Annotated in this window: 50 protein-coding genes, 1 tRNA gene and 3 pseudogenes (1 of these 54 cut by a window edge); 17 read left to right on the top strand and 37 right to left on the bottom strand. The window is 71.6% G+C overall.

Annotated features, from left to right (window positions below; all coding sequences use genetic code 11):
- Positions 1-846, top strand: partial view of a PTS transporter subunit EIIC gene (locus ACGF8A_RS06020; RefSeq protein ID WP_393104694.1) — the 3' portion only. The gene continues 441 nt to the left of window position 1, outside the view; 846 of the gene's 1,287 nt are visible here — the last part of the coding sequence; its start codon lies off the left edge, out of view; the stop codon is at positions 844-846.
- A 189-nt stretch (positions 847-1,035) separates the two neighbouring features.
- Positions 1,036-2,301, top strand: a complete 1,266-nt coding sequence (locus tag ACGF8A_RS06015; RefSeq protein ID WP_393104692.1) for a PTS transporter subunit EIIC — start codon at positions 1,036-1,038, stop codon at positions 2,299-2,301.
- 77 nt (positions 2,302-2,378) lie between these two features.
- On the opposite strand, the gene ACGF8A_RS06010 is transcribed toward ACGF8A_RS06015, so the two are convergent.
- Positions 2,379-3,131, bottom strand: a complete 753-nt coding sequence (locus ACGF8A_RS06010) for an MBL fold metallo-hydrolase (RefSeq protein WP_393104690.1) — start codon at positions 3,129-3,131, stop codon at positions 2,379-2,381.
- Between the two features lie 204 nt (positions 3,132-3,335).
- On the opposite strand from ACGF8A_RS06010, the gene ACGF8A_RS06005 reads away from it, so the two are divergent.
- Positions 3,336-3,782: a type II toxin-antitoxin system PemK/MazF family toxin gene (locus ACGF8A_RS06005; RefSeq protein WP_393104688.1), complete on the top strand. Its 447-nt coding sequence runs from the start codon at positions 3,336-3,338 to the stop codon at positions 3,780-3,782.
- Positions 3,783-3,822: 40 nt separating this feature from the next.
- Here ACGF8A_RS06005 and ACGF8A_RS06000 read toward each other — a convergent pair whose 3' ends face one another.
- The 7 genes from ACGF8A_RS06000 to clpS form a co-directional block, all read right to left on the bottom strand.
- Positions 3,823-4,773 (bottom strand): PLP-dependent cysteine synthase family protein, encoded by a 951-nt coding sequence (locus tag ACGF8A_RS06000; RefSeq protein ID WP_393104686.1) that lies wholly within the window; start codon positions 4,771-4,773, stop codon positions 3,823-3,825.
- Between the two features lie 15 nt (positions 4,774-4,788).
- Entirely contained in the window at positions 4,789-5,067 is a 279-nt protein-coding gene (locus ACGF8A_RS05995; protein WP_393104684.1) for a MoaD/ThiS family protein, read from the bottom strand.
- 114 nt (positions 5,068-5,181) lie between these two features.
- Entirely contained in the window at positions 5,182-5,277 is a 96-nt protein-coding gene (locus tag ACGF8A_RS05990; protein ID WP_365457717.1) for a putative leader peptide, read from the bottom strand.
- 79 nt (positions 5,278-5,356) lie between these two features.
- The gene (locus ACGF8A_RS05985) at positions 5,357-5,779 is read right to left on the bottom strand and encodes a Mov34/MPN/PAD-1 family protein (protein ID WP_393104682.1); all 423 of its coding nucleotides are present in this window, start codon (positions 5,777-5,779) and stop codon (positions 5,357-5,359) included.
- Between the two features lie 133 nt (positions 5,780-5,912).
- Positions 5,913-7,331, bottom strand: a complete 1,419-nt coding sequence (locus tag ACGF8A_RS05980; protein WP_393104680.1) for an amino acid permease — start codon at positions 7,329-7,331, stop codon at positions 5,913-5,915.
- 344 nt (positions 7,332-7,675) lie between these two features.
- A complete protein-coding gene (locus ACGF8A_RS05975; RefSeq protein WP_393104678.1) occupies positions 7,676-8,269 on the bottom strand; it encodes a DUF2017 domain-containing protein in 594 nt (197 codons plus the stop codon).
- Positions 8,270-8,280: 11 nt separating this feature from the next.
- Positions 8,281-8,598 carry an ATP-dependent Clp protease adapter ClpS gene (gene clpS / locus ACGF8A_RS05970; RefSeq protein WP_141314019.1) on the bottom strand — a complete coding sequence of 106 codons (318 nt, stop codon included), beginning with the start codon at positions 8,596-8,598 and terminating at the stop codon, positions 8,281-8,283.
- A 58-nt stretch (positions 8,599-8,656) separates the two neighbouring features.
- Between clpS and ACGF8A_RS05965 the strand changes: the two genes are divergently transcribed.
- Together ACGF8A_RS05965 and ACGF8A_RS05960 are read left to right on the top strand one after the other, a co-directional pair.
- Entirely contained in the window at positions 8,657-10,009 is a 1,353-nt protein-coding gene (locus ACGF8A_RS05965; protein WP_393104675.1) for a nicotinate phosphoribosyltransferase, read from the top strand.
- Positions 10,010-10,175: 166 nt separating this feature from the next.
- Positions 10,176-10,760 carry a nicotinamidase gene (locus ACGF8A_RS05960; protein WP_393104673.1) on the top strand — a complete coding sequence of 195 codons (585 nt, stop codon included), beginning with the start codon at positions 10,176-10,178 and terminating at the stop codon, positions 10,758-10,760.
- A 250-nt stretch (positions 10,761-11,010) separates the two neighbouring features.
- Here the strand turns inward: ACGF8A_RS05960 and ACGF8A_RS05955 are convergent, their stop codons facing one another.
- Positions 11,011-11,352 (bottom strand): hypothetical protein, encoded by a 342-nt coding sequence (locus tag ACGF8A_RS05955; protein WP_393104671.1) that lies wholly within the window; start codon positions 11,350-11,352, stop codon positions 11,011-11,013.
- A gap of 122 nt (positions 11,353-11,474) precedes the next feature.
- On the bottom strand, positions 11,475-13,841 hold the full coding sequence (locus ACGF8A_RS05950; RefSeq protein ID WP_393104669.1) for an immune inhibitor A domain-containing protein: 2,367 nt from the start codon (positions 13,839-13,841) through the stop codon (positions 11,475-11,477).
- 393 nt (positions 13,842-14,234) lie between these two features.
- Here ACGF8A_RS05950 and ACGF8A_RS05945 point away from each other — a divergent pair, with 393 nt between their 5' ends.
- Entirely contained in the window at positions 14,235-14,507 is a 273-nt protein-coding gene (locus ACGF8A_RS05945) for a hypothetical protein (RefSeq protein WP_393104667.1), read from the top strand.
- Between the two features lie 75 nt (positions 14,508-14,582).
- Here the strand turns inward: ACGF8A_RS05945 and ACGF8A_RS05940 are convergent, their stop codons facing one another.
- Both ACGF8A_RS05940 and ACGF8A_RS05935 read right to left on the bottom strand, forming a co-directional pair.
- Positions 14,583-15,287, bottom strand: coding sequence for an RDD family protein (locus ACGF8A_RS05940; protein WP_393104665.1), 705 nt, complete (start codon positions 15,285-15,287; stop codon positions 14,583-14,585).
- A 93-nt stretch (positions 15,288-15,380) separates the two neighbouring features.
- Positions 15,381-16,949 carry an RDD family protein gene (locus ACGF8A_RS05935; RefSeq protein WP_393104663.1) on the bottom strand — a complete coding sequence of 523 codons (1,569 nt, stop codon included), beginning with the start codon at positions 16,947-16,949 and terminating at the stop codon, positions 15,381-15,383.
- 228 nt (positions 16,950-17,177) lie between these two features.
- On the opposite strand from ACGF8A_RS05935, the gene ACGF8A_RS05930 reads away from it, so the two are divergent.
- The gene (locus ACGF8A_RS05930; RefSeq protein WP_393104661.1) at positions 17,178-17,588 is read left to right on the top strand and encodes an SsgA family sporulation/cell division regulator; all 411 of its coding nucleotides are present in this window, start codon (positions 17,178-17,180) and stop codon (positions 17,586-17,588) included.
- A 13-nt stretch (positions 17,589-17,601) separates the two neighbouring features.
- On the opposite strand, the gene ACGF8A_RS05925 is transcribed toward ACGF8A_RS05930, so the two are convergent.
- Positions 17,602-19,008: an FAD-binding oxidoreductase gene (locus ACGF8A_RS05925; RefSeq protein ID WP_393104659.1), complete on the bottom strand. Its 1,407-nt coding sequence runs from the start codon at positions 19,006-19,008 to the stop codon at positions 17,602-17,604.
- A 92-nt stretch (positions 19,009-19,100) separates the two neighbouring features.
- Here ACGF8A_RS05925 and ACGF8A_RS05920 point away from each other — a divergent pair, with 92 nt between their 5' ends.
- Positions 19,101-20,564, top strand: a complete 1,464-nt coding sequence (locus ACGF8A_RS05920) for a tetratricopeptide repeat protein (RefSeq protein ID WP_393104657.1) — start codon at positions 19,101-19,103, stop codon at positions 20,562-20,564.
- A gap of 9 nt (positions 20,565-20,573) precedes the next feature.
- On the opposite strand, the gene hppD is transcribed toward ACGF8A_RS05920, so the two are convergent.
- Positions 20,574-21,719, bottom strand: coding sequence for a 4-hydroxyphenylpyruvate dioxygenase (gene hppD, locus ACGF8A_RS05915; RefSeq protein WP_393104655.1), 1,146 nt, complete (start codon positions 21,717-21,719; stop codon positions 20,574-20,576).
- Between the two features lie 124 nt (positions 21,720-21,843).
- Between hppD and ACGF8A_RS05910 the strand changes: the two genes are divergently transcribed.
- The 7 genes from ACGF8A_RS05910 to ACGF8A_RS05880 all read left to right on the top strand — a co-directional run bounded on the left by ACGF8A_RS05910 (position 21,844) and on the right by ACGF8A_RS05880 (position 26,906).
- Entirely contained in the window at positions 21,844-22,314 is a 471-nt protein-coding gene (locus ACGF8A_RS05910; RefSeq protein ID WP_393104653.1) for an Lrp/AsnC family transcriptional regulator, read from the top strand.
- A 58-nt stretch (positions 22,315-22,372) separates the two neighbouring features.
- On the top strand, positions 22,373-23,020 hold the full coding sequence (locus ACGF8A_RS05905) for an ABC transporter permease (RefSeq protein WP_393104651.1): 648 nt from the start codon (positions 22,373-22,375) through the stop codon (positions 23,018-23,020).
- Positions 23,013-24,251 (top strand): betaine/proline/choline family ABC transporter ATP-binding protein, encoded by a 1,239-nt coding sequence (locus ACGF8A_RS05900; RefSeq protein ID WP_393104649.1) that lies wholly within the window; start codon positions 23,013-23,015, stop codon positions 24,249-24,251. Before ACGF8A_RS05905 ends, ACGF8A_RS05900 begins: the two co-directional genes overlap by 8 nt.
- The gene (locus ACGF8A_RS05895; RefSeq protein WP_393104647.1) at positions 24,248-25,108 is read left to right on the top strand and encodes an ABC transporter permease; all 861 of its coding nucleotides are present in this window, start codon (positions 24,248-24,250) and stop codon (positions 25,106-25,108) included. The genes ACGF8A_RS05900 and ACGF8A_RS05895 overlap by 4 nt, the downstream gene beginning before the upstream one ends.
- A complete protein-coding gene (locus ACGF8A_RS05890) occupies positions 25,105-26,064 on the top strand; it encodes a glycine betaine ABC transporter substrate-binding protein (RefSeq protein WP_393104645.1) in 960 nt (319 codons plus the stop codon). Before ACGF8A_RS05895 ends, ACGF8A_RS05890 begins: the two co-directional genes overlap by 4 nt.
- Before the next feature lie 69 nt (positions 26,065-26,133).
- Entirely contained in the window at positions 26,134-26,724 is a 591-nt protein-coding gene (locus ACGF8A_RS05885) for an ArsR/SmtB family transcription factor (protein ID WP_393104643.1), read from the top strand.
- Positions 26,721-26,906 carry a hypothetical protein gene (locus tag ACGF8A_RS05880; RefSeq protein WP_393104641.1) on the top strand — a complete coding sequence of 62 codons (186 nt, stop codon included), beginning with the start codon at positions 26,721-26,723 and terminating at the stop codon, positions 26,904-26,906. The genes ACGF8A_RS05885 and ACGF8A_RS05880 overlap by 4 nt, the downstream gene beginning before the upstream one ends.
- 112 nt (positions 26,907-27,018) lie before the next feature.
- Here the strand turns inward: ACGF8A_RS05880 and ACGF8A_RS05875 are convergent, their stop codons facing one another.
- The 5 genes from ACGF8A_RS05875 to ACGF8A_RS05855 form a co-directional block, all read right to left on the bottom strand.
- Positions 27,019-27,810, bottom strand: coding sequence for a S16 family serine protease (locus ACGF8A_RS05875; RefSeq protein WP_393104639.1), 792 nt, complete (start codon positions 27,808-27,810; stop codon positions 27,019-27,021).
- Between the two features lie 59 nt (positions 27,811-27,869).
- Complete coding sequence (locus ACGF8A_RS05870) at positions 27,870-28,511, bottom strand: IclR family transcriptional regulator (protein ID WP_393104637.1); 642 nt, start codon at positions 28,509-28,511, stop codon at positions 27,870-27,872.
- 373 nt (positions 28,512-28,884) lie between these two features.
- On the bottom strand, positions 28,885-30,669 hold the full coding sequence (locus ACGF8A_RS05865) for a DEAD/DEAH box helicase (protein WP_393104635.1): 1,785 nt from the start codon (positions 30,667-30,669) through the stop codon (positions 28,885-28,887).
- Between the two features lie 177 nt (positions 30,670-30,846).
- Positions 30,847-30,981, bottom strand: a complete 135-nt coding sequence (locus tag ACGF8A_RS05860; protein ID WP_393104633.1) for a hypothetical protein — start codon at positions 30,979-30,981, stop codon at positions 30,847-30,849.
- Between the two features lie 53 nt (positions 30,982-31,034).
- Positions 31,035-32,486 (bottom strand): MFS transporter, encoded by a 1,452-nt coding sequence (locus ACGF8A_RS05855; RefSeq protein ID WP_393104631.1) that lies wholly within the window; start codon positions 32,484-32,486, stop codon positions 31,035-31,037.
- Between the two features lie 180 nt (positions 32,487-32,666).
- Between ACGF8A_RS05855 and ACGF8A_RS05850 the strand changes: the two genes are divergently transcribed.
- Positions 32,667-32,742: transfer RNA gene (locus ACGF8A_RS05850), tRNA-Cys, on the top strand.
- A gap of 20 nt (positions 32,743-32,762) precedes the next feature.
- Here the strand turns inward: ACGF8A_RS05850 and ACGF8A_RS05845 are convergent.
- The 10 genes and pseudogenes from ACGF8A_RS05845 to ACGF8A_RS05800 all read right to left on the bottom strand — a co-directional run bounded on the left by ACGF8A_RS05845 (position 32,763) and on the right by ACGF8A_RS05800 (position 43,911).
- A complete protein-coding gene (locus tag ACGF8A_RS05845) occupies positions 32,763-33,941 on the bottom strand; it encodes an SUKH-4 family immunity protein (RefSeq protein ID WP_393104629.1) in 1,179 nt (392 codons plus the stop codon).
- A gap of 360 nt (positions 33,942-34,301) precedes the next feature.
- On the bottom strand, positions 34,302-36,611 hold the full coding sequence (locus ACGF8A_RS05840; RefSeq protein ID WP_393104627.1) for a xanthine dehydrogenase family protein molybdopterin-binding subunit: 2,310 nt from the start codon (positions 36,609-36,611) through the stop codon (positions 34,302-34,304).
- Complete coding sequence (locus ACGF8A_RS05835; protein WP_393104625.1) at positions 36,608-38,224, bottom strand: 2Fe-2S iron-sulfur cluster-binding protein; 1,617 nt, start codon at positions 38,222-38,224, stop codon at positions 36,608-36,610. The genes ACGF8A_RS05840 and ACGF8A_RS05835 overlap by 4 nt, the downstream gene beginning before the upstream one ends.
- The gene (locus ACGF8A_RS05830; RefSeq protein WP_393104623.1) at positions 38,221-39,114 is read right to left on the bottom strand and encodes an FAD binding domain-containing protein; all 894 of its coding nucleotides are present in this window, start codon (positions 39,112-39,114) and stop codon (positions 38,221-38,223) included. The genes ACGF8A_RS05835 and ACGF8A_RS05830 overlap by 4 nt, the downstream gene beginning before the upstream one ends.
- A 272-nt stretch (positions 39,115-39,386) precedes the next feature.
- Positions 39,387-41,018, bottom strand: a complete 1,632-nt coding sequence (locus ACGF8A_RS05825) for a beta-N-acetylhexosaminidase (protein ID WP_393104621.1) — start codon at positions 41,016-41,018, stop codon at positions 39,387-39,389.
- Position 41,019: 1 nt separating this feature from the next.
- A pseudogene (locus ACGF8A_RS05820) lies at positions 41,020-41,872 on the bottom strand (carbohydrate ABC transporter permease).
- A 9-nt stretch (positions 41,873-41,881) separates the two neighbouring features.
- Positions 41,882-42,289 (bottom strand): annotated as a pseudogene (locus ACGF8A_RS05815) (carbohydrate ABC transporter permease); the annotation flags it as partial.
- 2 nt (positions 42,290-42,291) lie between these two features.
- Positions 42,292-42,777, bottom strand: a pseudogene (locus tag ACGF8A_RS05810) (extracellular solute-binding protein); the annotation flags it as partial.
- Positions 42,778-42,996: 219 nt separating this feature from the next.
- Complete coding sequence (locus tag ACGF8A_RS05805) at positions 42,997-43,290, bottom strand: DUF3039 domain-containing protein (RefSeq protein WP_365454059.1); 294 nt, start codon at positions 43,288-43,290, stop codon at positions 42,997-42,999.
- A 51-nt stretch (positions 43,291-43,341) separates the two neighbouring features.
- A complete protein-coding gene (locus ACGF8A_RS05800; RefSeq protein ID WP_393104618.1) occupies positions 43,342-43,911 on the bottom strand; it encodes a YqgE/AlgH family protein in 570 nt (189 codons plus the stop codon).
- Between the two features lie 318 nt (positions 43,912-44,229).
- Between ACGF8A_RS05800 and murA the strand changes: the two genes are divergently transcribed.
- A complete protein-coding gene (gene murA / locus ACGF8A_RS05795) occupies positions 44,230-45,570 on the top strand; it encodes a UDP-N-acetylglucosamine 1-carboxyvinyltransferase (RefSeq protein ID WP_393104616.1) in 1,341 nt (446 codons plus the stop codon).
- Positions 45,571-45,730: 160 nt separating this feature from the next.
- On the opposite strand, the gene ACGF8A_RS05790 is transcribed toward murA, so the two are convergent.
- From ACGF8A_RS05790 to ACGF8A_RS05755, 8 genes are all read right to left on the bottom strand, one after another.
- Positions 45,731-46,012 (bottom strand): HU family DNA-binding protein, encoded by a 282-nt coding sequence (locus ACGF8A_RS05790; protein WP_393104614.1) that lies wholly within the window; start codon positions 46,010-46,012, stop codon positions 45,731-45,733.
- Positions 46,013-46,379: 367 nt separating this feature from the next.
- Positions 46,380-47,813 carry an NAD-dependent malic enzyme gene (locus ACGF8A_RS05785; protein ID WP_393104612.1) on the bottom strand — a complete coding sequence of 478 codons (1,434 nt, stop codon included), beginning with the start codon at positions 47,811-47,813 and terminating at the stop codon, positions 46,380-46,382.
- A 412-nt stretch (positions 47,814-48,225) separates the two neighbouring features.
- Positions 48,226-50,523 (bottom strand): HelD family protein, encoded by a 2,298-nt coding sequence (locus tag ACGF8A_RS05780; RefSeq protein ID WP_393104610.1) that lies wholly within the window; start codon positions 50,521-50,523, stop codon positions 48,226-48,228.
- A 139-nt stretch (positions 50,524-50,662) separates the two neighbouring features.
- Complete coding sequence (locus tag ACGF8A_RS05775) at positions 50,663-51,433, bottom strand: anti-sigma factor family protein (protein ID WP_393104608.1); 771 nt, start codon at positions 51,431-51,433, stop codon at positions 50,663-50,665.
- A gap of 50 nt (positions 51,434-51,483) precedes the next feature.
- Positions 51,484-52,068 carry a sigma-70 family RNA polymerase sigma factor gene (locus ACGF8A_RS05770; RefSeq protein ID WP_196462372.1) on the bottom strand — a complete coding sequence of 195 codons (585 nt, stop codon included), beginning with the start codon at positions 52,066-52,068 and terminating at the stop codon, positions 51,484-51,486.
- A gap of 269 nt (positions 52,069-52,337) precedes the next feature.
- A complete protein-coding gene (locus ACGF8A_RS05765; protein ID WP_393104606.1) occupies positions 52,338-52,931 on the bottom strand; it encodes a CGNR zinc finger domain-containing protein in 594 nt (197 codons plus the stop codon).
- A 435-nt stretch (positions 52,932-53,366) separates the two neighbouring features.
- On the bottom strand, positions 53,367-54,539 hold the full coding sequence (locus tag ACGF8A_RS05760) for a uroporphyrinogen-III synthase (RefSeq protein ID WP_393104604.1): 1,173 nt from the start codon (positions 54,537-54,539) through the stop codon (positions 53,367-53,369).
- Between the two features lie 120 nt (positions 54,540-54,659).
- On the bottom strand, positions 54,660-56,036 hold the full coding sequence (locus ACGF8A_RS05755) for a nitrate/nitrite transporter (protein ID WP_393104602.1): 1,377 nt from the start codon (positions 56,034-56,036) through the stop codon (positions 54,660-54,662).
- Between the last annotated feature and the right edge of the window lie 259 nt (positions 56,037-56,295).

Here is a 56,295-nt window from a genome sequence, read left to right as displayed (position 1 = left end):
GTCTTCGGCGGCATCGTCATGGGGCTGCTGTCCGCCTACTTCTGGCAGCGCTACCACCGTACGAAGCTGGTGGACTGGCTCGGCTTCTTCAACGGGCGGCGGCTCGTGCCGATCATCATGGCGTTCGTGGCGATCGCCTTCGCGGTGCTGTGCCTGTGGGTCTGGCCGCCGGTCGGTGCCGCGCTGGAGAGCTTCAGCGACTGGATGAGCGACCTGGGCGCGTGGGGCGCGGGCGTCTTCGGCGTCGCGAACCGGGCGCTTCTCGTCGTCGGCCTGCACCAGTTCCTGAACGTGCCCATCTGGTTCCAGTTCGGCACCTACACCGAGCCGGACGGCACGGTGGTGCACGGCGACATCAACATGTTCCTGGCGGGCGATCCGGACGCGGGCCAGTTCACCACCGGCTTCTTCCCGATCATGATGTTCGCGCTGCCCGCCGCGGCCCTCGCGATGACCCACTGCGCGAGGCCGGACCGCCGCAAGGAGGTCGGCGGTCTGATGCTGTCGGTGGCACTGACGTCGTTCGTCACCGGCATCACCGAGCCGCTGGAGTACTCGTTCCTCTTCGTGGCCCCCGCCCTCTACGTGGTCCACGCCCTGCTGACCGGCCTGTCGATGGCGGTGTCGTGGGGCCTGGGCGCGAAGGACGGCTTCAGCTTCTCGGCCGGCCTGATCGACTACGTCATCAACTGGAACCTGGCGACCAAGCCGTGGCTGCTGATCCCGATCGGTCTGGCGTTCGCGGCCGTGTACTACGCGATCTTCCGTTTCGCCATCACGGCGTTCGACCTGAAGACGCCGGGACGGGAGCCGCCGGAGGAGGTCGAGGACGTCACGAAGGTCTGATCCCGGGGGCACTGCGGGTAGCCGGGCGGTAGCAGGAATCACGGGTTCCTTATGCGGCCTTCATCGTGCTACAACAGGTCTACACCACCAGGTGGTGTAGACCACCGGACGCCGCCGTCCCCCTTCCTTTTCTGGGCGGCGCCATGCCCTCCCCCAGCCTGGAGCCGGGGGTACACCCAGGAGGAAGTTGTGTCCACGGCCAGCGCCGCTCCCGCGGCCGAGAAGAAGAAGGGCTCCGGCGCGATGGCTGTCCTGCAGCGTGTCGGCCGCAGCCTGATGCTGCCGGTTGCCGTGCTGCCCGCCGCCGCGCTGCTGGTCCGCTTCGGCAACGCCGACATGCTCGGCGACCCGTCGTACCCCGCCTTCCTGACGAAGATCGCCGCCTTCATGACGGCCGGCGGCAACGCCATCCTCGACAACATGGCCCTGCTCTTCGCGGTGGGCATCGCGATCGGCTTCGCCAAGAAGTCGGACGGCTCCACCGCCCTGGCGGCGGTCGTCGGTTACCTGGTCTTCAAGAACGTGCTGGCCACGTTCACCGACGGCAGCCTGCCGAAGAAGGAAGCCATCGTCGACGGCAAGATCGTCATGGTCGAGCAGGCGGTGGACGCCAAGGTGCTCGGCGGTGTGGTCATAGGCATCGTCGTGGCCCTGCTCTACCAGCGCTTCTACCGCACCAAGCTGCCCGACTGGGCGGGCTTCTTCGGTGGCCGCCGTCTGGTCCCGATCCTCGCCGCTTTCGCGGGCCTGATCATCGGCATCGTCTTCGGCTACATCTGGCCGGTCCTCGGCACCGGTCTGCACAACTTCGGTGAGTGGCTGGTCGGCTCCGGCGCCGTCGGCGCGGGCATCTTCGGTGTCGCCAACCGCGCCCTGATCCCGATCGGCATGCACCACCTGCTGAACTCCTTCCCGTGGTTCCAGGCCGGCGAGTACGAGGGCAAGAGCGGCGACATCGCCCGCTTCCTGGCCGGAGACCCGACCGCGGGCCAGTTCATGACGGGCTTCTTCCCGATCATGATGTTCGCCCTGCCCGCCGCCTGCCTGGCGATCGTGCACTGCGCCCGCCCCGAGCGCCGCAAGGTCGTCGGCGGCATGATGTTCTCCCTCGCCCTGACCTCGTTCGTCACCGGTGTCACCGAGCCGATCGAGTTCACCTTCATGTTCATCGCGCCGGTGCTCTACGCCATCCACGCGGTGCTGACCGGCGTCTCGATGGCGCTGACCTGGGCGCTCGGCATGAAGGACGGCTTCGGCTTCTCGGCCGGCGCGGTCGACTTCTTCCTGAACCTGGGCATCGCGACCAACCCGTGGGGCCTCGCCCTGGTCGGCCTGTGCTTCGCGGCGGTCTACTACGTGGTCTTCCGCTTCGCGATCACCAAGTTCAACCTGCCGACGCCGGGCCGCGAGTCCGACGAGGAGCTGGCGGAACTCCAGAAGGCCGAGGCGAAGTAGTCCCGCCCGACCGTTCGAAGGCCCCCGGAGCTCGCCTCGCTCCGGGGGCCTTCGTCCTGTCGTCGGCGCCGTGACCGTCAGATGTCGTACGACTTCCCGGGGACCGCCAGTTCCACCGGACCGTCGTACACCGCGCGTGCGTCGGCGAGGTTGACCTCGGGGTCGGTCCACGGGGGGATGTGGGTGAGCACCAGCCGGCGGGCACCTGCCCGCCGGGCCGTCTCGCCCGCCTCGCGGCCGTTGAGGTGCAGGTCCGGGATGTGCTCCTTGCCGTGCGTGAAAGCGGCCTCGCACAGGAAGAGGTCGCTGTCCCGGGCGAGTTCGTCCAGCGCGCCGCTGACTCCGGTGTCGCCGGAGTACGTCAGGGTGCGTCCGGCGTGCTCGATCCGGATGCCGTACGCCTCGACGGGATGCGCCACGCGCTCGGTGTGCACCGTGAAGGGGCCGATGTCGAACGTGGACGGCTTGACCGTGTGGAAGTCGAAGACCTCGCTCATCGAGGAGGCCGACGGCGTGTCGGCGTAGGCGGTGGTCAGACGGTGCTCGGTGCCCTCGGGGCCGTAGACCGGCAGGGGGTCGCAGCGGCCTCCGTCGTGGCGGTAGTAGCGCGCCACGAAGTAGCCGAGCATGTCGATGCAGTGGTCGGCGTGCAGATGGCTGAGGAAGATCGCGTCGAGGTCGTAGAGACCGCAGTGGCGCTGCAACTCGCCCAGGGCGCCATTGCCCATGTCGAGAAGCAGCCGGAAGCCGTCGGCCTCGACGAGGTAGCTCGAACAGGCCGATTCCGCGGACGGGAAGGACCCCGAGCAGCCGACGACGGTGAGCTTCATGAAGCAGAAACCTCCGCGGGCGGATGTGAGGAAAGGGGGGTCGTGCGGTCCGTCGAGCGTAAGGCGCAAAACGTCCGGTCGCTCCTCCGCCTGGGGCCGTTGTGGGGGAACTCACCTGTGCTGTCACCGGTTCGGCTGGACGCGGGGAGCACGCGGCGTGGCGGAGGGCGCGCGTGCGGGTGCGTACGCCGGTAACGTCATCGTATGGACACGTCCTGGTGGTTGGCACTCGCAGCGGTGGTGCTGCTCGCGCTGGTCGCCGCGCTCGTGGACGGCTGGGGGCGGCGACGGCCCGAAGGCCGGCGGACGCGGCCGCCGGGTCGCGCGCAGGGACCGGCCGCCCGGCCGCGGGCCGCGGAGATCTGGTGGGCGAGCGTGCCCTTCGAGGACGGGCCCGGCGCGAAGGACCGGCCCTGCCTGGTGCTGGCGGTGCACGGCCGGCGGGCGACGGTCGCGAAGATCACCAGCAAGTACCACGACGAGCGGGCCGGGGTGATCCCGCTGCCGCCGGGTTCGGTCGGCGACACCCAGGGCCGGGCGAGCTTCCTGGAGACGGACGAGCTGCGCGAGGTCGCGGTGTGGGACTTCCGGCGCCGCGTCGGGGTGGTGGACCCGGTCCTGTGGGACCAGGTCCGTCACCTCGCGACCTGAGCGCTCCGGCCTCGGGCCGGGCCGCTCAGGCCCACGCCGCTCAGGCCCAGAGCTGCCCCTTCAGGGTCGCGATCGCTTCCTCGGTCGTCGCGGCGGTGTAGACGCCGGTGGAGAGGTACTTCCAGCCGCCGTCGGCCACGACGAACACGATGTCCGCGCTCTCCCCGGCCTTCAGCGCCTTGTTGCCGACGCCGATCGCCGCGTGCAGGGCCGCGCCGGTGGAGACGCCCGCGAAGATGCCCTCCCGCTGGAGCAGTTCACGCGTGCGGGTGACCGCGTCGGCGGAGCCGACCGAGAAGCGGGTGGTCAGCACCGAGGCGTCGTACAGCTCGGGTACGAAGCCCTCGTCGAGGTTGCGCAGGCCGTACACCAGGTCGTCGTACCGCGGCTCGGCGGCGACGACCCGCACGTCCGGTCTGTGCTCGCGCAGGAAGCGGCCGACGCCCATGAGGGTGCCCGTGGTGCCGAGGCCGGCGACGAAGTGGGTGATCGAAGGGAGGTCGGCGAGGATCTCCGGGCCGGTGGTGGCGTAGTGCGCGCCGGCGTTGTCCGGGTTGCCGTACTGGTAGAGCATCACCCAGTCGGGGTGCTCGGCGGAGAGTTCCTTGGCGACGCGTACGGCGGTGTTGGAGCCCCCGGCGGCCGGGGAGGAGATGATCTCCGCGCCCCACATGCCGAGCAGGTCGCGGCGCTCCTGGGAGGTGTTCTCCGGCATCACGCACACCATGCGGTAGCCCTTGAGCTTGGCCGCCATGGCGAGGGAGATGCCGGTGTTGCCGGAGGTGGGCTCGAGGATGGTGCAGCCCGGGGTGAGCCGGCCGTCCTTCTCGGCCTGCTCGATCATGTGCAGGGCGGGACGGTCCTTGATAGAGCCGGTCGGGTTGCGGTCCTCCAGCTTGGCCCAGATCCGGACCTCGGCGGACGGCGACAGCCGCGGCAGGCGCACCAACGGGGTGTTGCCCACCGCGGCCAGCGGGGAGTCGTATCGCATCGGGGGCCGGAGCCTTCAGGCCATGCCGCCGGCCACGGCCGGCAGGATCGTGACGTTGTCGCCGTCGGTCAGCTTGGTGTTGATGCCGTCGAGGAAGCGGACGTCCTCGTCGTTCAGGTAGACGTTGACGAAGCGGCGCAGCTGGTCCCCGTCCACGATGCGGGCCTGGATGCCCGCGTGCCGGGTGTCGAGGTCGGTGAACAGGTCGGCGAGGGTGGCCCCCGTGCCTTCGACGGCCTTCTGGCCGTCGGTGTACTGGCGAAGGATGGTGGGGATGCGGACCTCGATGGCCATGGCTCAGGGCTCCTGTCGAAGGAAGTCAGGTCGGGGGGCGCGGCAGCGCAGGTGACAGCGGGTCGTGCGTACGTCGCGCCGCGGCTCACGGCCGTGCGGCGGCAGGCGTCGGCGTCAACAGATGGCGCTGGCGAGCCTGCACAGGTCGACGTGCAGCCGCGCCACGAGCAGGGCGCCCGGCGTCTTGTCGCTCACGTCGAGGAAAACCATGGGCTCATCGTATCGATTCCCGGTCCGGGTCCTGGAATGTGATCTCGGATAGTGGATGAATTCTGACCGAATCCCGGGATCAGTAGGACTCCACGACCCTGACCTCCTCCTCCGTGACCTCGCCGTCGACGATCCGGAAGGACCGGAACTGGAAGTCGCCGAGGCCGTCGGTGTCCGCGGTGGAGACGAGGACGTAGTGGGCGCCGGGCTCGCCCGCGTAGGAGATGTCCGTGCGGGACGGGTACGCCTCGGTCGCCGTGTGCGAGTGGTAGATGATCACCGGCTCCTCGTCACGGTCGTCCATCTCGCGGTAGAGCTTGAGGAGATCGCCGGAGTCGAACTCGTAGAACGTGGGCGAGCGGGCGGCGTTCAGCATCGGGACGAAGCGCTCGGGGCGGCCCTCGCCCACCGGGCCCGCGACCACGCCGCACGCCTCGTCGGGGTGGTCCTCACGCGCGTGGGCGACGATCTGGTCGTGCAGGGCCTGGGTGATGGTCAGCATGCCCGTCAGGATAGACAGAAGGGCCGCCCCGTACCGAGGGGTGGTACGGGGCGGCCCACATGCCGGACGTCCTGAGCGGCGGCGGCAGGGAGTACCACGAGCACCCGCTGCCGCCGGACGTCCCCGGCGTCGGTCAGCCGACCTTCTCGAACTCGCGCGTGCGGCGCTCGGCGATCCGCGGGTTGCGCGACGTGAGGACCATCCAGCCGATCCCCAGGGCGGCCGCCCAGCCGGCCATCACGTAGAGGCAGACGCGGGCGTCCGCGTCGTAGGCGATGATGCCGGTCACGAAGAGCAGGAACGCGATGGCGACGTACGAGCACTTCGCGCCGCCCGGCGCCGGGAAGGACGAGGCCGGCAGGCGCCCCGCCTCGACCGCGCGGCGGTACAGGACGTGGCTGATCAGGATCATCAGCCAGGTCCAGATGCCGGCGGCGGTGGCGATGGAGGTGACGTAGCCGAAGGCCTTCTCCGGGACGACGTAGTTCAGGACCACGCCGATGCCCATGAAGCACACGGAGACGAGGATGCCCAGTGCGGGCGTCCTGGTCGACGACAGCCTGGCGAAGACCTCGGGGGCCTCGCCGCTCGCGGCCAGGTTCCGCAGCATGCGGCCGGTGGAGTACATGCCGGAGTTGCACGACGACAGCGCCGCGGTCAGCACGACGAAGTTGACGATGCCGGCGGCGGCCGGGATGCCGATGACCGCGAAGGCCTTCACGAAGGGACTGACGCCCTCCGCGAACTCGGTCCACTTCACCACGCAGAGGATGACGGTGAGGGCACCGACGTAGAACAGGGCGATGCGCCAGGGCAGGGTGTTGATCGCCTTGGGGAGGGTCTTCTCCGGGTTCTCGGACTCGCCGGCCGTGACACCGACCAGCTCGACCGCGAGGTAGGCGAACATGACGCCCTGGAGGGTCATCAGGGACGAGCCGACGCCCTTGGGGAAGAAGCCGTCGAAGGCCCAGAGGTTGGAGACGGCCGCCGCGTCACCGGCGCTGCTGAAGCCGAAGGTCAGCACGCCGAGGCCGATCACGATCATGCCGATCAGGGCGGTGACCTTGACCATCGAGAACCAGAACTCCAGCTCGCCGAAGAGCTTCACGGAGATCAGGTTGACCCCGAACAGGATCACCAGGAAGACCAGTGCCGTCACCCACTGCGGGACGGACGGGAACCAGTAGTTGACGTAGATCGCGGCGGCGGTGAGTTCCGCCATGCCGGTGACGACCCACATCAGCCAGTACGTCCAGCCGGTGAAGTAGCCGAAGAACGGGCCGAGGAACTCGCGGGAGTACTCCGCGAAGGAACCCGAGACGGGGCGGTGGAGCAGGAGCTCGCCGAGCGCCCGCATGATGAAGAAGATGATCACGCCGGCGAGGGCGTACATCAGGATCAGGCTGGGGCCGGCCTTGGCGATGTTCGCCCCGGCACCCAGGAACAGGCCGACGCCGATGGCGCCGCCGATCGCGATCATCTGGACCTGACGGCTGCCGAGCCCGCGCTCGTAACCCTCTTCAGGAGCGTCCGTGACCTTCTCAGAGGTCATGTGCAGTGCGCCTTTCTCCATGCCGACCCGGACCTCTGGTCGGCCTCGGACCGGGTTTCGATCCCCCCCGGATTGATGGAGCTGAGCAGCGCTCCCAAGGCCGCTCGTGCCTGGCCGGCGGTCGCCGGCTCGGTGGCGCACCCGGCGCGACAACAGGGTGGTGTTCGCCGGGCGGTCGTGAAGATCTATCACGGCCGCGACACGGATCACCGAGGTGCCGCGTGACTCGCGGCACAGGAAAAAACCGGACAAGGATCGTCACATGCGGACGGAACCGGCCACGGTGGTGACAGGATCGCTATCCGGATTTGAGCGTCCGCTGAGCGAACACGGCATCCCCGCAATCAGGGCAAAAGAGTGGAGATCAAGGTCTCCTGGAGCCCACCGAGCCAGAGATACGCCATCACCATCGGCTTGCGCGGGTCCTCGTCCGGCAGCCGGTAGAGCAGGTCGGTGTCGTCCTCGTCGGTGATCTCCAGCCGGGAACCGATCGCGAGACGCAGATCGTTCAGGGCGCCGAGCCACTGCTGGGACCGCTCCGGAGTCAATTGCAGCACCGCCCCGCCGTCCCCCGGGGAGGCCAGCTCGTCCAGCGAGCGGATCACCGCGAGGGCGTTCTCCCGCTTGCCGGCCCGCAGGTCGTTCTCGGTGTAGCGGCGGAACTCGGCGGAGTGCGCCCGCTGCTCCTCGTCCGCCACCGGCTCCTCGGGGTCGCTGTAGGCGTCCGGGAACAGGCGGCGGAGCACCGGGTCGGAGGGCGGTTCGCTCGGGCCCTCGGCGAACAGCTCGGCCAGCGGGTCGGCGGAGGAGTCCTCGCCGGGGCCGGGGCCGATGAGCTCCAGCAGCTGGACGGCCAGCGACCGGATGATGGAGATCTCGACGTCGTCGAGCGCGACGGCCGCGCCGCCGCCGGGGAGCGGTTCGAAGGTTCCTGGCATGGCGGCGATCGCTACTTCCGGTCCTGCTGGAGGGTGGCCCACAGACCGTAGCCGTGCATGGCCTGCACGTCGCGCTCCATCTCCTCGCGGCTACCGCTGGAGACGACCGCCCGGCCCTTGTGGTGGACGTCGAGCATGAGCTTGGTGGCCTTGTCCTTGGAGTAGCCGAAGTACGACTGGAAGACGTACGTCACATAGCTCATGAGGTTGACCGGGTCGTTGTGGACGATCGTGACCCAGGGGACGTCCGGCTCGGGGACGGCAGAGACCTCCTCCGCCGACTCGGTGCGTTCGATCTCGATGGGAGCGGCTGACGTCACAACTCCCATGCTGCCATGGGCGCGATAAATCGTCACACTGACGAAATGGGGTGTAGCATCGGTTGCCATGAACACAGCGGACCTTGGGCTGCCGGTGGACGTCCCCTCGACCGCCCTCTTCACTGACCAGTACGAGCTGACGATGCTCCAGGCCGCGCTGCGGGGCGGCACCGCCGGGCGGCGCAGCGTCTTCGAGGTCTTCACCCGGCGGCTGCCGGAAGGGCGCCGGTACGGCGTGGTGGCCGGGACCGGCCGGGTGCTGGACGCGGTCGAGAACTTCCGCTTCGACGCGGGCGTCCTGCGCTTCCTGCGGGAGCGCGGGATCGTCGGCGAGGAGACCCTCGACTGGCTCGCCGCGTACCGCTTCTCCGGCGACATCTGGGGCTACCCCGAGGGCGAGGTGTACTTCCCCGGCTCGCCGGTCATGCGGGTCGAGGGCAGCTTCGCGGAGTGCGTGCTGCTGGAGACCGTGCTCCTGTCCATCCTCAACCACGACTCCGCGATCGCCGCGGCGGCGTCCCGCATGTCCTCGGCCGCCGGGGACCGCCCGCTGATCGAGATGGGCGCCCGCCGCACCCATGAGCTCGCCGCGGTCGCCGCCGCGCGCGCCGCCTACGTCGGCGGATTCGCCTCCACCTCGGACCTCGCCGCCGGCTTCCGCTACGGGATCCCCACGGTGGGCACCTCCGCCCACGCCTTCACCCTGCTGCACGACCGCGAGCGGGACGCCTTCCAGGCCCAGGTGGAGTCCATGGGCCACGGCACGACCCTGCTGGTGGACACGTACGACGTCGCGGAGGCCGTCCGTACGGCGGTGGAGGTCGCCGGGCCTGAGCTGGGGGCCGTGCGGATCGACTCGGGGGATCTGCTGCTCGTCGCGCACCGGGTGCGTCAGCAGCTGGACGAGCTGGGCGCCACCGGCACGAAGATCATCGTGACCTCGGACCTCGACGAGTACGCCATCGCCTCGCTGGCGGCGGCGCCCGTGGACGCGTACGGCGTCGGCACCCAGCTGGTGACCGGCTCCGGGCACCCGACGGCCGCGATGGTCTACAAGCTGGTCGCCCGCGCCGAGTCCGAGGACCCGAAGGCGCCGCTGGTGCCGGTGGCGAAGAAGTCGTCCGGCGGCAAGATCTCCGTCGGGGGCCGCAAGTGGGCCGCGCGCCGGCGGGACGAGCAGGGGGTGGCAGAGGCGGAGGTCCTCGGCACCGGGGACCTCCCGGCGGGGCTGGTGGACCGGCAATTGCTGGTGGAGCTGGTCAAGGGCGGTGAGGTGGTCGCCCGCGAGCCGCTCGACGCCATCCGTGACCGGCACATCGCCGCGCTCGCCGGCCTGCCCATGTCGGCGACCCAGCTGTCCCGGGGGGAGCCGGTCCTGCCGACGGAGTACCTCACCGAGGACCAGCCGCGGGGCGCGTGAGCGTGCGCGCCCCGAAGCGCCCCCTCCCGCAGTGTGCCCGGAGTCTCTAGGCTCGGAGGTTCAGGTTCACGCACCGGACCGGGCCCGCACCCCGGCACCAGGCTCCGCACCGACCCGTACCGCCGGGACCACGACCGCGAGACCTCATAACCGAAGGACACCGACCATGCGCCGCGCCTTGATCGTCGTAGACGTGCAGAACGATTTCTGCGAGGGGGGCAGCCTCGCGGTGTCCGGGGGTGCCGATGTCGCTGCCGCGATCACCGAGCTGATCGGGCAGGCACCCGCCGGGTACCGCCACGTGGTGGCGACCCGGGACCACCACATCGCGCCCGGCGGCCACTTCGCGGACAACCCCGACTTCGTGCACTCCTGGCCCGCGCACTGCGTCGCGGGCACGGAGGGGGTCGGCTTCCACCCGAACTTCGCCCCGGCCGTCGCCTCCGGCTCGGTCGACGCGGTCTTCGACAAGGGCGCGTACGCGGCGGCGTACAGCGGTTTCGAGGGCACCGACGAGAACGGCGTCCCGCTGGCCGACTGGCTGCGCGAGCGGCAGATCGACGAGGTGGACGTGGTGGGCATCGCGACCGACCACTGCGTACGGGCGACCGCCCTGGACGCGGCCCGCGAGGGCTTCCGCACCCACGTCCTGCTCGACCTCACGGCAGGCGTCGCGGAGGCCACGACGCAGCGCGCCCTGGAGGAGCTGCGCGAGGCGGGCGTGGAACTGTCGGGGAAGCCGGTCGTCTGAGGGCCGGTCGTCCGAGGCTCACGGCGTCCCTCCGTCCCGGCCGGCCCGCCGTGCCCGCACCACGACGCCCCCGCGGGGCCACCGAGATCCCGTCCGGGTCCGCCGAGCCGCCGGTGCGGGCGGAAGACCGGCCCCGGTCGCCGGACGCCCCCGAGCGGCCGCTCGACCCCGCCGGGCGGGGCAGGCAAGGGGCCGGCGGGGCACCCCGCGGCAGGCGCTCACGCCGCCGGGCGGGCCGGGGCCCGCGTCGTCACATCTGAGCCGTCGGGCGGCGCAGGAGGGCCCTGATGGGGCGCCAGAGCTCCTGGGTGAGGTCCGGGCCGCCGCGTGCCGCGTCGGGGGCCGTACGCCATATCAGGCCGTCCGGGTGGTGGAGGACCGCCGTGATCTCGTCGGGAGTGGGCGGGGCCGCGTTGCCGCGCAGGTAGACCGCCCGCAACCCCAGGTTGCGCAGCCTGGTCAGGGCGCGTGCCCGGTTCTGGGCGTGGACGAGCACCCGTACCGCGGCGGACCCGTCGGCGGCGGGGCTGGGCAGGTTCAGGGCCACCACGACCGTGCCGTTCGGCAGCTTGCAGAAACCTCCTGCGGCCATCTCTTCATACCCCCGCGTCTGCCGGTGTCAATAAGGGAACCACAGGACGCACCTAAACACGGATCGGCGGTGACCCGCCAGGGGGTCACCGCCGATCACGCTCTGACCTGGGCAGATACCGATTACCTACCCGCGGGGCCGACCTCCAGCTCGATCGTCGAGCCGTTCGCGGCCTCCTTCAGGATCTTGATCTTCGTGTTGGTGTCAGTGATCTTGACGCCGCCGGTCGGGTTCGACTCGTCGTAGTAGTCACCGGTGCGGTCGTTGAAGACCGAAACACCCTTCGACCCCGGGATGTACTTCGCCACGTCCGCCTTGTGCAGCGTCATGCCGTCGGTACGGCCGAGGCTGAACGGGGAGTCGTACGACTGGATGCGGTTGCGCATCAGCGTGCCGTCGGCCCACTTGAGCGCGGTCGGGTGGGAGTCGATCGGCAGCACCAGACCCGTACCCGCGTGCTGGCTGGTGTTGTTGTCCGCCTGGGAGGTGTCCCACTTCCAGATCAACAGGCCGTTCTGGTACGCGTAGTGCTCCACCCAGTCCGGGCGTTCCGTGAAACCGAAGTTGTACGGGCCGACCTTGAGGGTCTTGTCGTACGACACGTACTGCCGGTTCTCGGCGATGTAGTACTGCGCGTAGTCCTTGGTGAAGGACGCGCCGACGCGGGAGAAGCCGGTGGCCGTCCAAGCGGCGTCCGCGCTCTCGGCGTTGTCGGAGAAGACGGGCGCGCCGTCCGCGATGACCTTGATCGCGTCGGCCGTGAAGCCCTTCAGGGCCACGCCGCCGTCGGTCTGGTAGCGGAAACGCAGGCCGATCTTCTGGCCGGCGTAGGCGTCGAGCGGGTACGCGAACTTCTGGTAGCCGTCGAGCGTGCCGTGCAGGGCGGGCTTGTCGCTGCCGTCGCGCGGGATCGCCTGGCCGTCCACCGTGCCGTCGAGGGCGGTCCAGTTGGCGCCGCCGTCCGTCGAGACCTCGGTGTAGAGGTAGTCGTAGTTGGCCTCGATGTCGTACCAGCCGTCGAAGGTCAGCTCGGCTGACGACCTGCCGGTGAGGTCGACCGAACGCGTCAGGGTGTTCCTGAGGTTGTCACCGCTGCCGCTCCACCACTGGGTCTGCCCCTCGGAGGGGGTGATGATCTCGGTGGTGACGGCCTTCTCCGGAAGCGTGACGACCAGCGCCTGCTTGTGCTTGGTGTTGTACTCCGCGACGCCCAGCTTGTGCCAGGAGTTGACCCCGGCCTTGGCGGTGTCGTAGTTCAGCCAGCCGAGCTGGAGCTTGTCCCAGGCGGTCATGTCGCCGGGCAGGTCGCCGATCTCGTTCTTGCCGGAGCCGAGCCAGGAGCCGGACGACATCAGCGTCCAGAAGCCGGTGGAGTTCTCGCCGCCCGCGGTGTCGTAGTGGTCCGGCAGACCGAGGTCGTGACCGTACTCGTGGGCGTAGACGCCGAGTCCGCCGTTCTCCGGCTGGACGGTGTAGTCGCCGACCCAGATGCCCGTGGAGCCGACCTGCGCGCCGCCGAGCTTGTTCTGCTCGGGGCCGGTGGCGCCGGCGTCGGTGCCGAAGGCGTACCAGCGGTGGGCCCAGATCGCGTCGGTGCCCTGGGCGCCGCCGCCGGCGGACTCGTCCTCGCCGGCGTGCACGACCTGGAAGTGGTCGATGTAGCCGTCGGACTCGTTGAAGTCGCCGTCGCCGTCGAAGTCGTAGCGGTCCCACTCGTCGAAGCGGGCGACGTCCGCCTTGATCTGGGCGTCGGTGCGGCCGGCCGCCTTCTGCTGGGCGACCCAGGCGTTCAGGCCGTCGCTGACGACGTTCCACACGCTCGGGCAGTTGGTGTCACCGCAGGCGTTGTTGCCGTAGCGGGCCTCGTTGTAGGGGACCTTGACCCAGTCGGAGACCTCGCCCTCGACCGAGTAGCGTCCGGAGGACTGCTTCTCGTAGTACGTCTTGACCGAGTCGACGCCCTTGCCGGAGCCGAAGTACAGGTCCTCGAAGTACTCCTGGTCGTAGTCGGCCCGCCAGGCGGTGGAGTTGTCCTTCCTGCGGTCCGGCTTGGCGATCTGGTTGTGCAGCGGACCCGGGGTGCCGCCGTAGCGCGGGTCGGTCCTGTCGCCGAACTCGACCAGGATGGTGAAGATCTTGTCGGTCTTCTCCCGGCCCAGCTCGACGTACTTGGCGTCGCCCTTCTTGCTCTTGAGCTGGACGACCTTGGAGCCGTCGCGCTGCTGCACCGAAGCCTGGCCGGATATGACCTGCTTCAGGGCCTCTTCGCGCTGGGCCTCGACGGTCTTGCTGAGCGGGCCGTCGAGGTTGTGCTCATGGCCCTTGTGGTTCTCCGGCGACGCGGGGTCATGCCGGTCGACGGCGGGCGCCTTGGCCGCGGGGCTGCCCGCGTCCGCCTGGGCCACGGTGAGGCCGGAGATCGTGGCGGCCGCCGTGGCGAGCGCGACCGCGGTGGCAGCAGCTCTCAACGTCCAGGGTCTACTGGTCACTTGAGTTCCTCCCCAGCGTCCGGGCGCGCGGAAAGGGGGGTGATGGAGGTGGTGCGTCCGCGCGCGCCTGATCGACGCGTGTAGTCAAGTGCCGACATTCGACTAGAGGTTGCGGAGAAAAGACAGACCTTGACTTGAGCAGGACAACTGCACTATGCGGAGATGACATCTCGCTTACCGAACAGGACCGGTATGCGTCCGGCGGGCGCGCGGGACGGCCGACCCGGTGGCCGACATGACTCGGTGCGCCCCCTGTGCACCGGCACTGTTGGTCAGGTCACGCTTACGGTTCGTTCCCGTCGGGCATGCACGCGAAGAGATTCTGTCCGCACCCTCCCCCGCAGCGTGAGGCACGGGGGAAGTCCGCCCCCATTCTCCGAGGACACGATTGCCATGCCTCGTCCGACCGCCGCACAGCTCGCCTACGGTTCATGCACCGTGATCTTCTCGACGCTCGCCATGCTGCTGCTGTCACAGACGAGTTCGGGTGCGGGGATCGCGGTCATCGCCGTCGCGGCGCTCCTGCTCGGGCTGCTGGTCGCCATGACGGTGCCCATGCCGAAGCGGACCCCGATACCCGCGCAACGGCCCGCCGCGGACGTGGCGCCGCCGATGCCGGCGACGGCGCACCGCGAGCCCGTACGGGAACCCACGGCCCACTACTAGGACAGCCGCAACCAGCACCCCGTACGGCGGGCCGCCACCTCCCAGGTGCCGGGCCCGCCGTACTGCCGGCCGGCGTCACGTGGTGCTGACCACGACCGTCTTCGCCGCCTTGTCGTGCAGACCCTGCTTGTAGGGCCGGTCGAAGAAGCTCCAGCCGCCGCAGATCGCCGTCCAGACGCAGGCGCAGCAGAACGCGAACGGAATCCAGAGCACCGAAGCGCGAAGCAGGGACGACTGAGCGGAAGGCGTGGCTCCGTCATCCAGCTGTGCCACGCGCATGTTCAGCCATTTCTTGCCGAGGGTCTGCCCCGACCTGGCGATCATGATCGTGTCGTACGCGATGTAGAGCACGGCCGCGATGACGGACTGCCACACGGAGTCGCCCACGTCGACCCGGTCGGCGTCCACCTGGTACTCGTCCACGTCGAAGCCCCAGGTGACCAGCCAGACGACGATGCCGACGAGCACCATGTCGATGATCCGGGCCAGCGTGCGCCTGCCGCTGTCGGCGAGCGGCGGCATGCCGGCGAGCGGGTCGGCGGGGTACTCACCACCGCCGTACGGTCCGCCGCCGGGGGGTCCACCGCCGTACGGGCCACCGCCGTACGGGCCACCGCCGGAGGGCGGGGGCTGGCCGCCGCCGTACGGCGGCGGCTGCTCACCGCCACCGGGGGGCCTGTCGTACGGCGAGCCGGCCCCCTCGCCGGGCGGGGGCTGCTTCTTGAACGGGTCGTCCTCCGGCGGCTGCCCGCCGGAACCGGGGGGCGGTTCGGTGCTCATGGCCCGAGTCGACCGCGAACCCCGCGGGTCCGCATCCGGCGGGGGGCCGTCCGGAGTACCGGCCCCTCAAGGGCGCTCCGGACGCCTTCCCCGTCAGCCCGCCACGAAGGTGTGCGCGGCCTTGTCGTGCCAGCACTGGCGCCACGGCTTGTCGAACACGCACCACAGGACGCCGACGAGGCCGAAGCAGAGCAGGCCGGGGACGCTGTAGACGAGCCAGCGGCGCAGGGCCGCGCCGAAGGACGGGGCCTCGTGGCCCTCGATGTCGCGCACCTCGAGGCCGAGCAGCTTCTTGCCCAGCGTGCGCCCCCACTTGGCGGTGGGCAGCGCCTCGTAGACGACGCCGAAGGCGAGCAGCACGGCGAGGACGATGCCCAGGTACGCCGATGTCGTGCCGTCCAGCAGCCAGACCGTGACCGTCTGGCCGGACAGCCTGGCCTCGTCGATCTTCCCCTGGATGTGGTCGAGCGCCTGTGCGCCGAGCGGTACGGCGGCGACCGCCGTGACCCCCAGGACGAACACGGTGTCGATCAGCCGGGCGGCCAGCCGCTTGCCGAGGCCGGCCGGGCGGGCCGCGGCCTGCCGTCTCGCCGCCGCCTGGAAGACGTCCTCGACCGGGGGCTTCCACGAGGCCATGGGCTGCTCGTCGGGGGCCGCGGCCGCGTTGCCGGCGAGACGGTGCACCTGCTGGGCCCACGAGGACTGGCCGCCGCCGGAGCCCGTGGTGACGGGGGCGGCGGCCTGGGCCTGGTGGGGGACGCTCGCGGCCTGCGGGGCGGGCGCCGGGGCCTGCGCCGCCGCGGCGCGGGCGGCGGCGGCCTTTCCGGCGCCGAAGCCGGGACCACCGGCGTTGCCGGCGACCGGCCCGCCGGGCGGGGGTGCCCAGTCGGCGCCCTGGCCGCCGGACGCGGCGGGACGGGATGCCGCCGGGCCGGGGGCATCCGTGTGAGGGGCCGTCACCGGTCCCGGCGCCGGGGAGCCGGGGTCGGCCGACGGCGTCTGCGTGGCCCCGCCGTGCGCCCCGTCCTGCTGCTCCGTGCGCGGGGTGAGCGCGCGGAACGTCATCGTGCCGGGATCCCCGGCGGCCTCGTCCGCCCCGCCCGCGGCCCGCGACGAGGCGGCCGGGCGGCGGAAGACGAAGGTGTTGCCGGAGGGCGCCGGCTCGGACCCGGCCGACGAGGGGGCTCCCCCCTGTTCGAGCGAAGGCGGGAAACCGGGGGACGGCGCCGCACCGTCCGTACGGGCGGCGCTGTCGTCGGGCTGCCCGGGCGGGTCGGCCGGGACGCGCGGGTCGGAGCCCTGGGCCGCGGGCCAGGACACGCGCCGGTCCGGGTCGCCGCCGAAGCCGGACTGCCGGGAGCGGTCGGCTGCCCAGGCGGTGGCGGGTTCGGGGCGGCTGCCGTGCTGGGCGTCGTGGGCGTCCTGGTGTACCGGCGCGGGGTCCTCGTCGAAGAAGTGCGGTCCGGTCTCCTCCACCGCGGGCTGCGCGGGGCGGGTGCCGGGCGGCGGGGCGAGCGGCTCGCCGTCGGCGGGTGCCGGGCGGCTGGTGCCCGGCACCCAGGCGGCTCCGTTCCAGTACCGGACGTATCCAGGAATGGACGGGTCCGGGTAATAGCCCTCGCGGGGCCTGTCGTCGCCGGGTGCCGGGGTTGGGGCGCTCATGTCCGTCGTCCCGTATCTGCTCGGGGGTGTTCTGGGGGTCTCCACATCTATCAGACCGGCGCAACCCCCACCGCCCGTCCCGCCGGACCCACCCCTTTCGAGCACGGTTGTGCTAGGGCCCGCCCCGGGCCGAAGAACTCGGGAAAACCCGCGTAATGCTCCCGCCCTTGCCCGCTCTCGTCCCGTACGGGCCCGCCCCAGGGCCCCCGACGGAGGGAGAGGCACACCATGCACACCGTGGTGGAGCGCGAACTGGAGCTGAGGCTCGTCCTGTCGCCGGAGCGCGGCATCCCGGTGCCGGCCCGGCTGGCCTACCGCACCGACGACCCCTACGCCGTGCACATCTGCTTCCACGTCGGCTCCGAGCACCCCGTCAGCTGGACGTTCGCCCGGGACCTGCTGGTGGAGGGGGTGTTCCGGCCGTGCGGGCACGGGGACGTGCGCGTGTGGCCTGCGAAGGTGAACGGGCGCGGCGCCGTGCTGATGGCGCTGACCTCACCCGACGGCGACGCCCTGCTGGAGGCACCGGCGGCGCAGGTGTCGGCGTGGCTGGAGCGCACGTTGCGCGTGGTGCCCCCGGGGAGCGAGGGCGAGCAGCTCGGCCTCGACGACGGTCTGGCCCAGCTGCTGGCCCGGTGAGTCCGCTGCGGCCTCAGAACAGCTTGCCGGGGTTGAGGATCCCCAGCGGGTCGAACGCCTGCTTGACCGCCCGCTGCATCTCCACCCCGACGGGGCCGATCTCACGCGCCAGCCACTCCTTCTTCAGCACGCCCACGCCGTGTTCGCCGGTGATCGTGCCGCCGAGTTCCAGGCCGAGGGCCATGATCTCGTCGAAGGACTCCCGGGCGCGGGCGCACTCGTCGGGGTCCTGGGCGTCGAAGCACACGGTCGGGTGGGTGTTGCCGTCGCCCGCGTGGGCGACCACCCCGATGGTGAGCCGGTACTTCCCGGCGATGCGCTCGACGCCCTCGATCAGGTCGCCGAGCCGGGAACGGGGCACGCAGACGTCGTCGATCATCGTGGTGCCGCCGACCGCCTCCAGCGCGGTGAGCGACAGCCGCCGTGCCTGGAGGAGCAGTTCGGACTCGGCCGCGTCGTCCGCCGGGACGACCTCGGTGGCGCCGGCGGCCTCGCACAGCGCGCCGACGGCGGCGAGGTCGGCGGTCGGATCCGGGGTGTCGAAGGCCGCGAGCAACAGGGCCTCGGTGGTCTCCGGCAGCCCCATCGCGGCCATGTCGTTGACGGCCTTGACCGTCGTACGGTCCATCAGTTCCAAAAGGGAGGGGACGTGCCCGCCGGCCATGATCCGGCACACGGCGTCGCAGGCGGCGGCCGCGGAGGCGAACTCGGCGGCCAGCACCAGCTGCTGCGGCGGCTTGGGCCGCAGCCCCAGGACGGCCCGGACGACGATGCCGAGGGAGCCCTCGGAGCCGACGAACAGGCGGGTGAGGTCGTACCCGGCGACGCCCTTGGCGGTGCGGCGGCCGGTGGACATCAGGCGGCCGTCGGCGAGGACGACGTCGAGGCCGAGGACGTACTCGGCGGTCACCCCGTACTTCACGCAGCACAGGCCGCCGGAGGCGGTGCCGATGTTGCCGCCGATGGTGCACATCTCCCAGCTGGAGGGGTCCGGCGGGTAATAGAGGCCGTGTTCGCCGACGGCGCGGGAGAGGGCGGCGTTGACGACGCCGGGTTCGACCACGGCGATGCGGTCGACCGGGCTGATCTCCAGGATCCGGTCCATCTTCGTCAGCGACAGCACCACGCAGCCCTCGGTGGCGTTGGCCCCGCCGGACAGGCCGGTGCGGGCGCCCTGCGGGACCACCGGAACGCGCAGCTCGGTGGCGACGCGCATGACGTGCTGGACCTGCTCGACGGTGCGCGGCAGCACGACCACGGCCGGGGCGCCGGCCGGGCAGAAGCTCGCCATGTCGTTGGCGTAGGAGGCGGTGATGTCGGGGTCGGTGAGGACGGCCTCGGCCGGCAGGCCCGCGAGCAGCCGGTCCGTGAGGTTGCCCTGCGCTTCGTCGGGAGGGGCTTGGATACGGCTCATGATCACAGAGTGTCACCCGGGGCCATCGGTGTGAACCCCGTCCGTGGCACCGTTCGTGTGACAGGACGAGGTCGTCGTACTGACGCACAGTGTGCGCCATGAAGACCGGTGTGAAGACCGCCGTCGGTGCCGGCACGCGGACCGGGGCGAGCCTGCCGCAGGGCGGGGACAGGCGTACCGGCCGCCGGCGGGCGCGGCTGGTCGCGGGCGTGTTGCTCGGGCTGCTCGTGGGCGGCCTCGCCGTGGGCGGGCTGCTGTGGCTTCAGCGCCCGCAGCCGCGGCCGGCGCCGCCGCCCGAACCCGGCCCGGCCGAGCTGGCGCTGGCCGCGGTCCATGCCGGGGTGCCGCCCGAGCCACGGGATCTGGCGGTGCTGATCGAGGAGCGCGAACGGCGGCTGCGGGAGCATCCCCGGGACGCCCGGTCGTGGGCGGTGCTCGGCATGGCGTACGTGGAGCGGGGACGGCGGACCGCCGACGCCGCGAACTACCCGACCGCGGAACGGGCGCTGCGGACCTCCCTGAAGGTGTGGCCGGGCAACGCCGGGGCGCTGGAGGGCATGACGGCGCTGGCGAACGCGCGCCGGGACTTCCGGGCGGCGCGGACCTGGGGCGAGGCCGCGCTGAAGGCGGACCGCAAGCGCTGGACGACGCACTCGCTGCTGATCGAGGCGTACACGGGCCTCGGCGACTACAAGGCCGCCCGCAGCACCCTGGACCGGCTCCAGAAGATGCACTCCGGTACGGCGGTGATGGTCCGGTCGGCCGCCGTGTACTGGGACCGGGGCTGGCGTGAGGACGCGCTGGCCACCCTGTCCGACGCGGCGGCGACCGCCGAGGCGCCGGCCGAGCGGGCGGCCTGGCTGGAGCGGGCCGGGCAGCTCGCCTGGGAGCGCGGGGAGCGGGAGGTGGCCCTGCGGCACTTCGAGGAGGCGCTGCGCGCCGACCCCGGCCAGCGGGCCGCGCAGGCCGGGCAGGCGCGCGCGCTGGCGGCGCTGGGACGGACGTCGGAGGCGTTGCGGGCGTACCGGGGGGCGGTGGCCGAGCGGCCGTCGCCGCAGTACGCGCTGGAACTGGGCGAGCTGTACGAGTCGCTGGGGCTGGAGCAGGCGGCCCGTGCCCAGTACGACCTGCTGCACACGCAGGTCCGCAGCGCCGCCGCCGGCGGGGTGGACGAGGAACTGGTGCTGGGCCGCTACGAGGCCGATCACGGCGACCCCGAGGAGGCCGTGCGGCTGCTGCGCGCCGAGTGGCGCAAGCAGCCCGGCATCGCCGTGGCCGACGCCCTGGGGTGGGCGCTGCACCGCGCGGGCGAGCACGAGGAGGCGCTGGAGTACGCGGTGCGGGCGACCGACAAGGAGCACGGCGGCGGGGTGCGCAGCGCGCTGTACGCCTATCACCGCGGGATGATCGAGAACACTCTGGGGCTGCAGGGGCCCGCGCGGCGGCATCTGCGGGAGGCGCTGCGGATCAACCCGTACTTCTCGCCGCTGTTCGCGCCGTTGGCGCGGGAGAAGCTCAACGCGCTGGGCGAACCGCCGGAGGTGCCGGTTCCGGCGGCCTGACCCCGGCTGTCAGAGGTTGCCGCGCCTTTCCTGCTCGCGCTCGATGGCCTCGAAGAGGGCCTTGAAGTTGCCCTTGCCGAAGCCCATCGAGCCGTGCCGCTCGATGATCTCGAAGAAGACGGTCGGACGGTCCTGGACCGGCTTGGTGAAGATCTGCAGCAGATAGCCGTCCTCGTCGCGGTCGGCGAGGATCTTCAGCTCACGCAGCGTGTCGATCGGCACGCGGGTCTCGCCGGCCCACTCCCCCAGCGTGTCGTAGTACGAGTCGGGGGTGTCCAGGAACTGCACGCCGGCCGCCCTCATCGTGCGCACGGTCTGCACGATGTCGTTCGAGTTGAGCGCGATGTGCTGGACGCCCGCGCCGCCGTAGAACTCCAGGTACTCGTCGATCTGGGACTTCTTCCTGGCGACGGCGGGCTCGTTGATCGGGAACTTGACCTTGAGCGTGCCGTCCGCGACCACCTTCGACATCAGCGCGCTGTACTCGGTCGCGATGTCGTCGCCCACGAACTCCTTCATGTTCGTGAAGCCCATGACCTTGTTGTAGAAGCCGACCCACTCGTTCATGCGGCCGAGCTCGACGTTGCCCACGCAGTGGTCGATCGCCTGGAAGGTGCGCCGGGCGGGCGGCTCGACCATCGGTTCGGCGGCGACGAAGCCGGGCAGGTACGGGCCGTCGTAGCCGGACCGCTCGACCAGGGTGTGCCGGGTCTCGCCGTACGTGGCGATGGCGGCGAGGACGACCGTGCCGTGCTCGTCCTTGAGCTCGTACGGCTCGGCGACCGGGCGGGCGCCCTGCTCGACGGCGTAGGCGAACGCGGCCCGCGCGTCCGGCACCTCGATCGCGAGGTCGACGACGCCGTCGCCGTGCGCCGCCACGTGCTCGGCGAGGAAGTGGCCCCAGGTGGTGGCGGGCTTGATCACCGAGGTGAACACGAACCGGGCGGAGCCGTTCTCCAGCACGTAGGCCGCGGTCTCACGGCTGCCGTTCTCCGGTCCGGAGTAGGCGACCAGCCGCATGCCGAACGCGGTGGAGTAGTAGTGCGCGGCCTGCTTGGCGTTGCCCACGGCGAACACGACCGCGTCCATCCCCTTGACCGGGAAGGGGTCGGCCTGCCGTGCGGTGTCGGGAGTGTGGTGTGTGGTCTGCGTCATGGCCGCAGCGTCTCGCCGGGCACACAAGGTGCGCAATAGTTGGCGTCCTCACTGGGCAATATGACCAGCGGATTCCGCGATTCGGCGGACGCTCTGTACAGGATGACCATGTCGGGAGGCGGCCATGGCGATCGATCAGCTGGACGGGCGGATCATCGTGCTGCTCGCGCGGGAGCCACGGATCGGCGTGCTGGAGATGTCCCGCAGGCTCGGGGTCGCGCGGGGCACCGTGCAGGCCCGGCTGGAGCGGCTTCAGTCGAATGGCGTCATCCGCGGATTCGGTCCGCAGGTGGACCCCGCGGCGCTCGGCTATCCGGTCACCGCCTTCGCCACCCTCCAGATCCGGCAGGGACAAGGCCCCGACGTACGGGCGCACTTGGCGACCGTGCCGGAGGTGCTGGAGCTGCACACCACGACCGGCAGCGGGGACATGCTGTGCCGGCTGGTGGCCCGCTCGAACGCCGATCTCCAGCGGGTGATCGACCGGGTCGTCGGTTTTGATGGGATCGTGCGGGCCGCCACGGCGATCGTGATGGAGAACCCCGTTCCGCTGCGGATCATCCCGCTGGTGGAGCAGGCGGCACTTCATGAGTGAACGAACGATCAACGGGAAGGCGACCGCCGGGAGTGACCTAGCTGCGGGGTGATGGTGTGTGAATTTCTGGGAGTATCTCGGCAACCGCCATCAGCAGATCCTCACCGACGCCTACCAGCACGCCAGCGTCGTCTTCCAGTGCATGGTGTTGGCGACGGCGATCGGCGTGCTCATCGGCGTGGTCACCTACCGCTCCGAATGGGCCGGGAACCTGGCGACCCTCTCCACCTCGACCATCCTCACCATTCCGTCGCTGGCCATGATCGGTCTGCTGATCCCCCTGGTGGGACTCGGTGTGCCGCCGACCGTGATCACCCTGACGCTCTACGGGCTGCTGCCGATCGTGCGTAACTCGATCGTGGGGCTGCGGGGCGTCGACCCGGCGCTGGTGGACGCGGCCACCGGCATCGGGATGTCCCGGACCAGGCGGCTGACGCGGGTCGAGCTGCCGCTCGCCTGGCCGCCGATCCTGACCGGCATCCGGGTCTCCACGCAGATGCTGATGGGCATCGCGGCCATCGCCGCGTACGCCTCCGGTCCCGGCCTGGGCAACCTGATCTTCCGAGGGCTCGCCTCCCTGGGCAGCAGCAACGCGCTGAACCAGGTGCTCGCGGGGACCGTCGGGATCATCGTCCTGGCCCTGCTGTTCGACGCCGCGTACGTACTGATCGGGCGGCTGACCATTTCGAGGGGGATCCGTGTCTGAGTCCGCGTCCCACGGGGCGACCATCGAGCTGGAGAACCTCACCAAGCGGTACCCCGGCAATCCGCAGCCGGCCGTGGACAACGTCAGCATGGAGATCAAGGCGGGCGAGACCGTCATCTTCGTCGGCCCGTCCGGGTGCGGTAAGTCGACGACGCTCAAGATGATCAACAGGTTGATCGAGCCGTCGGGGGGCCGCATCCGGATCAACGGTGAGGACGTGACCCACATCGATCCGGTCAAGCTGCGCCGCAAGGTCGGCTATGCGATCCAGGCGTCCGGCCTCTTCCCGCACATGACGGTCGCCCAGAACATCGCCCTCGTGCCGGGGATGATCGGCTGGCCGAAGGCTCGCATCCGTGACCGGGTCGAGGAGATGCTCGATCTCGTCGGGCTCGATCCGGGCGAGTTCCACGGCCGCTACCCGCGCCAGCTGTCCGGCGGGCAGCAGCAGCGGGTGGGCGTGGCGCGGGCGCTCGCCGCGGATCCGCCCGTGCTGCTGATGGACGAGCCGTTCGGAGCGGTGGACCCGATCACCCGGGACCACCTCCAGGACGAGCTGATCCGGCTCCAGCGCGAACTGCACAAGACGATCGTGTTCGTCACGCACGACTTCGACGAGGCGATCAAGCTGGGCGACCGGATCGCGGTCCTGCGGGAGCGTTCGCACATCGCGCAGTTCGACACACCGGAGGCGATCCTCACCAACCCGGCGGACGACTTCGTCTCCGGGTTCGTGGGCGCCGGGGCGGCGCTGAAGCGGCTGAACCTCACCCGCGTCCGGGACGTGGAGATCACCGACTACCCGACGGTGACCGTGGACGACCCGCTGCAGAGCATCTTCAACCGGCTCCGCTCCAGCGGTACGAACGAGATCCTGCTGCTGGACAAGCGGGGCCGCCCCTACAAGTGGCTCAGGCGGGGCGATCTGATGCGGGCCAAGGGCTCGCTGGCGCGGGCCGGAACCCTGGTCCACGACACGGTGACCCGGGACGCGACCCTGCGGGACGCGCTGGAGGCCGTCCTGACGGACAACACCGGGCGGGTCGCGGTGACCGGGCGGCGCGGCGAGTACACGGGCGTCGTCGACATGGAGACGCTGATGAACTCCGTGCACGAGTTGCTGGAGGCCGACCGGCTGGACGCCCTGGAGCACCAGCACGACCTGGAGGAGACGCGGGCCGGCCAGACGCACGCGGAACAGGAGGGTCACGGAGGGGAGCCCAAGGCGTGACCACCTCTTCGGAGCAGAACCGTCCCCCCGGCGAGCACGACGTCAAAGGGCATGTCTTCCGGGACGAGGGCGAGGTGCCCGGCGACCAGGAGCCGCCTCCCCCGCCGAGCCGGACGGCCCCCCGCCTCACCTGGCAGAAGCTGACCTTCCTGCCGTCCTTCATCGTGGTCGTCCTGCTGGCGACCTGGCTGTGGTTCCGGCAGGCCGACCTGGACACGATCTCCGAGAACGCGCTGTCCGGCGGCCAGGTGTCGCAGGCGCTGTGGCAGCACATCCAGCTGACCGCGATCTCCACGTTCTTCGTGCTGATCATCGCGATCCCGCTGGGCATCCTGCTCACCCGCAAGACGTTCCGGAAGGTCACCCCGGTGGCGATGGCCTTCGCCAACATGGGCCAGGCGACCCCGGCGATCGGCCTGCTCGCGCTGCTGGTGATCTGGCTGGGCATCGGCCGCAGGGCGGCCCTGATCGGCATCATCGTCTACGCCATCCTGCCCGTGCTGTCGAACACGATCTCCGGCCTCAAGGCGAACGACCCCGCACTGCTGGAGGCGGCCCGGGGCATCGGCATGTCACCGGCGGGAGTGCTGGCCAGGGTGGAGCTGCCGCTGGCGGTCCCGCTGATCCTGGCGGGCGTCCGCACGGCGCTGGTCCTGAACGTCGGTACGGCGACGCTCGCGACCTTCGGGGGCGGAGGCGGCCTGGGTACGCTGATTACCACCGGCATCACCAGTCAGCGGATGCCCGTGCTGATCCTGGGATCCATCCTCACCGTCACCCTCGCCCTGCTGGTGGACTGGCTGGCCTCGCTGGCGGAACTGCTGCTGCGGCCACGAGGACTGGAGGTGAGCACATGAGGCGGTTGCTGTATCTCACCATGGCAGTGGTGCTGGCCTCGGGCTGCGGGCTGACCAGCGGCTCCCCGATGGTCGACGACGTGCGGCCCGGGTCGATCGGGCAGGGCGAGCCGCTGAAGGGCGCCGACCTGACGGTCACCTCGAAGGAGTTCACCGAGCAGCTGATCCTGGGCGCGATCATGGGGATCGCCTTCGAGGCGGCGGGCGCGGAGGTCCTGGACCGGACCGGCATCCAGGGCTCGGTGGGGTCGCGCGAGGCGGTCAAGAGCGGTGAGGCGGACGCCGTGTTCGAGTACACGGGCACGGCCTGGATCACGTACATGGGCAACAGCAAGCCCATCGCCGACCCGCGGCAGCAGTGGAAGGCGGTGCGCGACGCGGACCGGGAGAACGGCCTGACCTGGCTGGAGCCGTCGACCCTGAACAACACCTACGCCCTGGCGATGAACCAGGCCAACGCCAAGAAGTACGGCACGAAGACCCTCTCGGACGTGGCCGCGCTGTCGAAGTCCGACCCGGCGGCCGTGACGCTGTGCGTGGAGGGCGAGTTCGCCAACCGCGCGGACGGGCTGCCGGGCATGCAGAAGGCGTACGGCATGAACATCCCGCCGTCCCGGGTCACCCAGATGGACACCGGCATCATCTACACCCAGACGGCGAAGGGGGGGTGCACCTACGGGGAGGTCTTCACCACCGACGGCCGCATCAAGTCGATGAACCTGGTGGTGATGGAGGACGACAAGAAGTTCTTCCCCAACTACAACGCCGCCCCCGTGATCAACACGAACACCCTCGAGGAGTGGCCGGCGATCGCGGACATCCTCGACCCGATCACGAAGAAGCTGAACAACTCCGTGGCCCAGAGCCTCAACGCGAAGGTCGACGTGGACGGGGAGGATCCGCATCAGGTCGCGCTGGACTGGCTGGTGCAGGAGGGGTTCGTGAAGGAGGGCTGACCACGCGTACAGGAATCACTTACAAAGAACCTCTTGCAAAGAAGGCTTTGCAAGCATAGCTTTGTACGCATGACCGAGCCCCGGGATCGCCAGATCCGCAGCCTCGACGCCCGCTCCCTGCGAGGCCTCGCCCACCCCCTTCGCATGCAGTTGCTCCGCGCCCTGCGGCAGGACGGGCCGGCCACCGCCTCACTGCTCGCCGAACGGCTCGGCGAGTCCAGCGGTGCCACCAGCTACCACCTGCGGCAGCTCGCCGCGCACGGATTCGTCGAGGACGCGCCGGAACACGGCAAGGGCCGGGAGCGGTGGTGGCGGGCGGCCGACGCGGGCATCAGCTTCGACTCCGGCCTGCTCGCCGGCGCGGACCCGGCCACCCGTGGCGCCGCCGACACCTTCCTGCACGAGATCGCGTCCACGCACGCCCGCGAGCTGGCCACCTGGGTGGGCACACGGGAGGACTGGCAGCCCGCCTGGGCGCAGGCCACCGACATGAGTGACTGGACGCTCCGCCTGACCCCCGACCGGGCCAGGGAACTCATCGGCAGGATGCACGAGTTGCTCGAGGACTACCGGGACGAGGAGGACGCGCCCGGAGCGGAGCGGGTCCGCGTCCACACACACACCTTCCCCATCGGCACGGAGACGGAGAGGTCCCGATGACACACCCCGCCACCCATCTCGCCCTGCACGCACGCTCCGCCGACCTCCGCGCACGGGCCGACGCCCACCGCCTCGCCTCGCAGGTCAGGCGCCGGGGCGAACTGCGCACGCGGCTCGGCTGGACCCTCGTGGAAGTGGGGCTGCGGCTCGCGACCCCACCGAGGCCGGCGCTCGCGGGCTAGTGCCGCAACAGGCAGCGTTCGCCCCCTCGCGACGCCCGGCACGCACTCTCGCCGCACCGGACGCCGCTCCTCAACGGGCGATCGTTGCCTGCCGCGGCACCAGGGGCAGGCGCTAACAGCTGGGGACCCGGCCCGTCCCCTTCTCCAGAGCGGTCAGCGACTGGACCGCGCCCTTCAGGGTCTTGACCGGGATCAGGCGCAGGCCCTTGGGGAGTTCGGACTTGGCGTCGGCGCACTCGGCGCTCGGGACGAGGAACACGGTGGCGCCGTCGCGGCGGGCGGCCTGGGTCTTCAGGGCGACGCCGCCGACCGCGCCCACCGTGCCGTCGGCCTCGATGGTGCCCGTGCCGGCGACGGTACGGCCACCGGTGAGGTCACCGCCGCTGCCGTCGCCCTCCAGCTTGTCGATGATGCCGAGGGAGAACAGGAGTCCGGCGCTCGGGCCGCCCACGTCGGCGAGTTCCAGTTCGACCTTGATGTCCTTGTCCTGGACGCCGAGGTAGGTGAGCGCGGCCTCGGTCGCCGCGTTCTGGGACTCGCGCATCTGGGCCTCGTTGTGCTGTTCGATCTCCTTGACGGTGTCGCCGCTCGGGTAGACCGCGTCCCGGGGCATGACCGCCTGGTCGGAGCGCCACCAGCCGTCGATCACGGCGCCGAGACCGACCCGGGTGTCCGGGCTGGTGGCCTCGATCGTCGTCATCCGCAGCTGCCCGCTGGTCTCCCGGGTGGGAGCGCCGGAGATCGTGATCACCGGCGTGCCCTGGTCCTCGCCGAGCACATTCGCCGTCATGCCCGGCTGCGCCACCGAGAACGGCAACGGCGCGAGCACGGCGGCGGCGATCAGACCGGCGACGGGCAGTGCGCAGACGGCGAGGGCCTGGGGACGCGTGAGACGAGAGAGCACGAGGTCAATCTAACGCGCGGGGGTGTTCGAAACATCGCGGGTCCGGATCACCTCGCTCGTCAGCGCAGCGCCTCCGCCACCTCCCTGGCCGCGTCCACCACCCTCGGGCCGACCCGTTCCGGGACCGCGTCCGCGAGCATCACCACGCCCACGCTGCCCTCCACGCCGGTCACACCCACCAGGGGGGCGGCGGCGCCGCAGGCGCCTGCCTCCAGTTCGCCCTGGGTGAGGGTGTAGCCGGGGTCGCTGTGCGGGCGCTGACGGGCGGCCAGGATCGCCTTGCCCGCGGCGCCCCGGTCCAGGGGGTGGCGGAAGCCCGCCCGGTAGGCCACGTGATAGTCCGTCCAGGTCGGCTCGACCACCGCGACGGCCAGCGCCTCCGCCCCGTCCACCAGCGTCAGGTGCGCCGTCGCCCCGATGTCCTCGGCCAGCGACCGCAACGCCGGCAGCGCGGCCTCCCGTACCAGCGGATGCACCTGTCGTCCGAGACCCAGCACACCCAGCCCGACCCGGGCGCGCCCGCCCAGATCGCGGCGCACCAGCGCGTGCTGCTCCAGCGTGGCCAGGAGGCGGTACACGACGGTGCGGTTGACGCCCAGCTTGGTGGACAGCTCCGTGACGGTCAGCCCGTGGTCCGTGTCGGCCAGCAACTTGAGGACGCGCAGTCCCCGGTCGAGCGTCTGAGAGGTCTCCGCGGTCACGACGCCCACTCCTTCAGTGGTGAGGTCGGCAGCCTTGTCGTGGCGGATGCGTCGCCGAGTCCCGTCAGCGACGCGCTTCAGAGGCTGCCGATCGGCTGACGGCCCGGCCGGTGGTCCGGGCCCAGTCGCTTCACGGCTGCGCTCCGCGGCGGCGCTGCCACGGGGCGTGTGCGTAGCGGGACAGTAGCGAGCCGGTTCGCTCAGCGGAAGCCTCCGTCCAGAATCCGGTCAGGGACCGGGGTGGGGTACTCCGGTTTGCCCTGATACATACGGCGCGCGGCGCCTCGACGGGCGCGGGGAACCGCGCGGGCGACCACGGGCGACCCGCGGCCGGACGCGAGGGTGCACCCCGGCCGGACACACGGCGCCGGCGTCAGCGCATCCGCGTGGCCCACTCCTGCACCTTGGCGATCCGCTGGCGCAGTTGCCCCGCCGTCGCCTCCGCGCTCGGCGGCCCCCCGCACACCCGGCGCAGTTCGGTGTGGACGACGCCGTGCGGCTTGCCGCTCTGGTGGACGTACGCCCCCACCATGGTGTTGAGCTGCCGCCGCAGCTCCATCAGTTCCTTGTGGCTGACCACGGGCCGCCGCTCGGCGGGCATTTCCAGCAGGTCGGCCTCGGCGTCCGGCTTCCGGCGGCTGTGCGCGATCTGCCGCGCCTGCCGCTTCTGGAGCAGGAGTTGCACCTGGTCGGGTTCGAGCAGCCCCGGAATGCCGAGGTAGTCCTGCTCCTCCTCGCTCCCCGGGTGGGCCTGCATCCCGAACTCGGCGCCGTTGTACATGACCCGGTCGAAGACGGCGTCGGATTCGAGGGCCTCGAAGGGGAGCATGTCCTGCTCCCCGGTGTCCTCGTCCTTCTGCTGCTCCGCCTCCGCAAGGAGCTTGTCCTCCTCGGCGTACGGGTCCTCCTCGCCGTCCTTCTTCGGCTTGTCGAGCACGTGGTCGCGCTCGCGTTCCATCTCGCCTGCGAACGACAGCAGGTCGGGCACGGTCGGCAGGAACACGGACGCGGTCTCGCCACGCCGCCGCGACCGCACGAACCGGCCGACGGCCTGCGCGAAGAACAGCGGCGTCGAGATGGTGGTCGCGTACACCCCGACCGCCAGCCGCGGTACGTCGACGCCCTCGGAGACCATCCGCACCGCGACCATCCAGCGGTCGGTGTTGTGGCTGAACTCGTCGATCCGGCCGGACGCGCCGGCGTCGTCGGACAGCACCAGGGTCGCCTTGTCGCCGGTGATGTCCCGGATGAGCTTGGCGTACGCCCGTGCCGAGTCCTGGTCGGAGGCGATGACGAGGGCGCCGGCGTCCGGGATCGCCCTGCGCACCTCGGTCAGCCGCTGGTCGGCGGCGCGCAGCACGGCCGGCATCCACTCGCCGCGCGGATCGAGCGCGGTACGCCAGGCCTGGCTGATCGCGTCCTTGGTCATCGGCTCGCCGAGCCGCGCCTCGATCTCGTCCCCGGCCTTGGTCCGCCAGCGCATGTTGCCGCTGTAGGAGAGGAAGATGACGGGCCGCACGACGTTGTCCGCGAGTGCGGAGCCGTATCCGTAGGTGTAGTCGGCGGCGGACCGCCGGATCCCGTCGGCCCCCTCCTCGTACGCCACGAAGGGGATGGGGTTGGTGTCGGACCGGAACGGCGTACCCGTCAGGGCCAGCCGCCGGGTCGCCGGTTCGAAGGCCTCGAGACAGGCCTCGCCCCAGGACTTGGAGTCACCGGCGTGGTGGATCTCGTCGAGGATCACGAGGGTCTTGCGCTGCTCGACTCGGTTGCGGTGCAGCATCGGCCGCACACCCACACCCGCGTACGTCACCGCGACGCCGTGGTACTCCTTGCCGAGCGGCCCCGCGCTGTACTCGGGATCGAGCTTGATCCCTATCCGCGCCGCCGCCTCCGCCCACTGCTTCTTCAGATGCTCGGTGGGCGCGACCACGGTCACCTGCTGCACGACATGGTGGTGCAGCAGCCAGGACGCCAGCGTCAGCGCGAAGGTCGTCTTGCCGGCGCCGGGCGTGGCCACCGCCAGGAAGTCACGCGGCTGCTCCTGGATGTACTTCTCCATCGCGCCCTGCTGCCAGGCACGCAGCTTGCCGGCGGTACCCCAGGGGGCACGGCCGGGAAAGGCGGGCGAGAGGTGATGGGAGGAGGAAGCGGTCATGGGCGTGGGCCCGTGGGGCCCTCCGTTATGGGTGGTGGCGGGCGACGGGTGGGCGGTAGTCACGGTCTCCGTGGGGGTCGAACGGCCGGTCTGGGTATGACAACCGGGCCACCCTACCGGCGGCCCCCTCCGCTCCCGCAGCGAACTCCCCCGCCTCACCCACGGGTGGGACCGACGTCACAGCTCCCTCAGCCGCCCCGCGATCCGCCCCACGTCCCCCTCGGCACCGGACGCCACATCGACCACTGCGTCGGCCAGGTCTTCGAGGGCCCGCCGGAGGTCGTCCGGGAGTGGAAGGGCGAGCTCGCGCACGGGTGGGAGGCTACGCGGCGCGCTCCGCCCGGGGCGAGCGCGTCACGGCTCGCTCACCGCTCCCGCACCCGGGTCGTCACCCACGCCCCCACCAGCGCCACCGCCGCCATCGGCAGGAACACCGCGGCGAACGCCGCCGGGTGGGAGGCCGTGGCCGTGGCCGCCGTGTGCGTCACCGCGCCGCCCCCGAGGGCCGCGAAGGCCGCGCCGCCGGCGGCCAGGAGGAGGATGTTGGAGAGGCCGTCGGAGATCTGGAGGGCCGCGGAGTTGGTGCCGGCCTGGTCGGGGGCGGAGAGCTTCAGCAGCAGGACGCTGGTGGAGGAGATCACCAGGCCCATGCCGAGGCAGCCGAAGCCCCAGGCGACGGCGACGATCCACACCGGAACGGAGTCGAGCAGGACGCTCGGGGCGGTGGCGATGGCCGCCGCGACCAGCAGCATGCCCAGCGTCATGAGGCCTTCCCGGTACGGCTCCAGGCGGGGCCGCGACTGCAGCCACGAACCCAGCGCCCAGGTCGCCCCGCCCGCCGCGAGGGAGAATCCGGCCAACGTCGGGGAGAGGCCCCGCTGCGTGACCAGCATCAGCGGCACGAAGGACTCCGCGGCGATGAACGCCCCCGCGGCGACGCCGCGCAGCAGGACGACCGAGGGCAGCCCGCGCGCCGCCCGGTAGGTGCCGCGCGGGAGGAGCCCCCGCACTGCCGGGATCAGCAGCGCGGCGCCTGCCACGCCGGGCAGCAGCGACAGCCAGCGCAGGTCCTGGGCCGCGTACTGGAGCAGGCCGGCGCCGAAGGAGATGCCGAGGGCGAGGCGGATGCGCCGGCCGGCGAAGGAACCCTGTGCCGCCCCGTCCCCGCCCCGCACCGCTCCGGAGGCCCGCGTCCGTATCTGCGGGAGCGCGAGCGCCAGCGGGAGCAGGACCAGCACCGGTGTCCCGAGGAACACCCAGCGCCAGCCCAGCTGTTCGGTCACCGCGCCCGCCACGAGCGGCCCGACCACCGACGGCACCACCCAGCTCGCCGCGAACGCCGCCATGATCGCCGGCCGCATCCGCTCCGGGTAGACACGCCCGACCACGACGTACAGGGCCACGATCACCATCCCGCCGCCGAGCCCCTGCACCGCCCGCCCGAGGATGAACAGCCACATCGCCCCCGCCGTCCCGGACAGCACCAGCCCCGCGGCGAAGGCGCCGATGCCGGCCGTGAGCGGGCCGAGAGGGCCCCGCCGGTCCGACCACTGCCCCGCGAGCACCATGGCGAACAGGCTCGTCGTGAAGTACCCGGAGAAGGCGAACGCGTACAGCGACACCCCGTCCAGTTCGCGCGCCGCCACCGGCATCGCCGTGCCCACGGCCGTCGCCTCGAAGGCGATGAGCAGCACCACCGAGACGATGCCCACGCTCAGCGCCCGGTACGACCGGCCGAGCACGCCCTCGCCGTCGGGTTCCGGCGGAAGCACGGGGGCGTCTGCGACCTCGGTGTCGCGGGGGTTCAGGGCAGCCATGCCTGCCAGCGTAAGGTGCACAACGGGATGTGACCCCTGTCGGGAGACGGTGATCGCCTCAGCCCTTGGTCGTAGACCCCGCCGTTCGTGAACGGCACATGGCAGTCCTGTTGCACCGCCCCGCCCTTCCTTGAGCGCCGCCCGCCCCGGGCCTACCGTCGAGGCACGTCCTCAGCACACGGCCGTGTGCCCGAGTGGTCCCAGGGACTCGCCTGCAAAGCGAGGTACGCGGGTTCGAATCCCGCCACGGCCTCCAGTCACCCATCGGTGGGCCGGCTACAGCACCCCGCCCGCCTCGTCCTGGAACAGCTCCGTCCAGTAGTGCCGGCCGGAGCGGTCGGCCGAGCCCGTCGGGTCGACCCTGCGCAGGACGTCGATCATCGTCGCGGCCAGCTGGTCGTACGTCTCCGTCGTCAGCTCGTGGTCCGTCGCCGCGTCGATCGCCTTCTCGCGGTGCAGCAGCCACAGGGTGAAGGCCAGGGTGGACATGTCCGTGTTGAGGGGGTACAGCCTCGCATCGGGCTCGCTCCAGTTCAGGACCTCGCCCGTGGCTCCGTCGACGACCAGGCTGTTGTCCTCGATGAGATGGCCGAGGCGTATCAGGTGGTCCGCGCGGCCGGGGAGCCGCTCGGTGGGGAAGTCGCCGGGGCGCTCGTCGGTGCAGTACTCCCTGAGGGTCGGCAGCGGGACGTCCGAGTCCAGGTAGAAGAGGAAGCCGTCCTCGGGCAGGCCGGTCTCACGGAGGAAGCGGCGGGTGGGCTCGTGGGTGAGGGTCATGGGGAAGTCCACCTCCTCGAAGCGGGCGATCCGGCCCGGGCCGAACTCCTGGTCGAGCAGGCGCGGGGGCAGGTCCAGGGCGAGGCCGGACTCCGTGCCGGGGCCGGCCATCAGGGCGAGCGGGCGGATCAGCGCCGCCATCCGCCAGTACGGCGGCATCGCGGCGTCCGGCCCCGTCCCCTCCTCGAACACCGCCAGCAGCTGCCGGGCCGCCTCCGCCACCGCCTTCGGTCCGAAGCGGCCGGCGTAGGAGGCGAACCGGCCCCGCACATCCGCCAGTTCCTCCGTGGCCGCGGCGAACCGCACCAGCGTCCGCAGCGACGGCGCCAGCGGGCGGCTGTCCATGAGCCCGGGGCGGTCGTGGAAGAAGTACGTCGTCGAGATCTCGCCGGTCGCGCCGTCGAGCAGCACGGACTCCGACTCCAGGCCTTCGGGCGCCAGGAGGCCGCCTATCACGAGCTGTTCACGCAGCCGGGCGCTCAGGCGGCCGGGGTCCGCCGTCGAGTCCGCCACCGTTCGCAAGCCGTCCCTGCGCAGGGCGTCGAACGTCAGCAGGGCGCTGTCGCCCGGCAGTCCGGGGCCCGTCAGCCAGCTGCGCGTCGGCGCGTGTGTGACGTGCGGGCCGAGTTGGTCCTCGGTCAGGGTGATCACCGCGGCAGCGGCGTCGATCGTGCTCATGGTTCCCCCGCGCATGGTTGTCCACGGGGTACGTCCGCCGTCCGTGCCCCGCGCGGCCGTCCCCACTGCCCAGAACACTACGCGCCACCACTGACAATCGCTCCGGCCTGCGAAAACACGGAGCGAACGACACCTGTCGAACGACGCCCCGGGCGCCGTCGTCCATGGGCGGAGCGCTCCGAGAAGGCCGCCGTCCCGCGCCCGCCGGAGCGCCGGCGGGCAGCGACCGGACCCCGGCGCCCCCGGAGTCACCGCCCCGTCACCACCGCCTCCTGCGGCCGGACCGGCGAGCTCACGCCCCCGCCGGCGCCCCACGAACCTCCGGCCGCCGGCTCGTCAGCCGCACCACGAGAGCCCCGCTCACTGCCCCGTCACCACCGCCGCCTGCGGCCGGATGGGCAAGCGGTTCACCGGACGGCCCGTGGCCGCCCGCACCGCCGAGGCGATCGCCGCCGGCGACGCCACCACCGGCGCCGCGCTGACCGCCTTCGCGCCGAACGGCGCGACCACGTCCCGCTCCTCGACCAGCTTGACGATCCGGATGTCGGGCGCGTCCAGTGCCGTCGGCAGGGCGTACCCGGTGAGGTCGGGGTGCCGTATCACGCCACGCGGCGTGCGCAGGTTCTCCGTGAGGGCGATGCCGACGCCCTGCGTGACGCCGGCCTCGATCCGTGCCGCCAGCTGCGCCGGGTTCAGCACCCGGCCGACGTCCTGCGCGACGGCCAGCTCCACCACCCGTACCGAGCCGATCTCGATGTCGACGTCCACCACGGCGCGCACGGCGCAGAACGCGAGCCCCACGAAGGCGTCGCCCTGCCCGCTCGCGTCCAGCGGCTCGGTGGGGTGGGGCCGGCACTGCGCGGTCGCCCACAGCTCCTTGCCGTCCAGCGCCTCGGTGACGGTCGTCGACAGCACTCCGTCGTACGAGGTGATCTTGCCGTCGGTGATCTGGAGCAGCTCGGTGGACATGCCGAACTTGTGCGCCAGCGGCTGGAGCAGTTGCGTGCGGACCATCTTCGCCGCGCGTTCCACGGCGCCGCCGGACACCCAGGTGTGCCGGCCGCGGCAGCCCGGGCCGGCGGGCGGCTGGTCGGTGTCGACGGGCGCCACGTGCACCTCGTCGACGCCGAGCGTCTCCTGGACGATCTGCCGGGCCAGCGTGGCGAAGCCCTGCCCGGTCTCGACGGCCGCGCAGAGCACGGTCGCCACGCCGTCCTGGACCTTGACGGTCGCCGTGGAGACCTCGTCGGCGCCCTCCGCGCCGAGCATGTGCACCATGCCGATGCCGTAGCCGACGCCCCGGCGCACCGCGCCCGGTTCGCCCGCGCCCTCGGGGCCGCCGGGCAGCAGCCACTCGTCGGCGGGCGTGTCCTTGGGGAGCTTGGGGAGCGGGAAGTCCCGTACCGCCTGGAGGAGTTCCGCGACCGGCGCCGGGCACGTCACCGTCTGGCCGGTGGGCAGCACGTCCCCTGTCGCCATGACGTTGCGCAGGCGCAGTTCGGCCGGTTCGAGACCGAGCTTCTTGGCCAGCTTGTCCATCTGCGCCTCGTAGGCGGCGCACACCTGCATCGCGCCCTCGCCGCGCACATGGCCGGAGGGCGGGTTGTTGGTGCGGACGGCCCAGCCCTCTATGAAGGCGTTCGGGACGACGTAGGGGCCGCAGGCGAAGGCCACCGCCGCGGCCAGTGCCTCCGCCGAGGTGTCGGCGTACGCGCCCGCGTCGAGCAGGATCTGCGCCTCGACCTTGACCAGCTTGCCCTCGGCGTCCGCGTGGTGGCGGTAGCGCAGCAGCGTGGGGTGGCGGTGCGTGTGGCCCAGGAAGGACTCCTCGCGCGTCGCCGCGAGCTTCACCGGGCAGCCGGTCTTCAGCGCCAGCAGGCCCAGCGGGAGCTGGAAGCCGGGGTCCTCACGGTCGGCGGTGGCACCGGGCACGCCGGTGACGACGACCCTGACGCGTTCGGGTTCCAGTCCGAAGCAGGCGGCGGCCCGGTCGCGGTCGGCGTGCGGGTCCGTGGACGCCAGGTACAGCTCGACGCCGCCGTCGGGACGCGGCACGGCGAGGCCGGCCTCGGCGCCGATGGGGGCCGGGTCCTGGCGGCCGATGCGGTACAGGCCCTCGACGACGACCTCGCCCTGCGCCTCGGCGTCGCCGTGCAGCAGCGGGATGTGCCGGATCAGGTTGCCGTCCGGGTGCAGCGGCTCGGCCTCGAAGGCCTGCTCGGGATCGGTCACCGGGTCGAGCACCTCGTACTCGACGATGACGGCGGCGGCCGCCATCCGCGCGGTGTCCGGGTGGTCGGCCGCGACGGCGGCGATGGGCTCTCCGTGGTGGCGTACGACCTCGGAGGCGAACACCGGGCGGTCGGCCTTGCCCCGTCCGTGCAACGGGGAGCCCGGGACGTCCTCGTGGGTGACGACGGCCCGTACGCCGGGCATCTCGCGCGCGTGGGTGGTGTCGACGGACACGATGCGCGCGTGCGGGTGCGGTGAGCGCAGCACGGCCGCCCAGAGCAGGCCCTCGGCCCACAGGTCGGCGGCGTACGGGAACGTGCCCTCGGTCTTGGCGCGGGAGTCGGCGGCGGCCAGTGAGGCGCCGAGGCCGTGCGGGAGCGGTTCCGGTGCGGGAACGGCCTCGGCGGTGGTGGTCGCGGTGGCGGCTTCGTTGCTCACGCCTGGCCTCCGTCCTGGCCCTGTCCGTACGGCTGGTCATGCGGTCCGGGCGGTGTCCCGGGGGACTCGAACGCCGAGGGGTTGACGCCGCCGGCCCCGGGGCCCGCCTGGTGCGGGATGCGCGGCTGGTCGGCGCCGGGTTCGGGCACCTCGGCCGCGGCGTGCGCCTCGCGTTCGGCGACGACGTCCTTGACGGCCTCGAGCACGGCCCGGTAGCCCGAGCAGCGGCACAGGTTCCCGCACAGCGCCTGGCGGGTCTCCAGCTCGGTCGGCGCCGGGTTGCCCTCCAGCAGGTCGTGCACCGTCATCGCCATGCCGGGCACGCAGAAACCGCATTGCACCGCACCGCACTTGGCGAGCGCCCGCTGCACGTCCGAGGGCTGCCCGTCGTCGGCCAGGCCCTCCACGGTGCGTACCTCGCTGCCGGCCGCGGTGACCGCGGGCACCAGGCAGGAGGCGACGAGCCGCCCGTCGACCTGGACGTTGCAGGCCCCGCACTCGCCCTGGGAGCAGCCGTCCTTGGCGCCCGCGAGGCCGAGCCGCTCACGCAGCACGTAGAGCAGCGACTCGCCGATCCACGCGTCGGTGACGGGGCGGTCGGCGCCGTTGACGCGCAGCACGAAGGAGGCGAGGGGGTGGTCGTCGTGCGAGGACGCGGCGGACGGTCCGGCCGCGCCGTCCGGCTCGCCGCCGGCGGTGCCGGGGGCCTGCTCCTCGGTGCGCTCCGGCCCGGCGTCCGCGTCCTCGGCCGGCGCGGGCCCTTCGGCAGGGCTCCCAGGCCCCTTGGGCGGGCCCTCAGGGGCGTCTGTGGAGCCGGGGGTGCCCGGGGCGGCCTTGCGCGCCTCGGCGGCCCTCCCGGCCGCCTCCACGGCCTCCTGGGCCCCGGGCGCCCCGTAACCGCCTCCGGTCCCCTCACCGCCCTCGGGAGCACCGTCCGCCGGGCGCTCCGCGTGGTCGCCGGCGTGGAACCGCTGCTCGTCGGGGTGTTCCCAGTGCTCTCCGGCCGGACCGGTGGCCCAGGGCGCCGCCGCGCCGCCGGGGAGCGTGGCCGGGGGTGTGCCGCCCCACTGCTCGACCAGGGCCGATGTCGTGAACTCGCCCGACTCGTCCGGAAGATCACCGTTCGCGACGGGGATCGACCACTGCCCGGTCACGTCGTGACCGGGCGCGGGGGCGGCCTGCGGCGGCCCGGTCTGGGCGTGGCCGGGGTGCCCGGCGCCCGGGTCGCCGGCGTCCGGGTGAGCGGCCTCCGGCCGGGCGTTCTCCTCGAAGGTCCACTGCCCGGTCGCCCCGGAGTCGTACGAGAAGCGGTCCTGTCCGCCGCCCCGGGGCACCCCGTTCGGGTCGGGCCACTGCGCACTCCCGGAGGGCACGTCCCAGGCGCCGGTGGCCGCGGGGTCGGTACCGGTGGCGGGCGTGACCGTTATCGGCGGCGGCACATAGCCGTGGCCGGGCGCGGCGAGCGGGCTGTCGGCGGCGGCCAGGAGCGCGTCGATGCCGCCCTCGGGGAGTTTCACGAAGGCGGTGGCGCCGTCGTCGTAGTCGCCCTGGGGCAGCGGGTCCCAGCGTCCACCGCCCTGGGGCGTGCCCTCTCCGTGCTGGTCGTCGGTCACGACAGCGCCCTCCCCAGTGCTCGTCGGGCCAGCGCGGCGACGGTGCGCCGCAGGTGCAGTACGGCAGGCGGAAGCTGCGGCACCGAGCCGTCCTCGGCCGGTGGCGCGTCGGGGATGCAGGCCGCGGCGACGTACTCGCCGAAGGCGGTGAGCGCCTCGGGGACGATCGCGCGGCTGTTGTCCCAGTCGATGAGCTGCGCGACCCACTGCTCGGCCTCCAGGGGCCGCAGCGGCATCGGCGCTATGGCGCCCACCGCGCACCGCACCCCGCGCCGGGCCGGGTCGAGGACCAGCGCCACGGAGGCGACCGCCCGCCCGGGGCCGGTGCGGCCGGTCGCCTTGAGGAAGACCTGCGGGGCGTGCAGCAGCGGCACGCGCACGTACCCGATGAGTTCACCGGCGCGGAGCATCTCCACGCCCGCCAGCAGATGCGACACCGGGAGCTCCCGGCGGGCTCCGCCCTGGCCGGCGACGACCAGTGTCGCCTCCAGGGCGGCCAGCACGGGGAGCGCGTCGCCGGTGGGGGCGGCGGTGGCGATGTTGCCGCCCAGGGTTCCGGCGTTGCGGATGTGCGGCGGGCCCGCGGCGCGCGCGGCGGCGGCGAGCGCCGGGATCAGGGCGGCGAAGTCGGGACGGCCCATACGCGCGTGCGTGAGGCCGGCGCCGAGCAGGGCGTGACCGTCCTGGTACTGCCAGCCGCGGATCTCGCTGATCCGGCCGAGGCCGACCAGCGCGGCGGGCCTGAGCTGGCCGGAGTTGACGGCGGTCATCAGATCGGTGCCGCCGGCCACGGGCACGGCGGCGGGCATGGCGGTGAGCGCCGCCACGGCCTCGTCCAGCGTTGCGGGCAGCGTGACGGACTGCGCCGCCTGCGGTGCGTGCGTGGTCAAACCGGCTGCCCCTTCCCGCTGCCCCACCTGGTCCCGCCTGTGTGGCCGTACGGTACGTGCCGACAGGGCGGACGTGGCAACTCTGGCACATCTTCGCAGGACCCGAGGACGGGGGTCCGCTAGGAGGCATTCGCCCACCTCATCGGGGAGATGGCCCGATTTGTACGCACATCGACGCGCATCCGCGGTCGGTAGGAATTGCCACTCTTCGGTGACCCTTGTCCGCTTTTTTGCCCGCCTGTTCGAGGCCTGCCGCTTTCGCGCCGGGGGGCCTACCTGTTCGGCGGCGCCCCCTCGATCGGGCGGCCCAGTATCCCGGGGCGCCGCTGCCAGGGCCGTGGCCCGGTGGGTGGGCGGTAGCCGACGCCCAGGGCGTCAAGTCGCCGGTAGTGGGCGGCCATCCGGCGTTCGAAGCCCGCGAAGTCCCGTTGCGCCGGGGCCGGCAGCTCGCTCCAGGCGACCTCGGCGAAGGCGGCGAGCCTCGGAAAGGCCTGGTAGTCCACCCGGGCCTGGTCCTCCGTCACCTCGGTCCACACGTTGGCCTGGGTGCCCAGGACATGCCGGGCCTCGTCCTCGGTGAGCTGCGGGGGGACCGGCTCGAAACGGTAGACGTCCTCCAGGGTGCGCACATAGCCGATCGGTACGGGTTCGTCCGCGCCGCCGGCCTGGCGGTGGTCGAGGTAGACCTGCTGCTCGGGGCACATCACGACGTCGTGACCGGCCCGGGCGGCGGCGATGCCGCCCGCGTATCCGCGCCACGACGACACCGCCGCCCCGGCGGCGAGCCCGCCCTCCAGGATCTCGTCCCAGCCGATGAGGCGGCGCCCGCGCGCGGAGAGCCAGGTGTCGAAGTGCCCGATGAACCACGACTGCAGCTCGTCCTCACCGGCCAGTCCCAGTTCCCGGATCCGCGCCTGCGCCGAGGGCGACTGCCGCCACTGGTCCTTCGGGCATTCGTCGCCGCCGACGTGAATGAACTCCGAGGGAAACAGCTCGAGGACTTCCTCGAACACGCCTTCGTAGAAGCGCAGGGTGTTGTCGGTGGGGGCGAGTACGTTCGCGGAGACCCCCCAGTCGTCCCAGACGGAGAGGCCGGTGCCCCCTGCCATGGATGCGAGCACGTCGGTGTTGCCGAGTTCCGGATACGCGGCGACGGCGGCCTGTGAGTGCCCCGGTACGTCGATTTCCGGGACGACGGTGATATGCCGCTCGGCGGCGTAGGCGACGATCTCCCGGATGTCGTCCTGGGTGTAGTAGCCACCGTGCGGCTTCTCCTCCCACAACGGCGAGGCCCGGTGGCCGAATTTGGTGCGGGACCGCCAGGCGCCCACCTCGGTCAGCCTCGGGTGCCGCTCGATCTCCAGGCGCCAGCCCTGGTCGTCCGTCAGATGGAAGTGGAAGACGTTGAGTTTGTGCGCGGCCATCAGATCCAGATAGCGCAGCACACCGTCCTTGGGCATGAAGTGCCGGGCCACATCGAGCATGAGGCCGCGCCAGCGGAATCGGGGTGAGTCCTCGATGATCTGGTGCGGGACGCCGAGGGTCAGGTCCGGCCGGACGGGCGCGCGCCGGAAGGCCTCCGGGCCCAGCAGCTGACGCAGCGTCTGCGCGCCCCAGAAGACGCCTGCCGGGTCACCACCACGGATCTCCACGCCCTGGCCGGCGGCGACGCTCAGCCGGTACGCCTCCGGCCCCAGCGAGGCGTCGACCAGCAGACGCACGCCCCGGGCGTCGCGCGGGCCGGGGCGCAGCGGCAGCCCCAGGGCCGCGCCGAGCGTGGCCCGCAGCCAGCGCTCGGTCGTCTCGGTGCCCGGTGCCGCCCACAGGGTGGAGTCCTCCTCCAGCAGGACCCCGCACCGGTGGGGGCCCTCGACGGCGCGCGGCGCCGGAATCAGTTCGCTCATCTCAGTCCTTCACCGCTCCACCCAGCCCCGACACGAGCCGGCGCTGCACCGACACGAAGAACACCAGCTCCGGAATCGTCATCACCGTGGACGCCGCCATCACGCCGCCCCAGTCCGGTTCCTCCGGCTTGTAGAAGACCAGCAGCGCCATCGGCAGCGTGGACTGCGACGTGTCGCTGATGATGTAGGACTTGGCGAACAGGAAGTCGTTCCAGGCCGAGATGAAGGAAAACACGCTCGTGGCCACCAGCCCCGGGAAGACCAGCGGGAAAAGGATCTGCCACAGGAATCGCGCCCGGCTCGTCCCGTCGATGTACGCCGCCTCCTCCAGCGCCTCGGGCACCGCTTTCACGAACCCTCGCAGCATCCAGATCGCGAAGGGCAGGGAGAAGGCGATGTGCGGCAGGATCAGCGCGCCCAGCGTGTTCAGCTGACCGAAGTCCCGCATCAGGAAGAACAAGGGGATCGCCAGTGCCTCCACGGGCACCGTCTGGGCCACCAGGAACATGATCAGCAGGGTGGTCCGGAAGCGGAACCGGAATCGTGTCACGGCCGTTGCCGCGAGAAACTCGATCAGCGCCGAGACGATCACGACGGTGCACGCGACGACGAGGCTGTTGACGAAGTACCGGCCGAATTCCTGCTGCCCGAAGACCCTCCGGAAGGAATCCAGGGACGGGGTGAGGGTCCATGGCCGAGGGTTCACCGACTCGATCTCCCCGGCCGGTTTGAAGGCGCTGAGCACCATCCAGTAGCCAGTAGAGGGGGAAGGCGACCAGCGCGGCGATCAGCAGCGCCGCCGCCTCGGCAGCGGTCCGCCACGGCCTGCGCACCATGCCGCTCAGAAGATTCACAGCTCCTCCCCCCTGCCTGCGCAGCAACCGCAGATACCCGAGCGTCACCGCGAGCAGGATCAGCAGCATCACGACGCCGATCGCCGAGCCGAGGCCGTACTGCGAGGACGCGAACGCCTGCTGGTAGGCGTAGACGTTCAGGACGAGGTTCTGTCCCGCGATGCCGCCGCCGTTCGTCATGACGTAGATCTGGGTGAAGACCTTGAAGTCCCAGATGACCGACTGGATGGTGACGACCACCAGGATCGGGCGGAGCATCGGCGCCAGCACCGAACGCCGCATCCGCCACTGCGAGGCGCCGTCGAGCGCGGCGGCCTCCAGCACCTCCACCGGCACGGCGCGGATACCCGCGTACACCGTGACCATCACGAACGGGAAGGAGCACCGGACCACTTCGAGCAGGACGAGCAAGAAGGCGCGTCGGTCCGGTAGTACAGGGCGCGCACGCCCACGAAGTAGGGGGCACCGTAGATCCTGCCGTCCACCGTCACCGACTGCCTGGCGGTCGGGGCGGTGTCCTTGGCCTCGCTCCAGGAGGTGAAGTCCTCGGTGACGTCCTCCAGTCCGCCGTCCTTCACATAGCCGGCGGTGTCGGTGTTGCCGTACTCGATGACGTCGGGAGCGCTGCCGGGGTCGTTGAAGGCGGCCTTGATGCGCTGGGCGCGGGTCTCGACCGGGATGTACTCGACGGTGACCTCGGTGCCCTCGTGCACCTTCTCGAAGCCGTCGACCACCAACTGGACGACCTGCTCCTTCGGCTTGTTGTCGACCTCCTGGAACACCCAGACGCGCAGCGTGCCGGTCTGCTCGTCCCTGCCGGAGCCGGAGTCGCCGGATGTCTGCGGGGCGCAGGCGGCGGTGACCAGGACGGCCGCGACGGCGGCCAGTCGGACGGACAGCTTCATGGAGTGCCTCCGCGGGGTGTCGCACCAAGCCGTTGCAACATGCGCAATGGCGGTTTCGCCCTGCACAACAACAAGCCGGAGGCTATGAACTACATGGACATGCCCACAAGAGGTCTCAACCACTTCGTGACATGAAGGGCGCCAGAACGAAGAGGCCCCCGGGGCGCGCCGCAGCGCACCCCGGGGGCCTCCCGAGCCGGACGGACAGCGATCAGGCGGTCACTTGTCGCCGCCCTTGCCACCCTTGCCCTTGTCGTCCCCGCCGGCGCCCATGGACTCGTAGATCTCCTTGCACATGGGGCACACGGGGTACTTCTTCGGATCGCGACCCGGCACCCAGACCTTGCCGCACAGCGCCACGACGGGCGTGCCGTCGAGGGCGCTCGCCATGATCTTGTCCTTCTGGACGTAGTGGGCGAAGCGCTCGTGGTCACCGTCGCCGTGGGAAGTCTGCGGCGTGGGCTCGACGAGGGTCCCCGTACCAGTCCCGCGCTCGGGCTCGAGAGTGCTCATAGGGCCAAGGGTACTGAAGCCCGCCGGCAACGGTTGCGCGAAGGGCGTGGGTCAGTTGAGGGAGGGGTCGTCGGGGTACGTGGCCACCATCGCCAGCTCGTTGCGCTGCCGGCGCAGCACCTCGCGCCACAGCCGTTCGGGGAACGGCGAATAGACGTCGCCGGGCTCGGACTCCACCACGTACCAGGCGCCCTCGGCCAGTTCGTCCTCCAGCTGGCCGGGGCCCCAGCCCGCGTACCCGGCGAAGATCCTCAGCGAGCCGAGGGCGGAGGCCAGCAGCTCGGGCGGCGCCTCCAGGTCGACCAGGCCGATCGCGCCGTGCACCCGCCGCCAGCCGAGCGGGGCGTCGCCGGACGCGCCCCCGGGGATGACCGCCACGCCGAGTGCGGAGTCCAGCGAGACCGGGCCGCCCTGGAACACGACGCCGGGCTCCCCGGCCAGGTCCGCCCAGCCCTCCAGGATGTCGCCGACGTCCACCGGGGTCGGCCGGTTGAGGACGACACCCAGCGAGCCCTCCTCGTCGTGGTCGAGAAGGAGCACGACCGCACGGTCGAAGTTCGGGTCCGCCAGGGCGGGGGTGGCCACGAGCAGCCGCCCTGTGAGCGAGGACACCTCGGTCATGCCAGACATGATCCCGCATCTTCGCCTCAGGTGGGGAGCCAATGCGGCGGGGGGAGTGAACACGGCCGTGACGCAAAGGTGTGGCCTGGTAAGGCCTCGTCCGAGGGTGGTGGGGGGAGAGGGGAGGGCGGACGGGAGCGCCCCGGCGCACGGGCTCCGTCCCGGCGGCCCCCGTGACCCCATGTGCCCGATACCGAACGGTTCGTGTTGTGACAGAGCTATGACAGTGCTGAGTCGTCCTCGGGCTTACGGCAGGGGGGTCGGCGGCGATTACTCTGTCTCTCCGGCCCTTGCCCAACTCATCGGAACGCGAGATACATGACCGTCAACGACGATGTCCTGCTTGTCCACGGCGGAACCCCGCTGGAGGGCGAGATCCGTGTCCGCGGTGCGAAGAACCTCGTACCGAAGGCCATGGTCGCCGCCCTGCTCGGCAGCGCGCCGAGCCGGCTGCGCAACGTCCCGGACATCCGTGACGTCCGCGTCGTCCGTGGGCTGCTCCAGCTGCACGGCGTGTCGGTGCGTCCGGGCGAGGAGCCGGGCGAACTGGTGCTCGACCCGACGCGGGTGGAGAGCGCGAACGTCGCCGACATCGATGCCCATGCGGGATCCAGCCGTATCCCGATCCTGTTCTGCGGCCCGCTGCTGCACCGCCTCGGCCACGCCTTCATCCCCGGCCTCGGCGGCTGCGACATCGGCGGCCGGCCCATCGACTTCCACTTCGACGTGCTGCGGCAGTTCGGCGCCACGATCGAGAAGCGGGCGGACGGGCAGTACCTGGAGGCGCCGCAGCGTCTGCGCGGTACGAAGATCCGGCTCCCGTACCCGTCCGTCGGCGCGACCGAGCAGGTGCTGCTGACCGCCGTCCTCGCGGAGGGCGTCACGGAGCTCTCGAACGCGGCCGTGGAGCCGGAGATCGAGGACCTGATCTGCGTCCTGCAGAAGATGGGCGCCATCATCGCGATGGACACCGACCGGACGATCCGCATCACCGGTGTGGACCAGCTCGGCGGCTACGCCCACCGCGCCCTGCCGGACCGGCTGGAAGCCGCCTCCTGGGCCTCCGCGGCCCTGGCGACCGAGGGCAACATCTACGTCCGGGGCGCGCAGCAGCGGTCCATGATGACGTTCCTCAACACCTACCGGAAGGTGGGCGGTGCCTTCGAGATCGACGACGAGGGCATCCGTTTCTGGCACCCCGGCGGCCAGTTGAAGTCCATCGCCCTGGAGACGGACGTGCACCCGGGCTTCCAGACGGACTGGCAGCAGCCGCTGGTCGTGGCCCTCACCCAGGCAACGGGCCTGTCCATCATCCACGAGACGGTCTACGAGTCCCGTCTCGGCTTCACCTCCGCCCTCAACCAGATGGGCGCCCACATCCAGCTCTACCGCGAGTGCCTCGGCGGCTCGAACTGCCGCTTCGGGCAGCGCAACTTCCTGCACTCGGCGGTCGTCAGCGGCCCCACCCGCCTCCAGGGCGCCGACCTGGTCATCCCCGACCTGCGCGGCGGCTTCTCGTACCTCATCGCCGCGCTGGCCGCCCAGGGCACGTCCCGGGTGCACGGCATCGACCTCATCAACCGCGGCTACGAGAACTTCATGGAGAAGCTCATGGAGCTGGGCGCGAAGGTGGAACTGCCGGGCAAGCCGCTCGGCTGACAGCGGGACGCACGAGTACGCCGATGGGGCGGCCACCCGGTCCGGGTGGCCGCCCCATCGGCGTTGTGCTGCGACGCCCTGAGGGGCGCGGGGAAGCGCGCGACGAGTCACTGCGGACCCGCCGCCGTCCGCGGCGCCGGTCCTGCGCGGCGCCGTGCGCCTACTTGCCCTTGGCCGATTCCTTGAGCTTCGAGCCCGCGGAGACCTTCACGCTGTAACCGGCCGGGATCTGGATCGGGTCACCGGTCTGCGGGTTGCGCGCGGTGCGAGCGGCACGGTGGGTGCGCTCGAAGGTCAGGAAGCCGGGGATGGTGACCTTCTCGTCGCCCTTGGAGACGATCTCGCCGACGACGTCGGCGAACGCGGCCAGCACGGCGTCGGCGTCCTTGCGGGTCACCTCGGCGCGGTCGGCCAGCGCGGCCACCAGCTCACTGCGGTTCATGTTGTTACTCCCGTGTTCTTCTTGCCATTGAGGCGTGCCACGCGGCGGAGCCGCATATCGGGCACAGCGAAGCCGATGCTGCCAGGGTCCTCGGACAGTCCCCGGACCCGGGTCCGTCGTCAGACGCTCGCGCCCAGGGACGCATCCTGCCCCCACCTGCGGCGGGAATGCCAATCCGGCACCCGCAGGAGTCGTGAGAACACCCTTGGGAGTCACACGAAAAGCGCCACTGACCAGGGCCGGTCCTGCGGACCCCGGCTCCGGACAGGCCCTGGCGGCTCACCCTAGAGGGCGGCCAAGGGTACGAGGTCCCGCGACGCGCCGGTGAGCAGCGCGGCCGTGGTGATCCTCACAGCCCGGTGTCGGATCAGAGGATGGACGAGTCGGCCGGGGCCGCTCCGACCGCCTTCGCGGCCTCCCGCACCGCACCCGCGACCGCGCCCGCGACCTTGTCGTTGAACACGCTCGGGATGATGTAGTTCGGGTTGAGCTCGTCCTCGGTGACGACGTCCGCCAGCGCCTTCGCGGCGGCGATCATCATCTCCGTGTTGACGGTGCGGGACTGGGCGTCCAGCAGCCCGCGGAAGACACCCGGGAAGACCAGCACGTTGTTGATCTGGTTCGGGAAGTCGGAGCGGCCGGTGGCCACAACTGCCGCGGTCTGGCGGGCGATTGCCGGCTCGACCTCGGGGTCGGGATTCGCGAGCGCGAACACGATCGCGTCGGCGGCCATGGCCGCCACGTCGTCGCCGTCCAGCACGTTCGGGGCGGAGACGCCGATGAAGACGTCCGCGCCGCGCACGGCCTCCCGCAGCGTGCCGGTGATGCCCTCGGGGTTGGTGTTGTCGGCGATCCAGCGCAGCGGCGAGTCGGAGGCGGCCGCGACGAGGTCCTCACGGCCGGCGTGCACGACACCGTGGATGTCGGCGACGACGGCGTGCTTCACGCCGGCGGCGATCAGCAGCTTCAGGATCGCCGTACCGGCCGCGCCGGCGCCCGACATCACGACGCGGATGCTCTCGATCGTCTTGCCGGTGACGCGCAGGGCGTTGGTCAGCGCGGCGAGCACCACGATGGCCGTGCCGTGCTGGTCGTCGTGGAAGACGGGGATGTCGAGGGCCTCACGCAGCCGCGCCTCGATCTCGAAGCAGCGGGGCGCGGAGATGTCCTCCAGGTTGATGCCGGCGAAGCCCGGGGCGATCGCCTTGACGATCTCGACGATCGCGTCGGTGTCCTGGGTGTCCAGGCAGAGCGGCCAGGCGTCGATGCCGGCGAACCTCTTGAAGAGGGCCGCCTTGCCCTCCATGACCGGCAGCGCGGCCTTCGGGCCGATGTTGCCCAGGCCCAGCACGGCGGAGCCGTCCGTCACGACCGCAACGGAGTTCCGCTTGATCGTGAGGCGGCGCGCGTCCTCGGGGTTCTCGGCGATGGCCATGCACACGCGGGCCACACCCGGCGTGTAGACCATGGAGAGGTCGTCACGGTTGCGGATGGGGTGCTTGGACTGCATCTCGATCTTGCCGCCGAGGTGCATCAGGAACGTACGGTCCGAGACCTTGCCCAGCGTGACGCCCTCGATGCCGCGCAGCTGCTGGACGATCTGGTCGGCGTGGGCGGTGGAGGAGGCCGCGATCGTGACGTCGATGCGGAGTTTCTCGTGCCCGGAGGCGGTGACGTCGAGGCCGGTCACCGAGCCTCCGGAGGACTCCACCGCGGTGGTGAGCTGCGAGACGGCGGTTCCGCTCGCGGGCACCTCCAACCGGATGGTCATCGAGTAGGAGACGCTGGGCGCCGTTGCCATGGCCGACTTCCTCTGCTTTCACCGTGTCGCGATTTGCCGTCCGATCGTCGCACCTACCGCCGAGTACGTGGTAGCCGCCCTGGATTGCGCTCATTTAGTTCACAGGCGGACAGCCCCTGCCGACCGGCGGGTCAGACGTTTTCGGAAAACTTCTTCCACCATACGAGAGAGGATCGGGCATGGAAAGAGGCCCACGTCACTTCCGACGTGGGCCTCTCCCGGCAGTTCAGTGACACCGGCCCGCCATGCTCGCCTCGCGGCAAGTGGTCGCTCGTAGCGACGAAGGTTGGGCCCGGGGGCTTGGATCGGGCCGGTGCCACACCCAGGCTAACAAACAGATCCCGTACGGCCATTCCCGTCCCGCCGGCCCGCCCCGCGCAGCCCCCGAACGGGTCCGGCCCGACCGCCGCGATCAGTCCCTGAGCAGGTCCGGCACCCCGGCCGCGTCCGGCTCGTCCCGCTCCCCGGAGACGATCGTGAGCTGCTGGGTCGCGCGGGTGAGTGCGACATACAGCACACGCAGCCCGGCCGGCGACTCGTCGGCGATCTCCGCGGGCGAGACGACGACGGTCGCGTCGTACTCCAGGCCCTTGGCCTCCAGGCTGCCCAGCGCCACCACCCGGTCGCCGAGCCCGGCAAGCCAGCGGCGGGCCTCCTCGCGCCGGTTCATGGCCACGACGACGCCGATCGTGCCGTCGACCCGGTCGAGCAGCCGGGCCGCCTCCTCGCGCACGCTCTGCCCCAGGGAGGCGCCGGCGACGGCGAAGCGCGGCTCGACGCCCGTGGAGCGCACGGCCCGCGGGGACCGGGAGCCGGGCATCGCCAGGGCCAGCACCCTGGCGGCCAGATTGGCGATCTCGGCCGGGTTGCGGTAGTTCACCGTGAGCTGGAAGCGGCGGCGCGGGCGGGTGCCGAGGGCCTCGTCGCGGGCCTCGGCCGCCTCGTCCGGGTCGGACCAGGAGGACTGGGCCGGGTCGCCGACGACCGTCCAGGTGGCGTGCCGGCCGCGGCGGCCGACCATGCGCCACTGCATCGGCGTGAGGTCCTGGGCCTCGTCGACGATGACGTGCGCGTACTCGGTGCGCTCCTGCGCCAGCCGCTCGGCCCGCTCCCACTGCGACTCCTCGCGCACCGGCATCAGCTCCTCCAAACCGGTGAGCTGGTCCAGCGGGTCGAGTTCGCGCCGCTTCCTCGGGCGTGCGGGGGCGCCGAGGATCGCCTGGAGCTCGTCGAGCAGGGCGATGTCGTGCACGGAGAAGCCGTCGCGCCTCAGCGACCGGGCGACCTTGCGCACCTCCCCGGGGTTCAGGATCCGCCGGGCCCAGCGGCCGAGGCGCCGCTCGTCGGCCATGGCCGCGAGGACCGCGCGCGGGGTCAGCTCCGGCCACCAGGCGTCGAGGAAGGCGAGGAAGTCGTCCTCGGAGGTGATGTCCTCGTCGAAGGACGACCGCAGCTCGGCGGCAAGCTCCGGGTCCGTGTGCCGGCCGGCCGCGCCGGACCGCTCCCACAGTGCGTCGAGCAGCAGCTTGCGGGCGCGCGGGCGCAGCAGGTTGACGGGGGCCGTGCCGCCCAGCGCCGCGCGCCGGATCCGCTCCAGCTCGGCGGCCTCCAGTTCGAGCCGCCGGCCGAAGGCCACGACGCGCAGGCGCTGTGGTGAATCGTTCAGCTCCAGCGTTCCGCGGGCGGCCTTCCGCAGCACCTTGAGCATGCGGTGCGAGCCCTTGGCGCGGGCCACGGCCGGGGAGTCGTACAGCGCGGCCCCGACGCCGTCGACGAGCGAGCCGATCGCCCGGATCGCGACCTGGCCCTCCTCGCCGAGGGAGGGCAGCACACCCTCGGTGTACGCCACCAGCAGCGGCGTCGGCGAGACGATCAGGATGCCGCCGGCGTAGCGGCGCCGGTCCTGGTAGAGCAGGTATGCCGCCCGGTGCAGGGCGACGGCGGTCTTGCCGGTGCCGGGGCCGCCCTCGACGTAGGTCACGGAGGCGGCGGGGGCGCGGATGACCATGTCCTGCTCGGCCTGGATGGAGGCGACGATGTCGCGCATGGTGTGGCCGCGGGCCTGGCCGAGGGCGGCCATCAGGGCACCGTCGCCGATGACGGCCAGCTCGTGGCCGTCGAGGGACGCCTTCAGCTCCGGGCGCATCAGGTCGTCCTCGACGCCGAGGACGCGGCGGCCCTTGGAGCGGATGACCCGGCGGCGCACCACGCGGCCGGGGTCGACCGGCGTGGAACGGTAGAAGGGTGCGGCCGCGGGCGCGCGCCAGTCGATGACCAGCGGTGCGTAGTCCTCGTCCAGGACACCGATGCGGCCGATGTGCAGGGTCTCGGCGATGTCGGCCGTGTTGTCCGGCCGCACGGCGCCCTCGGCCGGCTCCACCGCGGTGTAGGCGCCGTCCGGGCCCTTCTTGCCGTCCTTGCCGCGCAGCAGGTCGATACGGCCGAAGAGGAAGTCCTCGAACTCGTTGTTCAGCCGGCTCAGGTGGACGCCCGCCCGGAAGACCTGGGCGTCGCGCTCGGCGAGCGCGCCGGGGGTGCCGACGTGACCGCGCTGGGCCGCGTCGTGCATGAGGAACTCCGCCTCGTGGATCTTCTCCTCCAGGCGGCGGTACACCCGGTCGAGGTGCTCCTGCTCCGCGCCGATCTCGCGGTCGCGGTCGGAGTCCTGGGCGGGGTCGAGCGCGGTTTCCTGTTGAGCCTGAGCGGCCACCGGGCCCCCTTCTGACGTGCTGCGCAGCCGTCCACCGTACGCGAAAGGGACGCCTGAAGGCTACGCGTGAGCCCCGGGTCCGTCACCTGACGGCCCCGGGGCTCGGGTCGTAACCGCTTGCAGCAGTCGTCGTACCGCGCTACGCGTCGATCTCCACCAGCAGATCGCCGTCGAAGGTCATGACCTCGAAGTGGTCGATCTCGTTCGGGGAGAAGGCGGCGCCGCCCTGGATGTAGAGCGGGTTCTTGGCCTGCTCCGTGGTGGCGTCCGGCAGGCCGTAGCCCCAGTTCGGGACGGACCAGTTGCTGAGCGTCTCCCGCTCGCCGTTCTTCCCCACCGCGATCAGTGAGCACTTCTCGGGGCCCTTGACGTTCTTGAGCTCAAGGACCGCGTCGGTGCCCCAGGCCTTCTCCTGCATGGCCACGGTGGCGCTGACCTGGGTCGTGGGGTCGGTCGCCGCCACCCGGTCGGGCATCTCCTTGAAGGCCCGCTGGGCGGGGCTGGACGCCTGCACGGTGCGGTTGCCGCCGGTGCCGGACTCCTCACCGCCGGTCGCCGCGACGGAGACCAGCGGTCCGCCGACGATCAGCGCGGCCGCGGCCGCCACCATGTACATGCTGCGGCGGCGCTTCTGGGCGCGGCGTTCGGCGACCTCGTCGACCAGCTTCTCGGCGAGCCGGGGGCTCGGCCTGGCGGACAGCGACTCGCCGATCGAGGGGGTTCCGGCGCCGGGCAGGTCGGCGAGCGCCGCCAGCATCGGCTCCATACCGGCGAGCTCGTCGAGCTGCTGGGCGCACCACTCGCAGCTCGCGAGATGGGCCTCGAACGCGGTCGCCTCGGCGTCGTCGAGGATTCCGAGGGCGTAGGCGCCGACGGTCTCGTGTTCGTTCGGGCCCGTTGATCCCTGCATGGGGCCAGACATACCCGGGCCCCCCGCTCCGAATCCCCCGTATGTGTTCATCACGCCGTCACCCCCCGCTCCTCCAGTGCCAGCTTCATCGAACGCAGGGCGTAGAACACCCGGGAGCGCACGGTGCCACTCGGTATGCCCAGGGTCTCCGCCGCCTCATTGACGGTACGCCCCTTGAAGTACGTCTCGACGAGCACCTCCCGGTGTGCCGGGGTCAGGTCGTCGAGCGCGTCAGACAGCGTCATCAGCCACAGCGCCTTGTCGATCTCGTCCTCCGCGGGGATGACCTCCAGCGGCGACGGGTCGACCTCCTGCGGCCGGGCCTGCCGGCTGCGGTGGCCGTCGATCACGATGCGGCGCGCGACCGTCACCAGCCAGGGGCGTACCGAACCGGTCGCCCGATTGAGCTGACCGGCGTTCTTCCAGGCACGGATGAGCGTTTCCTGCACGACGTCCTCGGCGCGCTGCCGGTCTCCGGCGACCAGCCTGAGGACATACGCGAGCAGAGGTCCGGCGTGCTCCTGGTACAGGGCACGCATCAGCTCCTCATCAGGCTCCGAGGGCTGTGAGGACATGCGATGTCGGGCCCTCGATCCACGTTCATTGGCCACGGCCGCATCCTTGCGCACGCCCACCTCCGGTGTCCGGGGGTTCCCCCAGTCGGTCGCTCGACACGGGGTACGTACAAGGGGCGTTGCGTGTTCAACGCGAGGGGACGGTTTTCTTCGGGGTGACATGACGTGAGAGGACATGGGCGCACATTCCCCCCGCCGCACCTTCACATGAACGACACAACCGCGGGTCCGTCGCCGCACGAAAAAGCCCCGGAGGCCCGAACAGCGTGTTGCCGACATCACTTGAGCGGTGCGGAACGCCTGCTGCGCACAAGCCGCATAACGGGCCGTCAGGCTCGGGAGACAGCCGCACGCCGGCGGTGCCGGGCCACCCGCTCCCGGTTCCCGCACACCTCACTGGAGCACCAGCGCCTGCGCCGTCCCCGGGAGGAGTCGAGGTACACGAGCGCGCAGTTGTCCCCCGCGCACTGCCGCAGACCGGCCCGCGCGGCGGGGTCCGTCAGCAGCTCGACGGCGTCCCGGGCGATCGCGCCGAGCAGCGCGGCGCACTCCGGCGGGCCGTCCAGCCCTCGCACGAGCGTGCCGTCCCGGCCGCGCAGGGCCCGGGGTGCCGGCGGCGCGGCGCGGGCGGCGGCGTTGACCCGGGCGAGCGGGAGGTCGTACGCGCCGGGCTCGCAGGACAGCGTGGCACGCACCAACTGGTCGACGTGCGCGCGCAGTTCGCGGAAGGCGGTGAGCCAGGAGGCGTCCGCCCGGGCGAGCAGGGTGCCCGGCGGGACGAGCCCGGAGCCGGTGATCCAGGCGTGCAGCACCGCCACGGAGCAGAGCCGTTCCTCGGGGTGCGCGGTCGCCAGCAGATCGAGGCAGACCCGCCCGGCGCCGAACCGCGGGTCGTAAGGGTTCGTGCCGATACCCGGTGCCATGTGCGCGTCACCGCCTAAGCGCTCCGCCGTCGGTCGCGTGCCGTCGTCGCGTCCGCGGCGCCGTCCTGGCCGGCCGCGCGGGCCCTTCCGGGCGCGCGGCAGAACCGCAGACCTCACCAAGTGCCTGCCCCGTACGGCGATCGGTACCCCTCGTCACCGGACACGGGCGCCCTCGTCCGCACCGGCGCCGCGGCGCCCGACCCCTGTGACAGCCATGTTCCCGTTCGTACGACGACCGCTACCCCTCGCGCGCACCACCGCCGTCCCGCCCGCGGGGCTCACGGGTCTCGCGGGTCCCGGCCGTTCGGCGCACAGCCGAACCGCATGTGCCCTGCCTCGTACGGAGTCGCCGTCGGAGTGTCTTCCGTCCGCGAGGTCGCCGCGCCGGTCGCGCGGTGCGGCCCGTCCCTGCCGGGGCACGCCGGTGCGGTCGTCTCACGCGTCGGCGTACTTGGCGTCCGCCGCCGGGTCGAGGGCGAGCCGGTAGCCGCGCTTGACCACGGTCTGGATCAGCTTCGGCGCCCCCAGGGCCGTGCGCAGGCGGGCCATCGCGGTCTCCACGGCGTGCTCGTCCCGGCCGGTGCCGGGCAGCGCCCGCAGCAGCTCGGACCGGGCCACCACCCAGCCGGGTCGGCGGGACAGGGCGCGCAGCAGCGACATACCGGCCGGCGGTACGGGTTTGAGGTCGCCGTCCACCAGGACCGCGTGGCCACGGATCTCCACCCGATGCCCGGCGACGGGCAACGCGCGTGTCCGAGCCGGCAGTTCCTGGCAGAGGAGCTGAACGAGCGGGCCGAGCCGGAAGCGTTCGGGCTGGACCGTGTCGATGCCATGGACCTGCAACGGCAGCGCGGTGACCGGGCCGACGCACGCGGGCAGCACGTCGTGGTGGAGTGCGGCGAGCAGCTCCGCGCCCAGCCCGCGCTCCTCGGCGCGGGACAGCAGGGACGCGGCGGCGGGCGCGCTCGTGAAGGTCAGCGCGTCGACTCCGCGCGCGACGGTGGCGTCCAGCAGCCGGTCCAGGGGCGTGAGGTCCTCCGGCGGCATCCAGCGGTAGACCGGCACGCCGACCACCTCGGCGCCGCCCGCCCGCAGCGACTCCACGAACCCGGGCAACGGCTCGCCGTGCAGCTGCACGGCGACGCGGCGCCCGTCTACGCCCTCCTCCAGCAGCCGGTCGAGCACCTCGGCCATGGACTCGGAGCACGGCGACCAGTCCTCGGTCAGCCCGGCGGCCCGGATCGCGCCCTTCACCTTCGGCCCACGGGCGAGCAGTTCCACGCCGCGCAGCCGGTCGAGCAGCGCCTCCCCGAGACCCCATCCGTCGGCCGCCTCGATCCAGCCGCGGAAGCCGATGGCGGTCGTCGCCACGACCACGTCCGGCACCCGGTCGAGGAGTTCCCTGGTGGCGGTGAGCAGTTCACCGTCGTCGGCGAGCGGCACGATCCGCAGGGCGGGCGCGTGCAGCACGACGGCACCGCGCCGCTTCAGCAGCGCCCCGAGCTCGTCGGCCCGGCGCGCTGCCGTCACACCCACGGTGAATCCGGCGAGGGGCCCGTGCTCCGCCCCTTGCTCCGCCCGTTCCGGTCGCTGCTGCTGCTCGTACATCACTAACTCTCGTCCCGCACTCGAGTCGTTCCCACCCACAAGTCGTTCCGCCTGGATGCAGACCGAGCCTGTCAACGGCGCGTGACAGGCTCGGTGCGGCGCTGTGTCGGCGGTGTTACGTCACACCTCGGCGTAGCTGAGCTGGGGCTTCGCCTCCGTGGCGGACCGGGTCGCCGGAGCCGGGGCGGCCGGGCGGCGAAGGTATACGGCCCAGGTGACCGCGAAGCAGAGGCCGTAGAAGGCCAGGAAGGCGACGAAGGCGCCGGTGCCGGAGCCCGCGCTGAGGAACGACTGCCGGAAGGCCAGGTTGATGCCCAGTCCGCCGAGCGCGCCCACCGCGCCGATCAGCCCCATGGACGCGCCGGACAGCCGCCGTCCGTAGGCCGCGGCCTCCTCCCCTTCGAGTCCCATGGCGAGGGCCTTGTTCTGGAAGATGCCGGGGATCATCTTGTACGTCGACCCGTTGCCGAGGCCGCTCAGCACGAACAGCGCGATGAACGCGGCCGTGAACAGCGGCAGCGACTCCCTCATGCTCGCCGCGACGACCACGGCGGTGGCGGCGGCCATGGCGACGTAGTTCCACAGCGTGATCCGCGCTCCGCCGTACCGGTCGGCGAGCGCGCCGCCCACCGGCCGGATCAGCGAGCCGAGCAGCGGGCCGATGAAGGTGACGTACGCGGCCTGGAGCGGCGTTCGGCCGAACTGGGTCTGGAGCACCAGGCCGAAGGCGAAGCTGTAGCCGATGAACGAGCCGAAGGTGCCGACGTAGAGCAGGGACATGACCCAGGTGTGCCCGGCCCGTACGGCCTCCTTGGCGGCGCCGGAGTCGTTCCGGAGCGACGCGATGTTGTCCATGTGGAGCGCGGCGAGCACGGCGGCGACGACGATCAGGGGGATGTAGATCCCGAGCAGCACCCGCGGCCCGCCACCCGCGCCGATCACGGCCAGCCCGGCCAGCTGCACCACCGGCACGCCGATGTTGCCCCCGCCGGCGTTCAGGCCGAGGGCCCAGCCCTTCCTGCGCAGCGGGTAGAAGGCGTTGATGTTGGTCATGGAGGAGGCGAAGTTGCCGCCCCCGACACCGGCGAGCATCGCGCAGACCAGGAACGTGGTGTACGAGGTCCCCGGCTCCATCACGACGAAGGCGGCGACCGTCGGGACCAGCAGGAGACTGGCCGAGACGACCGTCCAGTTGCGGCCGCCGAAGATCGCCACCGCGAAGGTGTAGGGGACGCGGACGACGGCGCCGACCAGCGTGGCCATCGACACCAGGGCGAACTTGTCGGCCGGCGTGAGGCCGTACTCCGGGCCCATGAACAGCACCATCACCGACCACACGGTCCAGACGGAGAACCCGATGTGCTCGGAGAGCACGGACAGGAGCAGGTTCCGGCGCGCGACCCGCTCCCCGGTCTGCTTCCAGAAGGTCACGTCCTCGGGATCCCAGTGCTCGATCCAGCGGCCTCCCCTGCTGGGGGCTTTACTCGGGGCTGTCATGACGCCTCCACGGTGCTCCGGGCTCGGTGGTGCCGCGCTTGAGTGGCTGAGTCCCGAAGGTAGGCAGGGCGCGTTTCCGGCCTGTGGCGGTGGGTGACCGGAAGGGAACTTCGCTCTCACCCCGGGGCCGGGCGGGATGAGAGGTCGCCGGTTCGTCGGCCCTGCGGGGGCTTCCCGGCCGGCCGTAGGGCCCGCTCGCCGCCCCGCCCGGCGTCGTCCCGTAGGGCCCGCTCGCGAACGGCTGCCCCGGCATCGGCGT

It is taken from the genome of Streptomyces sp. NPDC047706, assembly GCF_043204795.1.
GTDB lineage: Bacteria > Actinomycetota > Actinomycetes > Streptomycetales > Streptomycetaceae > Streptomyces.
The sequence above is the reverse complement of the archived record's forward strand: the minus strand, read 5'-3'. Positions and strand labels throughout refer to the sequence as shown.

Bases quoted from the DNA above. Each gene is read 5' to 3' on its own strand.
- ACGF8A_RS06010 (WP_393104690.1), bottom strand. From the start codon at position 3,131: ATGAAGCTCACCGTCGTCGGCTGCTCGGGGTCCTTCCCGTCCGCGGAA.
- ACGF8A_RS06005 (WP_393104688.1), top strand. From the start codon at position 3,336: ATGGACACGTCCTGGTGGTTGGCACTCGCAGCGGTGGTGCTGCTCGCG.
- ACGF8A_RS06000 (WP_393104686.1), bottom strand. From the start codon at position 4,773: ATGCGATACGACTCCCCGCTGGCCGCGGTGGGCAACACCCCGTTGGTG.
- ACGF8A_RS05995 (WP_393104684.1), bottom strand. From the start codon at position 5,067: ATGGCCATCGAGGTCCGCATCCCCACCATCCTTCGCCAGTACACCGAC.
- ACGF8A_RS05990 (WP_365457717.1), bottom strand. From the start codon at position 5,277: ATGGTTTTCCTCGACGTGAGCGACAAGACGCCGGGCGCCCTGCTCGTG.
- ACGF8A_RS05985 (WP_393104682.1), bottom strand. From the start codon at position 5,779: ATGCTGACCATCACCCAGGCCCTGCACGACCAGATCGTCGCCCACGCG.
- ACGF8A_RS05980 (WP_393104680.1), bottom strand. From the start codon at position 7,331: ATGACCTCTGAGAAGGTCACGGACGCTCCTGAAGAGGGTTACGAGCGC.
- ACGF8A_RS05975 (WP_393104678.1), bottom strand. From the start codon at position 8,269: ATGCCAGGAACCTTCGAACCGCTCCCCGGCGGCGGCGCGGCCGTCGCG.
- clpS (WP_141314019.1), bottom strand. From the start codon at position 8,598: ATGGGAGTTGTGACGTCAGCCGCTCCCATCGAGATCGAACGCACCGAG.
- ACGF8A_RS05965 (WP_393104675.1), top strand. From the start codon at position 8,657: ATGAACACAGCGGACCTTGGGCTGCCGGTGGACGTCCCCTCGACCGCC.
- ACGF8A_RS05960 (WP_393104673.1), top strand. From the start codon at position 10,176: ATGCGCCGCGCCTTGATCGTCGTAGACGTGCAGAACGATTTCTGCGAG.
- ACGF8A_RS05955 (WP_393104671.1), bottom strand. From the start codon at position 11,352: ATGGCCGCAGGAGGTTTCTGCAAGCTGCCGAACGGCACGGTCGTGGTG.
- ACGF8A_RS05945 (WP_393104667.1), top strand. From the start codon at position 14,235: ATGCCTCGTCCGACCGCCGCACAGCTCGCCTACGGTTCATGCACCGTG.
- ACGF8A_RS05940 (WP_393104665.1), bottom strand. From the start codon at position 15,287: ATGAGCACCGAACCGCCCCCCGGTTCCGGCGGGCAGCCGCCGGAGGAC.
- ACGF8A_RS05935 (WP_393104663.1), bottom strand. From the start codon at position 16,949: ATGAGCGCCCCAACCCCGGCACCCGGCGACGACAGGCCCCGCGAGGGC.
- ACGF8A_RS05930 (WP_393104661.1), top strand. From the start codon at position 17,178: ATGCACACCGTGGTGGAGCGCGAACTGGAGCTGAGGCTCGTCCTGTCG.
- ACGF8A_RS05920 (WP_393104657.1), top strand. From the start codon at position 19,101: ATGAAGACCGGTGTGAAGACCGCCGTCGGTGCCGGCACGCGGACCGGG.
- hppD (WP_393104655.1), bottom strand. From the start codon at position 21,719: ATGACGCAGACCACACACCACACTCCCGACACCGCACGGCAGGCCGAC.
- ACGF8A_RS05910 (WP_393104653.1), top strand. From the start codon at position 21,844: ATGGCGATCGATCAGCTGGACGGGCGGATCATCGTGCTGCTCGCGCGG.
- ACGF8A_RS05890 (WP_393104645.1), top strand. From the start codon at position 25,105: ATGAGGCGGTTGCTGTATCTCACCATGGCAGTGGTGCTGGCCTCGGGC.
- ACGF8A_RS05885 (WP_393104643.1), top strand. From the start codon at position 26,134: ATGACCGAGCCCCGGGATCGCCAGATCCGCAGCCTCGACGCCCGCTCC.
- ACGF8A_RS05880 (WP_393104641.1), top strand. From the start codon at position 26,721: ATGACACACCCCGCCACCCATCTCGCCCTGCACGCACGCTCCGCCGAC.
- ACGF8A_RS05865 (WP_393104635.1), bottom strand. From the start codon at position 30,669: ATGACCGCTTCCTCCTCCCATCACCTCTCGCCCGCCTTTCCCGGCCGT.
- ACGF8A_RS05855 (WP_393104631.1), bottom strand. From the start codon at position 32,486: ATGGCTGCCCTGAACCCCCGCGACACCGAGGTCGCAGACGCCCCCGTG.
- ACGF8A_RS05845 (WP_393104629.1), bottom strand. From the start codon at position 33,941: ATGAGCACGATCGACGCCGCTGCCGCGGTGATCACCCTGACCGAGGAC.
- ACGF8A_RS05825 (WP_393104621.1), bottom strand. From the start codon at position 41,018: ATGAGCGAACTGATTCCGGCGCCGCGCGCCGTCGAGGGCCCCCACCGG.
- ACGF8A_RS05805 (WP_365454059.1), bottom strand. From the start codon at position 43,290: ATGAGCACTCTCGAGCCCGAGCGCGGGACTGGTACGGGGACCCTCGTC.
- ACGF8A_RS05800 (WP_393104618.1), bottom strand. From the start codon at position 43,911: ATGACCGAGGTGTCCTCGCTCACAGGGCGGCTGCTCGTGGCCACCCCC.
- murA (WP_393104616.1), top strand. From the start codon at position 44,230: ATGACCGTCAACGACGATGTCCTGCTTGTCCACGGCGGAACCCCGCTG.
- ACGF8A_RS05790 (WP_393104614.1), bottom strand. From the start codon at position 46,012: ATGAACCGCAGTGAGCTGGTGGCCGCGCTGGCCGACCGCGCCGAGGTG.
- ACGF8A_RS05785 (WP_393104612.1), bottom strand. From the start codon at position 47,813: ATGGCAACGGCGCCCAGCGTCTCCTACTCGATGACCATCCGGTTGGAG.
- ACGF8A_RS05775 (WP_393104608.1), bottom strand. From the start codon at position 51,433: ATGCAGGGATCAACGGGCCCGAACGAACACGAGACCGTCGGCGCCTAC.
- ACGF8A_RS05765 (WP_393104606.1), bottom strand. From the start codon at position 52,931: ATGGCACCGGGTATCGGCACGAACCCTTACGACCCGCGGTTCGGCGCC.
- ACGF8A_RS05760 (WP_393104604.1), bottom strand. From the start codon at position 54,539: ATGTACGAGCAGCAGCAGCGACCGGAACGGGCGGAGCAAGGGGCGGAG.
- ACGF8A_RS05755 (WP_393104602.1), bottom strand. From the start codon at position 56,036: ATGACAGCCCCGAGTAAAGCCCCCAGCAGGGGAGGCCGCTGGATCGAG.